The 51,089-nt window shown below is 64.8% G+C and carries 46 protein-coding genes and 1 pseudogene (1 of these 47 only partly in view); 29 read left to right on the top strand and 18 right to left on the bottom strand.

Annotated features, from left to right (window positions below):
- The 4 genes from E0E39_RS15850 to E0E39_RS12710 all read right to left on the bottom strand — a co-directional run.
- On the bottom strand, positions 1–755 hold a 755-nt coding region (locus tag E0E39_RS15850; protein ID WP_165444790.1), incomplete at its 3' end, for a hypothetical protein.
- A gap of 114 nt (positions 756–869) precedes the next feature.
- The gene (locus E0E39_RS12720; RefSeq protein ID WP_130875079.1) at positions 870–1,283 is read right to left on the bottom strand and encodes a Tox-REase-5 domain-containing protein; all 414 of its coding nucleotides are present in this window, start codon (positions 1,281–1,283) and stop codon (positions 870–872) included.
- 18 nt (positions 1,284–1,301) lie between these two features.
- Positions 1,302–2,996 carry a hypothetical protein gene (locus tag E0E39_RS12715; protein WP_165444789.1) on the bottom strand — a complete coding sequence of 565 codons (1,695 nt, stop codon included), beginning with the start codon at positions 2,994–2,996 and terminating at the stop codon, positions 1,302–1,304.
- Between the two features lie 3 nt (positions 2,997–2,999).
- Positions 3,000–3,371 carry a DUF6507 family protein gene (locus tag E0E39_RS12710; protein ID WP_130875077.1) on the bottom strand — a complete coding sequence of 124 codons (372 nt, stop codon included), beginning with the start codon at positions 3,369–3,371 and terminating at the stop codon, positions 3,000–3,002.
- Between the two features lie 375 nt (positions 3,372–3,746).
- On the opposite strand from E0E39_RS12710, the gene pdhA reads away from it, so the two are divergent.
- From pdhA to E0E39_RS12695, 3 genes are read left to right on the top strand one after another with little or no spacing between them, the layout of a single operon-like run.
- A complete protein-coding gene (gene pdhA, locus E0E39_RS12705) occupies positions 3,747–4,826 on the top strand; it encodes a pyruvate dehydrogenase (acetyl-transferring) E1 component subunit alpha (protein ID WP_130875076.1) in 1,080 nt (359 codons plus the stop codon).
- Positions 4,823–5,797: an alpha-ketoacid dehydrogenase subunit beta gene (locus E0E39_RS12700; protein WP_130875075.1), complete on the top strand. Its 975-nt coding sequence runs from the start codon at positions 4,823–4,825 to the stop codon at positions 5,795–5,797. The genes pdhA and E0E39_RS12700 overlap by 4 nt, the downstream gene beginning before the upstream one ends.
- Positions 5,798–5,816: 19 nt before the next feature.
- A complete protein-coding gene (locus E0E39_RS12695; RefSeq protein WP_130875074.1) occupies positions 5,817–7,301 on the top strand; it encodes a dihydrolipoamide acetyltransferase family protein in 1,485 nt (494 codons plus the stop codon).
- A gap of 60 nt (positions 7,302–7,361) precedes the next feature.
- Here E0E39_RS12695 and E0E39_RS12690 read toward each other — a convergent pair whose 3' ends face one another.
- Complete coding sequence (locus E0E39_RS12690; protein WP_165444788.1) at positions 7,362–8,102, bottom strand: DUF4282 domain-containing protein; 741 nt, start codon at positions 8,100–8,102, stop codon at positions 7,362–7,364.
- Positions 8,103–8,172: 70 nt separating this feature from the next.
- Here E0E39_RS12690 and alr point away from each other — a divergent pair, with 70 nt between their 5' ends.
- Positions 8,173–9,288 carry an alanine racemase gene (alr, locus tag E0E39_RS12685; protein WP_165444787.1) on the top strand — a complete coding sequence of 372 codons (1,116 nt, stop codon included), beginning with the start codon at positions 8,173–8,175 and terminating at the stop codon, positions 9,286–9,288.
- Positions 9,289–9,418: 130 nt separating this feature from the next.
- On the opposite strand, the gene E0E39_RS12680 is transcribed toward alr, so the two are convergent.
- Positions 9,419–10,606: a DNA recombination protein RmuC gene (locus E0E39_RS12680; protein WP_130875071.1), complete on the bottom strand. Its 1,188-nt coding sequence runs from the start codon at positions 10,604–10,606 to the stop codon at positions 9,419–9,421.
- Positions 10,607–10,803: 197 nt separating this feature from the next.
- Between E0E39_RS12680 and E0E39_RS12675 the strand changes: the two genes are divergently transcribed.
- From E0E39_RS12675 to E0E39_RS12665, 3 genes are all read left to right on the top strand, one after another.
- The gene (locus E0E39_RS12675; RefSeq protein ID WP_165444869.1) at positions 10,804–12,069 is read left to right on the top strand and encodes a M18 family aminopeptidase; all 1,266 of its coding nucleotides are present in this window, start codon (positions 10,804–10,806) and stop codon (positions 12,067–12,069) included.
- Between the two features lie 307 nt (positions 12,070–12,376).
- Positions 12,377–13,450, top strand: a complete 1,074-nt coding sequence (gene ychF / locus E0E39_RS12670; RefSeq protein WP_130875069.1) for a redox-regulated ATPase YchF — start codon at positions 12,377–12,379, stop codon at positions 13,448–13,450.
- Positions 13,451–13,469: 19 nt separating this feature from the next.
- Positions 13,470–15,119 (top strand): hypothetical protein, encoded by a 1,650-nt coding sequence (locus E0E39_RS12665; RefSeq protein ID WP_130875068.1) that lies wholly within the window; start codon positions 13,470–13,472, stop codon positions 15,117–15,119.
- Positions 15,120–15,712: 593 nt separating this feature from the next.
- Here E0E39_RS12665 and E0E39_RS12660 read toward each other — a convergent pair.
- Together E0E39_RS12660 and E0E39_RS12655 are read right to left on the bottom strand one after the other, a co-directional pair.
- Entirely contained in the window at positions 15,713–16,012 is a 300-nt protein-coding gene (locus tag E0E39_RS12660; RefSeq protein ID WP_130875067.1) for a helix-turn-helix domain-containing protein, read from the bottom strand.
- The gene (locus E0E39_RS12655; RefSeq protein ID WP_130875066.1) at positions 16,012–16,371 is read right to left on the bottom strand and encodes a type II toxin-antitoxin system RelE/ParE family toxin; all 360 of its coding nucleotides are present in this window, start codon (positions 16,369–16,371) and stop codon (positions 16,012–16,014) included. Before E0E39_RS12655 ends, E0E39_RS12660 begins: the two co-directional genes overlap by 1 nt.
- Positions 16,372–16,547: 176 nt before the next feature.
- On the opposite strand from E0E39_RS12655, the gene E0E39_RS12650 reads away from it, so the two are divergent.
- Positions 16,548–16,847, top strand: coding sequence for a HigA family addiction module antitoxin (locus tag E0E39_RS12650; RefSeq protein WP_130875065.1), 300 nt, complete (start codon positions 16,548–16,550; stop codon positions 16,845–16,847).
- Positions 16,848–17,103: 256 nt separating this feature from the next.
- Here E0E39_RS12650 and E0E39_RS12645 read toward each other — a convergent pair whose 3' ends face one another.
- Positions 17,104–17,358 (bottom strand): MmyB family transcriptional regulator, encoded by a 255-nt coding sequence (locus tag E0E39_RS12645; protein ID WP_130875064.1) that lies wholly within the window; start codon positions 17,356–17,358, stop codon positions 17,104–17,106.
- A 322-nt stretch (positions 17,359–17,680) separates the two neighbouring features.
- Here E0E39_RS12645 and E0E39_RS12640 point away from each other — a divergent pair, with 322 nt between their 5' ends.
- From E0E39_RS12640 to E0E39_RS12615, 5 genes are all read left to right on the top strand, one after another.
- Positions 17,681–18,274 (top strand): NAD(P)H-binding protein, encoded by a 594-nt coding sequence (locus E0E39_RS12640; protein WP_281275619.1) that lies wholly within the window; start codon positions 17,681–17,683, stop codon positions 18,272–18,274.
- Positions 18,275–18,495: 221 nt separating this feature from the next.
- Positions 18,496–19,365, top strand: a complete 870-nt coding sequence (locus E0E39_RS12635; RefSeq protein ID WP_130875063.1) for an alpha/beta hydrolase family protein — start codon at positions 18,496–18,498, stop codon at positions 19,363–19,365.
- Between the two features lie 193 nt (positions 19,366–19,558).
- The gene (locus E0E39_RS12630) at positions 19,559–20,053 is read left to right on the top strand and encodes a GNAT family N-acetyltransferase (protein ID WP_245988326.1); all 495 of its coding nucleotides are present in this window, start codon (positions 19,559–19,561) and stop codon (positions 20,051–20,053) included.
- A 1,784-nt stretch (positions 20,054–21,837) separates the two neighbouring features.
- A complete protein-coding gene (locus E0E39_RS12620) occupies positions 21,838–22,119 on the top strand; it encodes a type II toxin-antitoxin system Phd/YefM family antitoxin (protein WP_130875061.1) in 282 nt (93 codons plus the stop codon).
- On the top strand, positions 22,116–22,523 hold the full coding sequence (locus E0E39_RS12615) for a type II toxin-antitoxin system VapC family toxin (RefSeq protein ID WP_130875060.1): 408 nt from the start codon (positions 22,116–22,118) through the stop codon (positions 22,521–22,523). Before E0E39_RS12620 ends, E0E39_RS12615 begins: the two co-directional genes overlap by 4 nt.
- A gap of 151 nt (positions 22,524–22,674) precedes the next feature.
- Here E0E39_RS12615 and E0E39_RS12610 read toward each other — a convergent pair whose 3' ends face one another.
- From E0E39_RS12610 to E0E39_RS12600, 3 genes are all read right to left on the bottom strand, one after another.
- On the bottom strand, positions 22,675–23,574 hold the full coding sequence (locus tag E0E39_RS12610) for a carbohydrate kinase family protein (RefSeq protein ID WP_130875059.1): 900 nt from the start codon (positions 23,572–23,574) through the stop codon (positions 22,675–22,677).
- 372 nt (positions 23,575–23,946) lie between these two features.
- Positions 23,947–24,981 (bottom strand): DUF2330 domain-containing protein, encoded by a 1,035-nt coding sequence (locus E0E39_RS12605; RefSeq protein WP_130875058.1) that lies wholly within the window; start codon positions 24,979–24,981, stop codon positions 23,947–23,949.
- 26 nt (positions 24,982–25,007) lie between these two features.
- Positions 25,008–25,427 (bottom strand): winged helix-turn-helix transcriptional regulator, encoded by a 420-nt coding sequence (locus tag E0E39_RS12600; protein ID WP_130875057.1) that lies wholly within the window; start codon positions 25,425–25,427, stop codon positions 25,008–25,010.
- A 111-nt stretch (positions 25,428–25,538) separates the two neighbouring features.
- Here E0E39_RS12600 and E0E39_RS12595 point away from each other — a divergent pair, with 111 nt between their 5' ends.
- Together E0E39_RS12595 and E0E39_RS12590 are read left to right on the top strand one after the other, a co-directional pair.
- The gene (locus E0E39_RS12595; RefSeq protein ID WP_130875056.1) at positions 25,539–26,492 is read left to right on the top strand and encodes an NmrA/HSCARG family protein; all 954 of its coding nucleotides are present in this window, start codon (positions 25,539–25,541) and stop codon (positions 26,490–26,492) included.
- Between the two features lie 242 nt (positions 26,493–26,734).
- Entirely contained in the window at positions 26,735–26,986 is a 252-nt protein-coding gene (locus E0E39_RS12590; protein WP_130875055.1) for a type II toxin-antitoxin system Phd/YefM family antitoxin, read from the top strand.
- 35 nt (positions 26,987–27,021) lie between these two features.
- On the opposite strand, the gene E0E39_RS12585 is transcribed toward E0E39_RS12590, so the two are convergent.
- Positions 27,022–28,116 (bottom strand): Fic family protein, encoded by a 1,095-nt coding sequence (locus tag E0E39_RS12585; protein WP_130875054.1) that lies wholly within the window; start codon positions 28,114–28,116, stop codon positions 27,022–27,024.
- A 195-nt stretch (positions 28,117–28,311) separates the two neighbouring features.
- On the opposite strand from E0E39_RS12585, the gene E0E39_RS12580 reads away from it, so the two are divergent.
- Positions 28,312–28,542, top strand: a complete 231-nt coding sequence (locus E0E39_RS12580) for a FitA-like ribbon-helix-helix domain-containing protein (protein WP_130875053.1) — start codon at positions 28,312–28,314, stop codon at positions 28,540–28,542.
- A gap of 12 nt (positions 28,543–28,554) precedes the next feature.
- On the opposite strand, the gene E0E39_RS12575 is transcribed toward E0E39_RS12580, so the two are convergent.
- Positions 28,555–29,379, bottom strand: coding sequence for a class I SAM-dependent methyltransferase (locus E0E39_RS12575; protein ID WP_130875052.1), 825 nt, complete (start codon positions 29,377–29,379; stop codon positions 28,555–28,557).
- A gap of 69 nt (positions 29,380–29,448) precedes the next feature.
- On the opposite strand from E0E39_RS12575, the gene E0E39_RS12570 reads away from it, so the two are divergent.
- The 10 genes and pseudogenes from E0E39_RS12570 to E0E39_RS16830 all read left to right on the top strand — a co-directional run.
- Positions 29,449–30,852 carry a DHA2 family efflux MFS transporter permease subunit gene (locus E0E39_RS12570; protein WP_165444786.1) on the top strand — a complete coding sequence of 468 codons (1,404 nt, stop codon included), beginning with the start codon at positions 29,449–29,451 and terminating at the stop codon, positions 30,850–30,852.
- A gap of 104 nt (positions 30,853–30,956) precedes the next feature.
- Positions 30,957–31,430 carry a GNAT family N-acetyltransferase gene (locus tag E0E39_RS12565; RefSeq protein ID WP_130875050.1) on the top strand — a complete coding sequence of 158 codons (474 nt, stop codon included), beginning with the start codon at positions 30,957–30,959 and terminating at the stop codon, positions 31,428–31,430.
- Between the two features lie 1,083 nt (positions 31,431–32,513).
- Positions 32,514–32,798 (top strand): WhiB family transcriptional regulator, encoded by a 285-nt coding sequence (locus E0E39_RS12560; RefSeq protein ID WP_130875049.1) that lies wholly within the window; start codon positions 32,514–32,516, stop codon positions 32,796–32,798.
- Between the two features lie 114 nt (positions 32,799–32,912).
- The gene (sp36, locus tag E0E39_RS12555; protein WP_130875048.1) at positions 32,913–33,077 is read left to right on the top strand and encodes a Sp36 family protein; all 165 of its coding nucleotides are present in this window, start codon (positions 32,913–32,915) and stop codon (positions 33,075–33,077) included.
- Entirely contained in the window at positions 33,074–33,535 is a 462-nt protein-coding gene (locus tag E0E39_RS12550; protein WP_130875047.1) for a RidA family protein, read from the top strand. The genes sp36 and E0E39_RS12550 overlap by 4 nt, the downstream gene beginning before the upstream one ends.
- On the top strand, positions 33,532–34,149 hold the full coding sequence (gene nth, locus E0E39_RS12545; RefSeq protein ID WP_130875046.1) for an endonuclease III: 618 nt from the start codon (positions 33,532–33,534) through the stop codon (positions 34,147–34,149). The genes E0E39_RS12550 and nth overlap by 4 nt, the downstream gene beginning before the upstream one ends.
- Positions 34,128–34,751 (top strand): NUDIX hydrolase, encoded by a 624-nt coding sequence (locus E0E39_RS12540; protein WP_165444785.1) that lies wholly within the window; start codon positions 34,128–34,130, stop codon positions 34,749–34,751. The genes nth and E0E39_RS12540 overlap by 22 nt, the downstream gene beginning before the upstream one ends.
- Positions 34,752–35,275: 524 nt before the next feature.
- Positions 35,276–36,043: an ABC transporter ATP-binding protein gene (locus E0E39_RS12535; RefSeq protein ID WP_130875045.1), complete on the top strand. Its 768-nt coding sequence runs from the start codon at positions 35,276–35,278 to the stop codon at positions 36,041–36,043.
- A gap of 17 nt (positions 36,044–36,060) precedes the next feature.
- On the top strand, positions 36,061–36,873 hold the full coding sequence (locus E0E39_RS12530; RefSeq protein WP_130875044.1) for an ABC transporter permease: 813 nt from the start codon (positions 36,061–36,063) through the stop codon (positions 36,871–36,873).
- A 250-nt stretch (positions 36,874–37,123) separates the two neighbouring features.
- Positions 37,124–37,414: pseudogene (locus tag E0E39_RS16830) on the top strand (response regulator); the annotation flags it as partial.
- A gap of 237 nt (positions 37,415–37,651) precedes the next feature.
- Here the strand turns inward: E0E39_RS16830 and E0E39_RS16430 are convergent.
- Both E0E39_RS16430 and E0E39_RS12515 read right to left on the bottom strand, forming a co-directional pair.
- Positions 37,652–38,836 carry a hypothetical protein gene (locus E0E39_RS16430; protein ID WP_130875043.1) on the bottom strand — a complete coding sequence of 395 codons (1,185 nt, stop codon included), beginning with the start codon at positions 38,834–38,836 and terminating at the stop codon, positions 37,652–37,654.
- The gene (locus E0E39_RS12515; protein ID WP_130875042.1) at positions 38,833–40,794 is read right to left on the bottom strand and encodes a hypothetical protein; all 1,962 of its coding nucleotides are present in this window, start codon (positions 40,792–40,794) and stop codon (positions 38,833–38,835) included. The genes E0E39_RS16430 and E0E39_RS12515 overlap by 4 nt, the downstream gene beginning before the upstream one ends.
- A gap of 80 nt (positions 40,795–40,874) precedes the next feature.
- On the opposite strand from E0E39_RS12515, the gene E0E39_RS12510 reads away from it, so the two are divergent.
- From E0E39_RS12510 to E0E39_RS12500, 3 genes are all read left to right on the top strand, one after another.
- Positions 40,875–42,878 (top strand): tetratricopeptide repeat protein, encoded by a 2,004-nt coding sequence (locus E0E39_RS12510; RefSeq protein ID WP_130875041.1) that lies wholly within the window; start codon positions 40,875–40,877, stop codon positions 42,876–42,878.
- 86 nt (positions 42,879–42,964) lie between these two features.
- The gene (locus tag E0E39_RS12505; protein WP_165444784.1) at positions 42,965–44,362 is read left to right on the top strand and encodes an esterase/lipase family protein; all 1,398 of its coding nucleotides are present in this window, start codon (positions 42,965–42,967) and stop codon (positions 44,360–44,362) included.
- 4 nt (positions 44,363–44,366) lie between these two features.
- Positions 44,367–49,943, top strand: coding sequence for a tetratricopeptide repeat protein (locus E0E39_RS12500; RefSeq protein WP_165444783.1), 5,577 nt, complete (start codon positions 44,367–44,369; stop codon positions 49,941–49,943).
- Between the two features lie 121 nt (positions 49,944–50,064).
- Here the strand turns inward: E0E39_RS12500 and E0E39_RS12495 are convergent, their stop codons facing one another.
- Both E0E39_RS12495 and E0E39_RS12490 read right to left on the bottom strand, forming a co-directional pair.
- Positions 50,065–50,514, bottom strand: a complete 450-nt coding sequence (locus tag E0E39_RS12495) for a phage holin family protein (protein WP_130875038.1) — start codon at positions 50,512–50,514, stop codon at positions 50,065–50,067.
- 55 nt (positions 50,515–50,569) lie between these two features.
- Positions 50,570–51,089 carry the 3' portion of a class I SAM-dependent methyltransferase gene (locus tag E0E39_RS12490; protein ID WP_130875037.1) on the bottom strand. The gene runs 245 nt beyond the window's last position, so the window shows 520 of its 765 coding nt (coding positions 246–765); the start codon falls outside the window, past its right edge; its stop codon occupies positions 50,570–50,572.

The following is a 51,089-nucleotide window of genomic DNA, read 5'->3' as shown; positions in this document are numbered from 1 at the left end:
GGGCGGTTGGGCCATACCGAGCTGCTGCGTTCGGGGGGGAGGCCGAGTGTGTGGCGGGTGCCGATGTGTTCGAGGTGGTCGGCGAGTTGGGCGAGGGTGGTGCCGGCTTGGTCGGAGATGGCCTCGAAGTACAGACCGCCTTCGTATTCTTCGACGTTGGTCACGGGGTAGCCTGCGAGTTCTTGGGGGTGGAGACCGCGTATCCAGGAGACGAGTCCGACGAGGGAAACCGCGCGCTTTGAGGCGGTTCGGGCGTTGATCATGTCCTGGTTGAAAGCAATGTTGCTTCCGGAGATGTAGTCGGGGTGGAGGTGTTTGGCAGCTGAGCGGACCAGGTCGGACAGCATGGGGAAGGTCGATCTGTGAAGAATGAGATCGAACGTCTGCTGCCCAGCCCGATCGACAGCCCTGTGAAGCCGGAACCGTCCCACGGAGTTGTCCGACTCGAGGTTGTCGGGGTCGCCATCGAGGTAGGCCTCACCTGAGACGCCTTCGGAATAGACCGGTGAGCCGTCCAGTTTTCGAGTGCCTGGAACCTTTCTGGTTGAGATGGCGGATGCGATGACCTCGGCGTCGGTGCTGTTCTCCTCGATGATGAACCAGTTCCCTCTCGAGTCCGGAACTATTTCTTCTGCATCCTTGAGGAATCGGGATACCCCGGGGGTGAAGTCTCGTAGTTTCCCGTCTGGGTTGAACCAGATGGCGGTGAAGCCGTGCCATTCAAGAGGGGTTTCACGCGTGTCGTGGTTTGTCATTTTTCATTCATTCCTTTCTTTCGGGATGTTCTGGGGTCATGTGTCCGGTGATGTGAAGTTCAAATACGCTCGTTCTTGTTTCGTGAGGCTCGTCGTCCATGGCTGGGTGCTGCTTCAGCTTGGGTTGAAGTAGATGTCGACTTGGCCTTGCAAGTCTAGAGGTAGTCCTCTTCGAACCTCGTCTGCGACAATTTTTTCCTGGAAGTGCCATTCGAGTTTTGCTCCTTCCGGCATTACTTCCAGTTGGCGCGCCATTTGCTCGTAGAAGTCGTTCATGGTTTGGATGCGTTTTGGCTTCAGACCTTTTGATTTTCCGAAGAGCCAGCCGTATTTGTTCTTGGCCTCGAGGAAGACCTCCTGTGGGTTTCCGTTGCCGTCCCTGCGCCAGACGTGGCTATCGAAGTCGACTGATTGTCCGTCGGATTTGCGGACAATGTACTCCTGTATCGCGAAACTCTTCTCGTTCGCGTTCAGGGTGTGATCGACCCCGGTGACGTGCTTCTGGTACTCGGCGGCCGCCTTGGACATCCCGCGGTTGCGGGTCTGTCATTCCCCGGGGCCGCCATCGGAATCTCCCGTGGCCGGGGTTCGAGGCTTGTCGAATCCGGGTCCTGTATCGCCGGTCCACTCGTTGCCCATGTGGGGATCCGGGTGCGGTAGGCCATCAGGATAGTAGGCGGGGTTCGTTCCCGGGGGCAGGTGCTCAGGTGTGCGACCTGATGCGGAGTTCAGGGCTGCGGGGTCGTTCCCGTCAGAACCATGAGTCTGATGATCGCCGGCATCTTGGCGGGGATCATCGGCGGCCCGACGTGGTTTGGCTTGGCTCTCGGAGCGCTTGCCGGTACCGGGGGTGGGATCCGCGGTGTGATGAACGACATCGGAATTGCGGGTGATTCCCCTGCGCCCATTGCCGGGTGGGCCGGCGTAGGCGGGCTGCCGACCGTGTCTCTTGCGGATCTCGTCGGCCAGGTTGTCGGCCGCCTCGCCGAGTTTGTCGAGTCCTTCGAAGATCTTCTGGTTACCCTTGTGCATCCATTCCTTGACGGATGCGCTGAGGTTCGTGAGGCCGGTTGCGAATTTCGGGATCTGGTTGCGCAGATACGTGGTCGGGTGCGGAATTTTGGGAAGCAGACCGAGCTTGCCCAAGGTTTTCAAGGCGGCGGCCTTCCCGAAGAGCCCGAGGCCCAGCTCGGTTCCGGTGGCGACGGGATCGCTCTTCCACTTGTGCCAGCCGTCCTCGCCGTTCCAGTGGGCATCGAGATCGAAACCCACCAAGCTCGCCCCGGCGCGCACGAAGACCTCCATGCGTTCGCGTTCCCACTCGCTGGGCTTGTACCCTCCCCACGCGGCGAAGGGGGCCACGGCAACGGATACGACCAGCGAGGTACCCAGGTCGGTGATGCCCACCGCACCGCCCCAGATCGTGTTCCACGTGTTCCCGATGCTCCAGCCGTGCTCGTCGAAACCCGCGAGGCGCGTGGCGTTGTCCCAGGCTTCCTGGAAGAACCGGCTGGCCCCCATGTTGAAGGAATCAGCGCAGTTCTTCGCCTGGCGTTCCCCGGGGGCTCCCCACGGCATGGGGCCCATCTGCTCCAGTTCTTCGAGGGTGGGGGCCGGGGGAGCCGGAATGCACACCGTCGAGTCCGTTTTGTTGATCCTGTCCGCGCACTCGCTGACGGCCTGGGTGATCTTCACGTAGATCGCGTTGTACTTCGCCACGAACTCGTTGTTCTTGTCGACGGCGTGCTGATGGCGTCGCCAATCGGTCTTCTCCGTCTTCAATGGCGGCGCGCCGCCACTCCACCCCACACCGGCAGGCCGCGGAATCGTGATTCTCGAATCCGGCACCTGTTCATCGTACCCGGCTTGAGCCTCCTCCCGGAACTTCTTCGCAGCCTCCTCCAGGTCCTGAAGATCCTTTTTGATCGTGACCATCGTGCTGGCATAATCCTGGATGGCCGATCCCGATATCACCAGTGCAGCCCTGATGTCGAAGGAGGGAAGAGTGGTTTTCAGCATCAAACCATACACCTGCTCCTGCTCCGGAGACTCGTAGATGTCCGGTAACCTGGACCACGACTCCCTGATCGCGGTCGTCCGTGAAACGACATCGATGCCCATGGAACTCGAGGAATCGCCGGCAGAATTGATCGTCTCGGGATCCAAGGTTTCCGGCTTGCAGGGAAATGCGTCTGGGTTTATCAGGCCAGTTTCATCCACTGGGGCATTCTCGCCCGGCATGTCCTACTCCTCACCCTTGTAGCCGTATTGCTCGAAATACGAGAAATCTCCGGATGCCGCAGATTTGAACATCTCCCTCTCGAAGTTGCCTGCCATCTCCTGCTGCGCTTGCTCGTAAGAGATCGTTGCATTTCCCACCCCCACAATTCCGGCGTTCACGTGCGACGCCACCGCGTGCAGGTTCTTCTTCTGGGTTTCCATCACCCGCTTCAGCGCAACCGGAATGTGTCCGGCAACCTGCGGGCACCACGACAGAGCAGCCTCGACGGCTCCGAGCTCTTCCTCGGAAAAAGTGGCGGCCAGGCCCTTCTGCTGCTCGGAAACCTCCAGCAGCATCGCCTTCACGGCCTTGGGTACGATCTTCCACTGGGACATCAGCAGTTCCCTTCCTGCAGTTCAACGGCGACACTCGTGCCCGCCGAGCCGAACCCCCGGATACAGAACCCGACCGAAAGAACCCCGGCATCCGCAACCCCGGGCCGTACGAGGGATCGAGATGTCCCGCCCCGGGACTTGGCCAGAACCGACCCGACTTCGAGCAATACCCGCGAGCGAATGACATGCACCGGGCCCGCGTCAACCAAAAAGATGACACTCGCGCGCCTCGTGTCGCGTGCGAGGGCGCGGGACGGCTTCCGGGGGCGGATGGGTGGAACCAACAAATCTCGTCGGAGGAATTGTAGGTTCTCGACCTTCGGAGGAAACCTACGCCCCCGTAGGCTACGGTTGCGTAGGTTTTTAGGAGAGGTCATGAATCACGACATGGTGCAGTTGCTGACCCCCGACGGGCAGCGCGTCGAGAACCCCGGGTTCTCCTTCGGGGGAACCGACGACGACCTGACCCAGTACCTGCGGGACATGGTGCTGGCAAGGCGTTTCGACACCGAGGCCACGGCCCTCCAACGGCACGGGGAACTCGGTTTGTGGCCGCCCGCCCTCGGGCAGGAGGCCGCGCAGGTCGGCTCCGCCCACGCCCTCGGTGCCCGCGATGTCGTCTTCCCCACCTACCGGGAACACGCCGTCTTCCTCGCTCTCGGCCTGCCCTTTCAGCAGATTCTGGCCCTGTTCCGGGGCTGCGACGCCGGGGCCTGGGACCAGCTCGACCGGTTCCGCAACTACCAGATCATCATCGGCTCCCAGACCCTCCACGCCACCGGCTACGCCATGGGGTTGCAGCTCGACGGCCTCGTCGGCAACGACGACGGCGACGATGCGGCCGTGATCGCCTACCACGGCGACGGGGCCAGCTCCCAGGGCGACGTCAACGAGGCCTACGTGTTCGCGGCCAGCTACAACGCCCCCGTCGTCTTCTTCTGCCAGAACAACCAGTGGGCGATCTCCGAACCCATCGCGTTGCAGTCGCGGATCCCGCTGTTCCAGCGCGCCCGGGGATTCGGATTCCCCGGGGTGCAGGTGGATGGCAACGACGTGCTGGCCGTCCACGCCGTCACCCGCTGGGCCCTGGAACGCGCCCGCAAGGGCGAGGGGCCCACCTTCATCGAGGCGTTCACCTATCGAATGGGCGCCCACACCACCTCCGACGACCCCACCAAGTACCGGCCCGACGAGGAAACCGCCGAGTGGGCCGGCCGCGACCCCATCGCCCGCCTGACCACCCACCTGAAACGGCAGGGGGTCATCGACGACGCCTGGCTGGCCGCTCTCGACGCCGACGCCCGCGACTTCGGCGCCGAGATCCGCGCCGCCATCCCGAAACTGACGGACCTGACCATGGATGAACTGTTCGACAACGTCTACGCCGAGAACACCGTCGCCCTCGAGGCGCAGCGCCGCGAGTACGCCGAATGGGCGGCAGGGGAGCAGGCATGAGCAGTATGACGATCGCCAAGGCCATCAACCTGGGTCTGCGCCGCGCCCTCCAGGCCGACCCGAAGGTCCTGATCGCCGGCGAGGACGTCGGGAAACTCGGCGGCGTGTTCCGCGTCACCGAAGGCCTCCAGGCGGAGTTCGGAACCAACCGGGTCATCGACTCGCCGCTGGCGGAATCAGGAATCATCGGCACGGCCGTCGGGCTGACGATGCGCGGCTACCGCGTGGTGGCCGAGATCCAGTTCGACGGTTTCGTCTTCCCCGCCTTCGACCAGCTCGTCACGCAGGTCGCGAAACTGCACGCCCGCACCGCCGGGCGGCAACCGATGCCGATGGTGGTGCGCATCCCCTACGGCGGCGGCATCGGGGCCGTCGAACACCACTCCGAATCCCCGGAGGCCTACTTCTGCCACACCCCCGGGTTGAAGGTGGTCACCCCCTCCAACCCGCACGACGCCCACTGGATGATCCAGCAGGCCGTCGCCTCCCCGGATCCGGTGATCTTCCTCGAACCCAAACGCCGTTACCACGTCAAGGGCGAGGTGAACACCGAGCAGCGGCCCGCCCCCATGCACCAGGCCGGGATCCTCCGGCAGGGAACCGACGCGACCCTCGTCGCCTGGGGGCCGATGGTCCGCACCTGCCTGGACGCCGCCGCCGTCGCCGCCGAGGAGGGTACCTCGGTGGAGGTCGTCGACCTCCGCTCCCTCGCGCCCATCGACTGGGTCACCCTCGCCGCCTCCGTGCGCCGCACCCGCCGCGCCGTCGTCGTCCACGAGGCACCCCGCACCCTCGGGTTGGGCGCGGAGATCGCCGCCCGTCTCCACGAGGACCTGTTCTACGACATGGAATCCCCGGTGCTGCGCGTCACCGGCTACGACATCCCCTACCCGCCCTCGCGCCTGGAGGACGAGTTCCTGCCGTCGACCGACCGCATCCTCGACGCCCTCGACCGTTCCCTCGCCTGGTGAGTACAGGAGACAAGGAGTGATGATGAAACGCCAGTTCCTTCTCCCGGACCCCGGTGAGGGTCTCACGGAGGCCGAGATCGTGGCCTGGCGGGTCGCCGCCGGGCAGGAGGTCGACGTCAACGACGTGCTCGTCGAGATCGAGACCGCCAAGTCGCTGGTGGAGCTGCCCTCGCCCTACGCCGGGACCGTGACGTCGCTGCTGGTGGCGGAGGGGGTCACGGTGGAGGTCGGCACCGCCATCGTCGAGATCGAGGACGGCGTCGAGGGTGGCGGGGAGGAGCCCCCGACCCTCGTCGGCTACGGGCCGCGCGACGAAACCGCCAGGTCGAGGCGCCGCCGCAGAAGCACTACTAGTCGGGATGCGGAGGCCGCCCTCCAGGGGCTGGGGGAGAGCTACGCCTCCCGTGAGCCGTCGCGGCGTCCCGACGACGTGGATCCCGCGGGCCGGGTCGTTGCCGCTCCCGTCGGTGATCCGTTGCCGGAGACGGGTGACGCTCCCACCGAATCGACATTGGTGCTGGCCTCCGACCCGCAGTCCGCGCGGGCCAAACCGCCGGTGCGCAAGTACGCTCGCGACCTCGGGGTCGACCTCGGGAAGGTCGCGGGAACCGGGCCGGAGGGCACCATCACCCGCGCCGACGTCGAGGCCGCGTGGATCTTCGAACGGTCCCGTGCAGCGGGGGAGGGTGTCAGGGAGGAGCCCGCGCAGGGCAGGGTCGTCAACGACGCCGCCAGTTTCCAGGACCCGGGACCGCGGAGCCACGGCTTCGGGTCGCCGCGCGGCCCGGGGGGTCGCGGGGAACGTCGCGTTCCCATCAAGGGGGTGCGCAAGGTCACCGCCGAGGCGATGGTGCGTTCCGTGAACACCCACGTCCACGTCACCGAGTGGTTGACCACCGACGTCACCGGCACGATGGAGTTCGTCGAGACCCTCAGGGCGCGGCGGGAGTTCGCGGGTCTGCGGGTCTCGCCGCTGCTGATCCACGCGAAGGCGGTGTGCCTGGCGCTGGGCCGCAACCCCGACCTCAACACGTCCTGGGACGAGGAGAACCGCGAGATCGTCTACCACCGGGACGTGAACCTCGGCGTCGCGGCCGCCACCCCGCGGGGGTTGATGGTGCCCAACATCAAGGCGGCGCAGGACCTCAGCCTGCTGGAGCTGTGCCGGGCCCTCAACCAGCTCGTCGCCGTCTCCCGGGACGGCAAACTCCAGCCCTCCGACTACGCGGGCGGCACCTTCACCATCACCAACGTCGGGGTTTTCGGGGTCGATGCGGGAACCCCCATCATCAACGGCGACGAGTCGGCGATCCTGTGCATGGGCGCCATTCAGCGCCGCCCCTGGGTGGTGGGCGCCGGCCCGGAGGAGAGGGTCGTGCCGCGCTGGGTCACCACCCTGGCCGTCTCCTTCGACCACCGCATCATCGATGGTGAGCAGGGCTCCCGGTTCCTCCACGACGTCGCCGAGATCCTCGCGGAACCCGCCCTGGCGTTGCTGTTCTGACCTCCGGGGAACGAGAAGGCCGGGCCCGTGGGGGCCCGGCCTGGAGACGTGGGGAGGAGATCACTCCTGGGTGTCGTCGTTCTTCTTGACCACCGATGCCAGAGCTTCCAGGATCGCGCGGATCAGGATCAGCGCGATCAGGCCCGCGGAGATCGGGGCCAGCAGGGCCCAGATGATCTGGGTCGGAGCTACGCTACCGTTACCGAACGCGAGGCCCATGGGGGAGACCATCCCGTTGATGAGGGTGACGAGGACGATGACCCCGACTGCGATGGTGGAGATCATGTAGACGGCGCCAAGACTGCCCTTCAACAGGCTGCCCTTGAAACCGAAGTCGAAGAGCGCCCCGAGGCCGGACGGGGCCTGCGGTTGGCCGCTCCACTGCTGCTGGCCGCCGTAGGGAGCAGCAGCCTGCTGCTGGCCGCCCCACTGCTGCTGCTGGGGCTGCGCCTGCTGGGCCGCCCCCCAGGCCGCCTGCTGGTTCCAGTCCTGCATGTTCTGCTGGGCGGTGTTCTCCTGTCCCGGGGTGCCCCACTCCGGGGCTGACGGGACGGACTGCTGGGGCTGGGCGTTCCAGTCCTGCGCCGCGGTCACGGAGGTCTGATCGTGCGCGGGCGCGTTCCAATCCTGGGCTGCGGGTTGGACGGTGGTCTGATCCTGGGACTGGGCCCCCCACTCCTGGGCGGGCTGCTGCCCGGGTGCGTTCCACTCCTGGGCCGACTGCGCGTTCCAATCCTGGGCGTTCGATTGCTGGGGCTGGGCGTTCCAATCCTGGGCGCCGGTCCACTGGTTGTTTGACATGGGTGCCATTGTGCCACTCGAAACCGACACCGCCACCCCGCGGTCTCGACATGTGCGCCAGAATGAGGGTATGTGTCCTTCCCAGCTCAACGTAGATCTGGCCGCCATCGACGCGAATCTTGCCCTGGCGAGTGAACGCAACCCCGGCCGTGCAGTCCTCCTTCCCGTCAAGGCCAACGCCTACGGGCACGGGATAGTTCCCGTCGCCCGGCACGTCGAGTCCGTGGGTTCCGCCCAGTGGCTCGGCGTCGCCGAGGTGTCCGAGGCCGAACAGCTCCGCGAGGGGGGTGTCGAACTTCCCGCCCTCAAGTTCTCCCCCTGCTTTCCCGAGGAACTGGACCGCGCCCTGGCGGTTCGCCTGACCATCTCCGTCGGCGATGCCGCGGGGGTGAGGGCAGCCCAGGAGGCCGCCGAACGTGCCGGCATCCGGCATCCCGTGCACCTGAAGGTCGACACGGGCATGCGACGCGTCGGCGTCCAACCCGACGAGGCCGTCGCCCTGGCCACGCAGATCAGGAACAGCCCCAATCTGATCCTCGAGGGCGTGTTCACCCACCTGCCGATCAGTGACTGCCCTGAGGGGGAGGAGTTCACCAGGGACCAGCTCGCCCGGTTCCTCGCCGTCGTGGACGAGATCCGCGACGCCGTTGGCGAGATTCCCTACGTCCACGCCGGGAACTCCGGGGCGGTGCTCGGCCACGACCTGACGGGCACCAACCTGATCCGCCCCGGGATCATCGCCTACGGTTACCGAGCCGACTCCTCCACCACTTGGGAGGGGTTGACCCCCGCCGCCACATGGACGTCGCGGGTCTCGTTCCTCAAACGCGTCCCCAAGGGGGAGACCGTCGGCTATGGCCGCACCTGGACCGCCCCCTGTGACACGTGGATCGCCACCGTGCCCGTCGGCTACGGCGACGGCTATTCGCGGCTGTTCAGCAACCGCGGACGCATGCTGGTGGGTGGGCGTTCCTACCCGATTGCGGGCCGGGTGTGCATGGACCAGACGATGATCGACCTCGGTCCCGACGATCCGCAGGTCGCGGTGGGTGACGAGGTGGTGCTGCTCGGCCGTCAGGGCGACGAGCAGATCACCATGGAGGAACTCGCCGACCTGATGGGCACCATCACCTACGAGGTGCCCTGCCTGATCGCTCCCAGGGTGTCGCGTCTCTACCAGCAGTAGATACTCCAGGTTGTGGAGACGACGTGGGTGCTCCTCCCGGGGCTGGTTGAGCCGACCCGGGGAAGCCGGTGAACGGATCGGCTCAATCGGTTCGCGGAAAGAGACGAGGTGCCGCCGCCGACGGGGTCCTTCACCCCGCGTCCGGAGGAGCTGTCAGCTCCGGGGCGACGGGGGTCCGGGCCCCCTCGTCGACGGAGCTCAGGCGCGGCAGTTCATCCATCGAGACGTCCAACGCCCGGAACCGTCGCGCCGAGACCAGCACCCGTGACTCCAGCGTGCCCATTGCGGCGTTGTAGTTCTTGACCGTGCCGTTGATGGACGCGCCCAGTTTCTCGAAGTGTGCCCCCAGGGTCGCCAGCCGGGAGTACAGCTCGCGTCCGAGCGCGCTGATCCTCGTCGCCGACTCCGCCAGCCGGGATTGCCGCCACCCGTGGGAGATGATCTGCAGCAGCGGGATCAGCAGGCCCGGGCCCGCGAGGGTGATCCGGCGGGCGGCGGCGTACTCGTGCAGAGTGGGTTGCTGTTCCAGGGCGAGGCGGTAGAACTCGTCGCTTCCGAGGAACAGCACCACGAACTCGGGACTGCCGGCGTCGAGGGCCCAGTACTCCTTGGCGGAGAGCTGGTCGATGTGGGTGCGGACGTGTCTGACGAAGCGCCGCAGGTGCGCGGCGCGTTCCTCCTCGTCCTCCGCCTGGCAGGCCTCCAACACGGCCGACAGGGGCACCTTCGAATCCACGAACACCGCCCGGCCGCCGTCCAGGTCGATGCGCATGTCGGGGCGCAAACGGTTGCCCTCGGAGGATGTGTAGCTGGTCTGGGTCTCGAAGTGGCAGTGCTCCACCAGCCCCGCGACCTCCGCGATCCGCCGCAGACTGGATTCACCCCAGGCGCCCCGCACGTGTGGGGCGCGCAGCGCCGTCGCCAGTGACGCCGCTTCCTTCCGCACCGCCTCGCCGGAGACCCGGACCCCCTCCACCTGCTGTTTCAGCTCCGCGGCCAGGGCGGTGCGCTGCTTCTCCACCTCCGCCAGGCGCTGCTGGAGCTGCCGCAGCGCCTCGGATATCGGGGTCAGGCGCAGTTCCGCGGCGCGGTCGGCCTGTTTCGTCTGCTTCTCCAGGGCATCCGCCGACAGCGCCCGGAACTGGTGGGCGAGCTGTTCGCGGTCCGCGGTGACGTCCGCGGCCCGTTTGACGGCGGCGTCGCGTTCCGCCTCGGCGCGGGCCGTGCGGGTGGCGGCGCTCTGGCGGGCGAGCAGGAAACCGAGGGCCACGCCGACCAGCAGCGCCGCCAGGGCCAGAAGCAGTGAGGAAGTGTCCATGAGGGAAGGGTGACAGACGGCACCGACATTTTTCGCCGCACCCCATCGCGTATGCGGGGATGCAGCTCCCCGGCCTTGGGCAGAGCGGGTCCACCCACGCACCCCATCGCGTATGCGGGGATGCAGCAGCGAGCGTTCCTCAACGGGGGCGACCGCACCATGCGGGGCGTTTTGTCGGGGGTGGGGTGTTGAATGGGATCGTGTTCGCGAATCCTTCCTCCCACCTGGATGACCTGGCCGCCTTCGTGACGGCCTCCCCGACCAGCTACCACGCTGCCTGGAGCATGGCGTCGCGCCTTGCCGATGCCGGTTTCGTCCCGGTCGACGAGAAGGGCCGGTTCCCGCAGGGCGCCGGCCGGTTCTTCGTCGTGCGGCACGGCGCGGTGATCGCCTGGCGGCAACCGGAACGCATCGACGAGGCCACCGGATTGCGCGTCGTGGGTGCCCACACCGACTCCCCTGCGCTGAAGGTCAAACCCGAGGCCAGTTTCTCCTTCCGCGGATGGGGGCAGATCGCCGTCGAGATCTACGGCGGTGCGCTGCTGAACTCGTGGCTGGACCGGGAACTCGGCATCGCGGGGCGCATCGTCACCCGCGACGGCGCCCAGCACCTGGTGCATCTGGACTCCGTGGCCAGGCTTCCGCAGCTGGCCATCCACCTGGACAGGTCGGTCAATGACGGTCTCAGGCTCGATCGGCAGACCCACACCCAGCCCGTCTTCACCCTCGACGCCGAGCCCGATCTGCTGGCGGCCCTCGCGGAACAGGCCGGGGTGAGGCCCAGCGACGTCCTGGGGCACGACCTGTTCACCTACCTCTCACAGCCTCCGGGGCGTTTCGGGTTGCACGACGAGTTCTTCGCCTCGTCTCGCCTGGACAACCTCTCCAGCACCCATGCCGGGTTGACGGCCATCGAGGACCTGGGCGACGGCGACGACCTGGTGGTGCTGGCCGCCTTCGACCACGAGGAGATCGGCTCCGCCACCAGCTCCGGGGCGGCCGGGCCGTTCCTCGAGGACGTGCTGGAGCGGATCACGTCCGTCGCCGGATGTGATCTCGACGCGACGAAGGCGCTGTACGCCCGCGGTTCCTGTGTCTCGGCGGACGCCGGGCACTTGGTTCACCCCAACTACCCCCAGCACCACGACCCGCGAGTCGATCTCGTCCCCAACGGCGGCCCCATGCTCAAGGTCAACGCCAATCAGCGTTACGCCACTGACGCGGTGGGTGAGGCGCTGTGGCTGCGCGCCTGCGAGGCCGCAGGGGTGCCGTCGCAGGTGTTCGTGTCCAACAATGCGATGCCGTGCGGCTCCACCATCGGCCCCATCACCGCCACGCGGCTGGGAATGGTGACGGTGGACGTCGGCATCGGGCTGTTGTCGATGCACTCGGCCCGGGAGATGTGCGGGGTGGATGACCCGCATCATCTGGCCGCGGCGCTGCGCGCCTACCTGGCGGGATGAAGTTGGTTGAGCCGGCCTGTGAGCGTCAGCGAGCGGGGCGTGTCGAAACCACCCGGCGGAACCCCTGGAAACAGTGTGCAGGCCCGCCTGCGAACCCGGCCGAAGGAGAGAAAAAGGCCGGTGCGGCGGGCCTGCCGAGCGCTTGTGGCATAGCGCGTAGCGGTGGTCCTGAACACCTGTGACCAACTGTGTCGTTCACTGAGGAAACCCTAACCCACGGTATTTGGGAAACGCAAGAGGTTCGTAAATATTTTTTGCCGGCGCGACGGTCCGTCTCCCGGGGTGGCGTGCCGTAGACTCGTCGCTCGTGGCTCTCACCATTGGAATCGTCGGCCTCCCGAACGCCGGCAAGTCGACCCTGTTCAACGCGCTGACCCGCAACGACGTGCTGGCGGCCAACTACCCGTTCGCGACGATCGAACCGAACGTCGGTGTGGTGGGGGTGCCGGATTCCCGGTTGCCGGTGCTGGCGAGGATCTTCGACTCGCAGCGCATCGTGCCCGCCACCGTGAGTTTCGTGGACATCGCGGGCATCGTCCGGGGCGCGTCGAAGGGTGAGGGCATGGGCAACGCGTTCCTCGCCAACATCCGTGAGGCCGACGCCATCTGCCAGGTGACCCGCGTCTTCGAGGACGTCGACGTGACGCACGTCGACGGGAAGGTGGATCCGGCCGGCGACATCGACACGATCACCACGGAACTGATCCTCGCCGACCTCCAGACCTTGGAGAAAGCGCTGCCGCGTGTGGAGAAGGAGGCGCGGATCAAGAAGGAGTCGCGCCCGAAGCTGGAGGCCATGCGGGCGGCCGTCGAGGTCCTCGAATCCGGGAAGCGGATCCACGGTTCGGGGCTGGACATGGAGTTGCTGCGCGACCTGTTCCTGCTCACGGCGAAACCGTTCCTGTACGTGTTCAACTGCGACCAGGACGAACTGGCCGACGAGGACCTCAAGGACCGAATGCGGCAGGTCGTCGCCCCGTCCGAGGCGATCTTCCTCGACGCGAAGTTCGAGGCCGAACTGGTGGAGATGGACGAGGAGGAGGGCCGCGCATTCCTGGAGGAGATGGGAATCGCCGAGCCGGGCCTCGACGTGCTGGCGAGGGTCGGCTACGAAACCCTCGGCCTCCAGTCCTACCTGACGGCGGGCCCCAAGGAGGCCAGGGCCTGGACCATCCCCCAGGGAGCGACGGCCCCCGAGGCGGCCGGGGTGATCCACACCGACTTCCAGAAGGGCTTCATCAAGGCCCAGGTCGTCAGCTTCGACGACCTCGTGGCGGCAGGCTCCGAAGCAGCGGCGAAAGCGGCCGGCAAGATGCGCCTGGAGGGCAAGGACTACGTCATGCAGGACGGCGACGTCGTGGAGTTCAGGTTCAATGTGTGAGGCATCTGAGACACATGACATGGGCGAGTCGGCACCCGGCACGCTGACCGATGCCGAGGATGCGTCGGAGGAATCTCAAGCGCCATTGGGGCAAGATCCCGCAGTGATTGAGATAGACCCTGAATTCGGCCTGGCGTTCGGGGACTGGTCACAGACGGGGATCGATGTGACTCCGCTGACGGGCTTGAATAAGGAACACGACAAAGATCTGCTGGATAAAATCTCGATCGCTGCAGGGATCGGCAACACATCGGTCCAGGTCCTGCAAGGTGTTGCCAATGTTCAAGGACTTGTCCGCTTGGCGCCGGAAACAGTGGCCAAACTGCAAGTTCTCAAGCCAATGACTTCCAGTGGTCTGAATCTCGGCGCACTGACGGACGGTGGCGGGAAGGTGGCTCATCTGATCCGATGGACGCCCGCCTTCGGGGCGCAGGCGGTCAGCCTGCTCGCCGCCATGGGTCCTGCCGCAGCATTTCTGGCAATCCAGCTGCAACTGTCCTCGCTATCCTGCCGCATTGACAAAAATATCAAGCTGACGAAGAAAATCATTCAAAACTTGGAAGAGGAACAGTATTCGCGAGTGCAAGCTCTTGAAAAGACTAGTCAGGACTGTTTGGAGTCGGCTTTGGAAGCCCGTGAAGTCGGCCCACGAATCTGGGATAGAATCAAGATGCGTGAACCGGACCTTCGTGAACTCTTTGACAATTTCAAGAAAGAATTGAGTGGGTGTTTAAGTAATATTGGGGAATGTTGCCGAGGTGGCGGGAAATTCCTCGAGGAGAATGCGGTGGCTATCGAAAGAAAAGCCGCTGCGCTGGTTGCATCTCTGGGGTCTTGGGTTCGATATCAGGTTTTGTATGTGCAAGTTCACAAGCAAGATGCCGCCTTGTCTAAGGATGAGAAGCATCTTGAACGCGCTATCAAAACGGCTTCAAAAGAGATTTATGATTTTCGTTCCGAGGGTTTGGGTCTCCTCGAAAAACTCGAATGTGTTGTGCATTGCTATTGCTTGCTGAGGGACAAATCTGGCTCTTCGAAGAGGGGCGTGAAATGGAGTCAAAGGTTTTCGGGGAGACGGCCCGGGGACTCTGAAAAAGAGAAGCCCGAGGCATCGAGGCCCCGAGGGATCGAGCAGGTGCGCACCTTGGCGGAGAAGCTCTCTGAGCTGCGCGAGTCGATCCAGCCACGTCCTGAGCCCCACAAGCCCGAGGTGACCGTCTATAGAACAGACGGGGATGTCGCCCGAGATATCGCCCTTCTTCGTTGGGTCCTACCAGATTGTTACGATCAACTGCGGGTGCTCGCCGAAGTGAAAACCGGCAATAATAAGAAAGCAGAGTCTTCCTTGCTGGGTGTCACCGCTGACTCTTTCTTCTGTGTTCCACGAGATGAAATTCGCAAGAAGGGTAAACTTGCTCGTACCGTTCCGCTGGCTGATATTCGTTATGTCAGATGCAAGGAGGAAGAGGGATTCGATATCATCACCAAGGATGGAGATTTCTCCATTTCTCTTGAAGAATGGTTGCAGGAAAGCGAAAAGAGTGACGAGGCCCACAAGATCGGGAGGCACTTGGCCAGTTTTGCAAACCTTCCTGACGAAGAGCGCGGAGAGGAGCTCCCGATTTCAAATGTGTCGCAAAAATCCGGTCGAAACGAGCTGGAGCGGTGAACTTTAGCGTATCTTGGCTGAGTGCTGAAAGTGGCAATGGGTAAATCGTGTGTGGCTCAAGGAGGTTTATTTACAGACGGCGTGTTGGCCGGTAAATTCCCTAGCCGGAGCGCGATTCAGGATGGTCGTTAAGTAAGCCTCAAGGATTGTCCAAAAAGCGTGGTTTCGATGAGCTTTACTCCATCGTTGGCTGAAACTATCCTCGTGTCTGTCTTTGCTCGATTGACTGGTCTTCTTGTCTTCCGCCAGCCTTCCCGTAGTTCGCTGGCCTTCCCGACAGAAATGCCTGCCTTGTGGACGAACGCCTGCGCTGTAGCGCAAGCACACGACCACAAGGCAAGCGAATCATGGGTGGCTTCCCTGAACGGGCGGTCCGGCTCGGTGAAGTTTGTTCACGGCCCTTCCCAAGTGTGCGTTGACCAAGGGTTTTCCTGGCTGGCTCGCCGTCTGTGAATAAGCCTTCATGAATAGGTCTCAGTGTATTCCACTGGAAACTTCATTGCATTGGCAGCGTGTCAGTGCTGTGAGCAAGCCGTTGGGGTCGCTGTTTGTGCTGAGGTGCGTCGGCTCAACACGGAGATGCTTCCAAACTCTCAATCGATCACGACTTTGAGGTCTCCTGCGACGTACTCGAGTGAGAGGCTACCGCCGATGGCCTCGAGGTAGCGGCGGATCGTTCCGATCTTCGTGGTGTCGAGGTCGCCGTGCTCGATCTTGGAGATTTGACGTTGCCCGACGCCGATGCGTTCGGCCAACTGCGCCTGCGTCAATCCGGCATTTTCGCGGAGCTCTCGAAGTCGATAGGCGCGAACCTCTGCGAGCATCCGGGATTTGTATGCCTCGACTTGGCCGCGGTCCACGGAGCGTTCGGCGAGAATATCGTCAATCGTCATCACTTTTCTGGCCTCTTCCTCAATGCGCGGATATGTTTGTCGAACAGATCATCGGCCAGTGGGACGTTCCTCTTGTACCACCGAGTCCAGCTGCCAGCTTTGTCGCCCGCGATCAGTAAGATCGCCATGCGCTTGGGGTCAAAGGCGAAAAGGATGCGAACCTCGGATCGCCCTGCCGAGCCGGGGCGAAGCTCCTTCATGTTGCGATGCCGTGAAGCGGTGATGGTGTCAACGAGAGGGCGCCCGAGTGAAGGACCACGATCGCGAAGTACCTCCAGTGCAGCGATGACCTGTTCGTAGGAGGTTTGGTCCAGTGACCTGAGCCAGTCAGCGATCAACGTGACGTCTACCTCCCACATACCCTTCAGTGTAGACCCTGCAAGGCCTGAATGGTAGAGATGATTCTGTCGTTCGCGCTGCCGCTGCCCGTACTCCTGGGACGTTTGGTGACGCGACGGGTCTGCGGTGTGTTCCGTGTGAACCCCGGTGGACCCGAGCGGAATTGAGATCATGGGCCACCATTAGGAGGCCCAGAATGGACAACAAAATGGCTCCGGTTCATCCAGGAGAAATCCTCGTAGAGGAGTTCCTGAATCCGATGGGTATTACTCAGCATCGGCTTGCGATCTCCATCGGGGTGCCGCCTCGCCGAATCAACGAGATCGTGCACGGCAAACGCCGGATCACGGCTGATACGGCGCTGCGCCTGGGACGTTTCTTCGGGGTGAGTCCGCAATTCTGGATCAACTTGCAGTCGCACTATGACCTCGAAATCGAGAAGGAAGTGCTGGGTGAGGAATTGGACAAGATCCAGCCTCTGGGATCCGTCGCATGATCGTTGTTCGACACGGGAGCCTCTCGGGTGCGCAGTGGGGGAAATTCTCTGGCAGATGGGCCGTGGAGGCTTGTTCATGGCCTCTCCGAAGCTGGTTGAGCCGGACCGCGACGAAGGAGCAGTCCGAGTCGAAACCATCCGTGGGTGTCTGAGGACTCCGGGGTCCGAGTGTGCTTCTCGGCTCTGCCGAGTGGTTTCGACACGGCCGTTCGCTGGCGCTCACGAGCTGGCTCAACCAGCATCCTGTGAACAAGCCTCAGAAGGGTCGCAAAGGACCGGTTCGTTTCCTCATCCCCGGGGACCGGGGGTAACAGTAGAGAGTGAGGCCGGGGATTCGTGGGGCCGCGAGCGCTTGGAACTGCATCGTCATCTGCCCCACCCGGGGATGGTTGAAGCGTTTTCTACCAGAGCTGTGCTGGGCGATGTCGTGATTCTGCCAGCGGGCGACAAGCGTGTCGGAGTCGATGATGTCCAGCGAACCGGACAGGACGAGGACGGCCACGTCGGGCATCCCTGCGATGATGCCTCCCGGGCTGGAGGAACCGTCATCTCGTTCGGATCGCCGTGTGGTGGAGGCGACGCGGGTCGCCGGATTCCGTGTGCGAGCGAGAACAGGTAACTGGCCTCGACGGGATCGAGCCGTATGGTGTGCGAATGCCATCCGCGGGATTCCGGCGAGTGCTGTCCAAGGGATGGCAATCCCCCGGGTAGCGTTCCTTTGATACAGGACGGGCAGGCGCGACAGCCTGACGTGGAGGCTCGATCGAGTCGTGGATGAAAAATGTGAAGGAATGCCGATGAGCAGGATCGTGGTTCTGGGGGCGGGCGGATAGATCGCGCGCCACGCCGTTGACATGCTGGCCGAGCGCGGCCACGAACTCACCCTCGTGGTGCGCAACGCCTCGCGAGTGCCGACGCCACCGGCCGCCTCGCGCGTGGTGGAAGCCGACGTTCTCGACGCCCCGGCGCTCACCGAGGCGATGCGGGGAGCCGACGCCGTCTACGCCAACCTGTCCGGACCCGTCGACGAGCAGGCCCGCGTGATCGTCTCGGTCATGGACGAGCTTGGCATCAAGCCCCTGGTGTTCGTCACATCCCTGGGGATCTACCACGAGCTTCCGGAGCCCTTCGAGACCTGGAACGACGCGATGATCGGGCAGGATCTGCTCCGCTACCGGGCGGCTGCCGACGTCATCGAGGCCTCCGACCTCGACTACACCATCCTGCGGCCGGCCTGGCTCACCGACGCCGACGAGATCGACTACGAGACCACCGGACGCGACGAGCAGTTCAAGGGCACGGAGGTCTCCCGGCGCAGCGTCGCCGCGGTCGTCGTCGAGGCCCTGGAGGAGCCCCAGCGCTTCGCCCGCACGAACCTCGGCATCAACAAGCCCGGCACGGACGGTCCCAAACCGTCCTTCATGTGAATCGGTGGTCTGCCGGCGCACCGTCGGCTCACCCACCTGGACCAATGTTGAGAAACGACAGGAGATGACCGCCATGATCGGTTTCGACTCGCAAGGCAACCGGATCGACGTTTGACAAGGACCTGGGGCAGAACGACGTCCCCGATCCCGATCCCGCCAAGGCGCCCACCGGCGCCGAGGGCCGGGAGGCCCTGAACGCGCTCGTCGAGCAGTACGCCCAGATGTTCGCCCACGGTGCCCGCACCCCGGTGCTCAAACGACCCAGCGACGTCGGCATGGACTACGAGGATGTCTTCTTCCCCTCCATGGACGGCACGCCCCTGGAGGCCTGGTTCATTCCCGCCGACTCCGACCGGCTCCTGATCGTCAACCACCCCATGACCTGCAACCGCTACGGCTTCCCCGGGCACCTGGAGCCGTGGAACACCATGTTCGGCGGCTTCGAGGTGGACTTCCTGCCCGAGCTGCGCCACCTGCACGACGCCGGCTACAACATCCTCACCTACGATCTGCGCAACAGCGGCCTGAGCAGCGACGCCAACGGCGTCACCAGCGGGCTGGGCCTGCTGGAGAGCCGGGACGTGGTCGGGTCGCTGCGCTACGTGCGCAGCCGCCCCGAGCTGGCGGCGATGAAGCTCGGCCTGTTCAGTCGCTGCATGGGAGGCAACTCCACCATCATCGCAATGGACTTCTGGCCCGAGGAGTTCGCCGACGTGCAGGCCCTGGCCCTCCTCAACGTCGTCTCGGGCAAGACCTTCATCGAGCGCGGAGCCCAGAACATCGGGCAGGACCCGGCCGAGGCCGCCCGCATGCTCGACGAGCGCCTCCGTCAGCTCACCGGCTTCCGTTTGGACGAGGAGACGCCGCGCCCGCACGCCCACGCGGTCACGGTGCCCACGCTCATGACCCAGCTGCGCCGGGACTTCCTGGTCAATGCCGAGCAGGACGGCCAGGAGATCTTCGACGCACTGGGAACGAAGACCAAGGAACTGCTGTGGATTGACGACTCCAACCAGCGTTTCTACGTCTACAACTACTTCGGACAACATCCCGAGAAGCTCATCGCCTGGTTCGACGAACACATCGCCTGACGTCACACCGGATCGTTTCGTCATCGCTCTTCCGCACCCCGGGCTCCCGTCTCGCGATCAGCAGACGGGAGCCCATCGGGTGAGCTGCACGTTTCCGGCTTGGCGCTGCCTGCGAACGAGGGGCGTTCCCGTGCCGACCGCCGGCGGAATGACGAACCCACCCAGTAGGGTCTGCCGTGTGACTGTTTCCGGCGTGAGAATCGTCCCCTACCGGGCCGCGATGCGTGAGCGGGTTCTCGACCTGTCGATCCGCGCCTGGGATTCGGTTTTCGATGCGATGCGCGGTGACCTCGACAGCGGTTTCGTGCCTCGTTTCGTGTATGACAACTTCTACCCGGATGGGTGGGATGTTCGTCAGAGGGCAGATCTTTCCCGGGTCCTCGACGAAGAAACGGGAAACTGCGACATCGCGCTCGTCGACGATGAGATCGCCGGGTGGGTCTGCACCCGAATTCATCCCGAGGACTCCATGGGTGAGGTCTACATCCTGTGCGTCGATCCCGCGCATCGGCGCGAGGGCATCGGGCGAGCGCTGATGGAGTACGCGCATGAGCGCGCCAGGCGGGCCGGGATGCGGATGGTCATGGTCGAGACCGGCGGGGACGCAGGCCATGCTCCGGCGCGCGCCACCTATGAGGCGATGGGCTACGAGCGCTGGCCCGTCGCCCGGTACTTCAAGCAGCTGTGACCCGCCGATCCGAGTGGGTCCTGGTCATCTCTCTCCCGCCGTCGCCGGGATTGGGATGACGTGTGCCTCGACCATGAGGCTTGCTCGCGGCCGCTCCGAAGCTGGTTGAGCCGGATCGCGACGAAGGAGCAGTCCACCTCGAAACCGCCAGAGCCCGCCGCAGTGCCCCCTCGCCAGTGGATTGTGCTGGCCGGTGCCCCCACCTGTGAACAAGCCTCCATGTTGTCCATGGCGAACAGAATCGGCGTAACCAAGCGATGCGGCTCTTCCGCTTGGCATAGGGATCTGAGAGGTCGTGGCTGGGGCAGGAGAAAACGTCAGTTCTCAGAACTCGGCGGGAGCTCGGTGCTTCCGGTGGTGAACAGCACGACTACACCAACATGGCCGAGATGAGTAGGTCCGAAGGGGTGAAGGTTGTGGACAGTGCCGCGGAAATCGTGCCCGGTCATAGGAGGAACCCGGTTGCGCAGCACTCAACGCTGTTCCGGGCCCTGAAAGAGGCTTTTTTGGACTTGAGTGCTGCGCAACCGGGATTTTCTCCGGTATCCCGGGTGTAGGAACTGGTCCCGGCATGGGCGGGGCGTGGGGCGGGAGGCCACTGCCCTGCCTCTTGTTTGCAATTCTGCCCGCGAGCATACGGGACCTGAGGATACGGACCCGTGCGAGGATGGTGCGAGATCATCGGCACTGGGAAATCCGCCCCTGTTTCCCGGTCTCCGCGCCGAGTCCATATCTCTTGGACTTGCTCATCGCGGCGATGCACGACCTCATCCGGCGGATCGCTTTTGGAGGCCGTGGGGTGTTTCGCCCGGAGCGCTGCCACGTAGGGGTGTTGTTGTGTGCTTAGAGAGCTGTGCGACACCTGGCCCGTAGGATTCGTGATTCACTGCTGCCCCGGCCGTTCGGGAACGGGGCGTGCAGGTGGGGAGATGCTGCGTGCTCGCCGAGCGACGTTCCGCCCAGGTGATCACGTCCAGGACGCTGCGCGCCGTGTAGGCCCGTCGGCCTCCGCCTATCGATTCGGTCGTCAGGATACCGGCGGCCCGCAGGGTCTCCAGGCCTCGGGATGCGGCTGTGCGCGAGATGCCATGGATTCTTGAAGCCGTTGTGATTGTGAGGACGGGTGTACCCGGAAGGTCCTCCAGGATCCGTAGCGCTGCCGAATCCTTCCGCTGAGAGCGACTTGCGTTCCTCAGGGTGGTCCAAGGCGGTGGGGAAGATGACCTGATGGTGAATAGGTTCATCAACTTTTTGACCAGCTGAGAAATGAGTGATAACCTATTTTCATCATGGTCGGCTCACGTGGTTGTGTGTCGGTAAATATGAAAGGACGCAAGGGCCGCAATGGCGAAGAATACTGGGCGGGGTCATCGTCGCGGATTGATTCGTGGACGATTTCAGAAGTTCAATCCGATCTCGAATCTTTGGGACAAATATGACCATGGTGGAAATTATTTGGGATCGAAGAAAAGCGGAGGGCCTTTTAAAGCGATCATTCGCCTTGTGGGACGTAATCCAAAGCGCCCCTAGCGGTCTGCTTGTAGGGAGACCTATTCTCGCTCAACGGGTGCACTTGTGTGTGCGTGAACCAAGAAGTTTGCAAGACTTTCTTGTGTGACGCTTCCTAATCTCGTCGAGAGCAAGGCGAGCATTGATCCTGCGCTGGTGTTGGCCGGCGCGCAACATCAGATGGGATTGCTACGGGCCTTTGCCGACGATTGATGCTGGGCGCGAACCAAGATGCACCACAACGTCTTGTAGCATGAGTGCTACGCTTGTGTGTCGTGAGTGACGCCGAGCCGCGGCTCAGGAGCCTGTCCCAGCGTGAGCTGCGCAATGAGTCCGGGCGGGTCCTTCGCGCGGTGGGCGAGGGCCAGTCCTTCGTCCTGACCAACAGTGGGGTGCCCGTGGGGAAGATCGTGCCGCTCGACGAGCCCACACCCACGTTGCGAATCGTTCGCCCGGCACGGCGTCGGGGAGGGTGGGCGGAGTTGGGAATCGCGCGGAGAACCGAAACGAGGAGTCTTGCGGAGATTCTCGACGAGCTGCGTGAGGACAGCCTGTGACCCCGGGCGTGACCGTGTACGTCGACACGTCTGCTCTCGGTGCTTTGTTGATCGAACAACCCGAGAGCGATGCTCTGGTCGAATGGCTCGACCGGACCGCGGACGTGCTGGTTTCCAGCGATCTGCTCGAAACCGAGCTGCGGCGCATCGCCTTCAGGGAGGGCATCGATCAGGTTGACGTGACCCGGATCCTCGACGGGGTTGGGCTGGCCGCTCTTGACCGGGCGGTTTATCGCGGCGCGGCTCTGCTGCCCATGCCATACCTGCGAACTCTCGACGCGTTGTACCTCGAAGCGGCGATGCGACTCGATGCCACCGCCGTTCTCACCTACGACCACAGGCTCGGCAAGGCGGCCCGGGCCGCGGGGCTTCAGGTGATAGCTCCCGGGACGGCGCACGTGTGAAGATCGATGACCGGGAAAGAAGCGAGCTGAGTGAGCGCGATCACATCCCCGGGTGACGCCGCCCGGCGGGCGTGAGTGGATGTCGTGGTTGCCATCGTCGAGCGACTGCGCTTGTGGGCTGCCAATGCGGGCTCAGGCTACGTTCGGGACCTCATCGCGCGAGGAAATGGGCCAAAGTTTCGGCGTCGATGAAGCTCGTGTGGGTTCCACGGGCTCCGCACGCCCAGGCTCCGCCCACCGCGCCCGCCCGGGCCGCCTCGGCGATGTCGCCATGTTCCAGGAAGTGACACAGAAAAGCCGCCACAAAACTGTCCCCGGCCCCGTTGCTGTCGACCACCGGGCGGTCGGGAATCGTGACGGGATCAATACGCAGCGGTGAATTATCCGAACGCAACCACACGCGAGCCCCCTCGGCACCGGCCATGATGACGATGAACTGGGCACGCCCGTGGTTAAAGATGTCCGAGACCACCCCCGATTCATCTGTCAGGGCCGTGGCCGAGACGAAAACCTGGTCTGCGCCGTAGGCGAAATCCTTGTGATGCTCGGCGAGGCCATCCCAGTCGTGCAGGTCAGTGGAGGTCGGGCAGCCAGCAGCGACGGCATCCCGCAGTGCGTGTCGCGCCCAGCCCACGATCGAGACGTGCACGTGACGGGCGGTCCGGATTCCCGCGCGCCACAGCGACGGATCGGGCACGAAATCGCCCGGATCTCGCGGGTCGTACAGCGACATCCGCAGTCCGTCTGGGGTTACCAGGTTCACCGCGCGGCGTGTGCCGCAGGCGTGGGTAACGAACGTTGTGGGAATCCCCTGAGCGGAGTAGGTGCTGCGGATGAGCTGTCCCTCGGGATCGTCGCCGATCACATCGATCATGGCAGTGGCGCGGCCGAGCGCGTGAACACCGAGCGCCACTCCGTTGCCTGTGTGACCGGGAACGGTGAGGATGGGTGGGACGATGAAAGAATCCACCACCGGAAGGGGAAGGGAATCCACCCTGATGACGTGGTCCACTCCCACGCCGCCAACCACCAGGACATCGGTTTGTGTCATGTGAATCTCCGTCCTTCGTCGGGCGGCCGCTGGCTTGGCGGGCCTCCTGCCATGAAGGCTACCCGCTGGTTGTGATCACCAGTGCCTCCACATCCAGGACATGACCACGAGCCAGTGTCAAGGCAGGCGATGAGATCCGGGAGAAGGGTCCGTGAAGGCAGGAAGGTCATGTCGAGGTCCTTCCGCTCCGATTGGATGGACACAACTGTATGTCGTAGAGGTGACAGAAGTTTTCAGGATCCTTTGAGGCTTATTCACAGGCGACGTGTCGACCAGCGAAACCCCTAGTCAGAGCGCGCTTGAGGATGGCCATGAATAAGCCTCAAGGTATTTGGCACACCCGGTTGTGGTTTTCCATCGGTTGGGAAATGGTCACGAGTGGTTGTGAACGAGTTCCGCCGTCCGCGTCCTGCGGTACCTACGGATGATCAGCCACGCGAAGGCTCCGACCAGCAGCAGCACCGGGTAGGCCTTCCACAAGGGGATGTCGACCTTGTAGGTGGGGATGTACTCCTCGTCGGAATCGGCTTGGGCGAAGCGGATGTCATCGCTGATCTCCATCGGTTCGAAGCTGCCCTCCAGCGCCGTCAGGTAGCGTTCGCCATCGCCGAGCCCCACCTCACCCGCGGGGACCTTCCCGGCGAACTTGACGTTCAGATCGCGTGAGGACGAGGTCGGTCCCTGCGCATCCATGCGGTGGTCCGCCAGCACGAAGAGTTTCACGCCCTGGCGGGTTCGGGCGTGCTGTGACAACTTGATGGGATAGATCGGTGCGTCGGTGGGGAACTCCATGCGCAGCGAGTCCAGGCCGTTCGACAGCGCCGCCGCACCACTCTCAGGCGTCAACCGGGTCGCGGTGATCTGCCAGCCCGCGTCGAGATACTCCTGGAAGGTCGGCTCCACATCCTTTCGGGCCGAGAACCCGTTGGCGCCCAACCAGTCGTTGACCGCGGCGGCGCTGGTGCCCTGCAGGGTGGTCACCTCGAACGGTCCCAACGTTTGGATGTCGACGACCTGCACCCCGGGGGGTGCTCCTTCCCTGGATCCGTCGGATCCGGATTGCGGTCTTCCAACCCGGGAGTCGGGCAGGAACTGGGGTACGTACCGGGGGCGAGGTTTGGTCAGATTCTTCAGCCGATCGAAGACGTCCTTGTCGCCCAGGCTGACCTTTCCCCCGGGAGGCAGCGGCATGATCCAGGCCGCTGCGGACGCCTCGCCGTCGAGGTGCATCACCATGTCGATGCGTTCCCGTCCGCCGTCCATCACCACGAACGCGGTCTCCGCATTGATGCCCGCCGCCGAGTCGGTCACCAAGGCCCCGCACGCGCACGCCTGCGCAGGGGCCGGGAGCCACGACATCGCGACGACGAACAACACACCCAGGGCGATGCGGAGAGAGTTCTTCACACGGGTCAGGGTATGGGGCGTCCGGTTCAGACCGGTCCGCGACCTGCACCAAAAGGCGTGGCGGAGGGAACCGGATGTGCCGGCCCGAAGCGTCCCTGCTCGCTCACCACCTGATTGCCCCAATGGGTCAGAGCGTTCAGTGCGGGCAGGAAGGTGCGCCCGAAGTCGGTGAGCGAATACACCGTTTTCAGGGGTGGTTTGGTTCCGAATACCTGGCGCGATATGAGGCCGTCCTGCTCCAGCTGCTTGAGCTGGTTGCTCAACACGGTTTCCGTCGCTGAGATGAGTGCGCGACGCAGTTCACCGAAACGTTTTGGCTCGTCCTTCAAGTGATAGATGATGACGGCCTTCCATTTGCCGCCGACGAGATCCATTGCGACACTGATCGGGCAGGGATACGTTTTTTCTCCCAAGCTCACGAAATCACTGATGCACTCCAGTTCCATGCCGTGCTCCTGTGTGGTATCGAAAATGATAGTTCTTGATCCGGGGGATCCTTGGTCGCACACTGAAATTCGTACACGATCCTACCGTTCACCAGGCAAAGGAGAAACACCATGACCTCCGCCGCGCCACTCGTCGCCGTCGCGGGCGGCACCAGCAAACAGGGCCGCAGTGTCGTCAGGACGCTGCTGGCCGATGGGCGCTTCCGGGTACGCGCGCTCACCCGCGACCCGTCGTCCCCGCAGGCGCGGGAACTCGCGCGGCTGGGCGCGGATGTCGTCGTCGCCCCGCTGGAGCCGGGACATGACGACGAATGGCTCGCCGCTCTCACGGGTGCGCGGAACGCCTTTCTCGTGACCCCGCCCACGGCCCCGGAGAACTCGCGCGAGTACGAGCTGGGCTGCCGTTTGGCGGACGCGGCGCTGCGGGCGGGCGTCGAGCACGTCGTCTTCAGCACCCTTGAGAACGTGGACGACATCTCGGGTGGCACGCTGTTCGCACCGCACTTCACCGACAAGGCTCGGATCGCTGACCACATCCGCACACTGCCCATCGCACACACCTTCGTGATGCCGGCCTTCTTCTACACCAACCTGCTGGAATACTACGTGCCGCGCGCAGAAGGTGACGTGCTCCTGTTGCCCATCTACCTGCCCGAGGATTTCCGTGCGCCTTTCGTGGATCCGTTGACCGCGACGGGCCCGGCGGTCCTCGAAATCCTCGCGCACCCCGAACTCTACCGAGGAGAAACGCTTCCCCTGGTGGGTGACGTCATCTCACCGCGGGAAATGGTGGAGACGTTCCAGTGGGTCACCGGAATGAGGGCCGAGTATCGCAATGCATTCACGCGCGAGGGACTGCTCCGTTGGTTTCCCGAATTCGCTTCGGATGAACTGCACGTGAAAGAGATTCTGGGCATGGTGAACTATGCTGTGGACTACGGCTATTTCAGGTCGGAACGTGATCTGGAATGGAGTCGTCGCATCACCCCGGACACCCTGACCTGGGAACGGTTTCTGCGCGGGACCGGTTGGCGAGGGGAGCGCACGTCCTTCAATGCATCATAAGGGCGCTGGGGGGAGGTGACACTGCCTGCGCGGGTTGGTGGACGGTCTCGTCATCCGCATGCTCATCAACCCGGTTGCGCAGCACTCAACGCCGTATATCGTCCCTGGAGGGGCAAAATCGGCGTTGAGTGCTGCACAACCGTGATTCTTCCTCCAAGGTCTCGTGGGTGCGCCGGGAGAACGGCGACGATGCGCGATGACTGGTACCGTTGATCCGTACCACTTTCAGGGGAGGGGGTGCCGTGTCCATCAGCGCCAGCGAGGCCCGCAGGACGTTGTTCCCGCTCATCGAGCAGGTCAACGACGATCGCACTGCCGTCGAGATCGTTTCCCGCAAGGGGAACGCCGTTCTCATGTCCGCCGATGAATACGCCGCGTGGCAGGAAACGGCCTACCTGTTCCGCTCTCCCGCCAACGCCCGCAGGCTGCTCGACGCCTACGAGAGGGCCTGGGAGGGCCGGGCCGAGGAACACGACCTCATCCGGGAGGAGTGAGGTGCGCCTGGTGTGGGCCGCTCCGGCGGGGCCGCCTATTCCGGTAGGGGAGTCGTGAACAGTTTGTGCAGCAGCTTCTGATTGATGTAGACGGCGTTTCGGCCGATCTTTTCCTTGGCGATCAGGCCGGTGGTGGCCAGTTCATTCAGCCACTTGGACGCCGTCTGCCGCTGGGCCAGTCCCGCGTCCACCACGTTCTCTATTCGAAGATAGGGCTGCGTGAAGAGCAGACGGGTCAGTTCCCCGGCGGGGAGTTTCGGCCGGATCCGGCGGATGTCGTGCTCCACGGTGTCTCGTAGGCCATCCGTCGCCTCCACGAGAGCCAGGGTCCAGCGGGCCGTCGACTCGACCCCGGTCAGCATGAACAGTATCCACGACTCCCATTCGTCGGAGCGGGTGACGGCGTTGAGAAGGCTGTAGTACTTGTCCTTGTGGCGCACGATGTGACCCGACAGACACAGGATCGGGAGTTCGAGCAAACCGGTTTCGATCAGGGTGAGCAGGTTCAGGATGCGACCGGTGCGCCCGTTGCCGTCGAAAAATGGGTGGATGGCCTCGAACTGATAATGGGCCAACGCCATGACCACGAGCGGGTCCACGCCGTGGTCGCCGTGCAGGAACTTTTCCCACGCGCCCAGGTGATCCAGAATGATTTCGCGCCCCTCGGGAGGCGTGTAGATCCTTTTCCCGTTCGCGGGGGTTCCGATGTAGGTGCCCGGGGTGTTCCGGATGATGGAGGGCCGCCCCAGGAGGCGGGAACAGATATCGATGGCTGTCTGCTTGGTCAGGGGGCGCGAGGTCAGGGAGTCCACTCCGGCTCGGAGCGCTTCACGATAGCGGAGTGCCTCTTTTACCTGTGGGGTCGGCTGGGTCAGCGCTCCATGCGCCGCCTTGAACAACTCGTCGTTGGTGGTGACGATGTTCTCGATCTCGTTCGATGCCTGCGCCTCCATCAGGGGGATGAGGTTGATCAGCATGGTGGGGTCGGGCAACCGCTTGCAGGCCCCGTCGAGCCGGGCCAGTGCCCTGCTCGCCGCAACCGTCGCCTTCAGGACCACCGGCGTCTCCACATCCTTCGCAGGTGGGAGCGGGGGTAGGTTCTGATGCGGGCGGTCAGGATGGTGCCACATACACGAAGCGTAGCCGCGCAAGCGGGACATGTCGAAATTTTGGTGATTTTTCGACACGTTTTACGGACGTGTCGATGACGTGTACACGTTCCTTCCCGGCTCCGGGGTCTTCATGATCCAGCGGCAGGGCTCTCGATGGGCCACCTGCGGGCGATTCGATATCATGTTTGATATCACTTGAGGGAGGTGGTTGCGATGGCATCCATCGTTGTCCGAGGCCTGGATGATTCGGTGAAGCGGCAGCTCGCCGAGCAGGCCGAGCGACATGGACGTTCCATGGAGGCCGAGGCCCGCGACATCCTGACCAAGGGTGTGGCCCGTCCCAACATCGGCTTGGCCCTCATACAGGCCGTGCAGGAGGTCGGGGGAGCGGATGACCTGCCCATTCCTGAACGCGATGACGTGGCACGGGCGGGCAGGCCCTGACCTGATTCCGGTTCAAGCGCGGAGCAGGACTTCGCCGTGGACGACGACGAACCAGCCGTCCTCGCTGGCGCCCCACTGCCGCCAGGCCTCAGCCATCGTCTCCAGGTCGCTCGTCGTGGCCAGTCCGAGTTCCACCGCCCGTGGGCCGAACGACGCCAGGCACCGCTCCGCCCACGTTTCAGACCACCAGGCGCGGTCCTGCGCGGTGGCGAAACACCAGGTCGACGCGGATGGCGTCGCGTCCCGGAAACCCGCGGCCCGCGACCACGCCAGCAGCCTGCTCCCCGCGTCGGGTTCCCCGCCGTTGGCCCGGGCCGTGGCCATGTAGACCTCCCGCCACGAATCCATTCCAGCGGAGTGGGGGAACCACGCCTTCGCCGAGTACACGGCGTCGCGCGCGGCGACGATCCCCCCGGGGCGGACCACCCGTCGCATCTCGGCGAGCGCCGCCACCGGGTCGTCCAGGTGCTGGAGCAGCTGATGGGCGTGGACGACGTCGAAGGTGTCGTCGTCGAAGGGCAGCGCGGACACGTCACCGGTCATCAACTCCACCCGGTCCCGGAGGCCCCGCTCCTCCAGGAGGCCCCGGGCGACGTCGAGCACGGCGGACGAGGCGTCGAGCCCCACGACCCTTCCGGGAGCGACGAACCCGGCCAGGCCGGCGGTCACGGAGGCTGGTCCGCAGCCGACGTCGAGCAGGTCCGTGCCCCGGTGCAGGTGGGGGAGCAGGTATCCCGCCGAGTCCCGGGCGGTGCGGCGGGAGTGGCTGGCCAGTACCGCCGGGCCGTGGCCGTGGGTGTATCGGTGGGTGGTCCCGGGAGCGTGCTCGGAGGTCATGGGGCCAGTATTGGACCGGTGGGATCCGCGCTGCAGCCGTGTCCGGGATGAGAAATGAGGAGCAACAACGTGCCAGGGTTCGAACGGCGTCTCGACGCACGCCTCGTCGTCTCCATCGTCGCGGTGGGCATCATGTCGTTCGCGGGTGTGGTCGTGGAGACCGCGATGAACGTCGCCTTCCCGGCTCTCATGGGCGAGTTCGGGGTGAACACCGCCACCGTGCAGTGGGTCACGACCGGGTATCTGCTGGTGCTCTCCGCGATCATGCCGATCTCCTCGTTCCTGAACCGCAGGTACCGCGCCCGGACGCTCTTCCTCGCGGCCATGCTCACCTTCCTGGCCGGGACGGTCATGAGCGCGGCCGCCCCGCACTTCTCGCTCCTGATCGGCGGACGCATCCTGCAGGGCGTCGGCACGGGCGTTGCGCTGCCGCTGATGTTCAACATCGTGCTGCAACAGGTCCCGCACGAACGGATGGGAACCATGATGGGTCTCGCCACGCTCATCACCGCCATCGCCCCGGCCGTGGGGCCCTCACTCGGCGGTTTCCTCATCGGCGCGCTCGGGTGGCGTTCGATCTTCCTGGTGCTCGTTCCCTTCCTGGTCATCGCCCTGGTGCTCGGGGCCCTGACGATCCGCCAGGCCCAGGAGACCAGGCGGGTCTCCTTCGCCCCCGTCCAGTTCCTGCTCATGGCGGCCGGGTTCGTCGCCCTCGTCTTCGCCACCAACGCGGCCTCCACCAGCGCATGGACCAGCCCGGAGGTGCTCGGGCTGTTCGTCCTGTCCGTGGCGCTCATTGCCGGTTTCGTCCGGCTCTCCCGGCGCTCCGACGATCCCCTGCTGCGCGTGCGGATCTTCACCGACCGCACCTACGCGTTGAGCATCGTCTACGTGGTGCTCATCCAGGCCATCGTGCTGGCGCTGGGATACCTGATCCCGTACTTCGCCCAGGTCGGCAAGTCGATGGACTCCTTCGCCGCGGGCTGTCTACTGCTGCCCGGGTGCATCATCGGCGCGCTCCTCACCCCGTTTGGCGGCGGGATCCTGGACCGCTTCGGTCCCATGCGGCCCATCCTCACCGGCGCCGCCATCGGGGTGGTGACCCTCGTGCTCTTCGCCGTCCTCGGCGTTCACGGCTCAGGCGTTCGGCTGGCGTTGATCTACGCGCTCTTCCCGATCTGCCAGGGGTTGTCCGTCTCGAACTCCATGACCAATGGCCTGCGTTCCCTTCCTGATGACCTCCAGGCCGACGGCAACGCCGCGTTCAACACCATCCAGCAGCTCGGCGGGGCCATCGGAACCGCGGTGGCGACCGCCATCGTCAACGCGGCAGAGGCGGCCGACCCGGTGGCGGGAACGACCACGGGCACCCAGCTCTCGTTCCACGTCCTGCTGGGCGCCGGCGTGGTGGCGTTCGTCGCGGCGCTGGGCGTGTTCATCCGGCCGGGAAGACCCGCTGGTGATCCGGCCTGACGGGGCAGGGGCGATTCGTTTCCGGGAAGGCGATGGTCGGTGGCATGTTGGAAACGCCTGCAGGGTTTCCGTGCCGAGCTGTCGTCGAGTGCGAGGAGGCTGTCATGACCGGTGAGACCGTGATCGCGGTGCCCGCCCCTGACGTCAGGGTGGAGCTGCCGGGAGGTTTCGTGGTGGACACGGACCGCGATCGGCTCGATCTGGAACGCGTACACCGCTGGTTGTCGACGGATGCGTACTGGGCGCTGGGACGGTCCCGCGATTTCGTGGAGCGGGCCGCGGCGGCATCGGTGAACTTCGGCGTGTACGGGCCAGACGGCGCGCAGGTTGGGTACGCACGGGTGGTAACCGATGGTGTTGCCTTCGGGTGGCTCTGCGACGTCTACGTCGCGCGCGAGGTGCGTGGGCGTGGGCTCGGGGTCGCGCTGTCCCGGACCGTGGCGGAAACGTTCCGGCGACTCCGGCTCAAGCGGCTCATGCTCATTACCCCCGATGCACACGATCTCTACGCCGAGGTGGGGTTCGTGTCTTTCCCGGACCCGGAGAAGCTGATGGTGCTGGGGCCCGCTGACCGCTGAAGGGCGGTCGGGCTGAAGAGCCGGGGGTGAATCCTCCGGTCCGGTTGACGGCCCGCCGATACCGACCTTGGTGCGCATTGCGGCGAAAACTACCCGAAGGGATCCTTGATAATTGAATCACTGATCTGAGGTGGCGGGGGAGGTTGTTGCTGAAGAAGTTTGGTAACCGCAGTGATTGTTAGTTTGTTTACAATTTGACGGATGCCTCCCCCGCCGAGACAAGGGTAATGCATGAACTGGCGAATTGCCAACGTTTATCGAAAGTTAATTACCGCATGGTCGGGAGGGTTTGCATTGGTGTATTCGCTGAGGTTGTGGCTCGGAAAACCTGTCGATTCGGGGTCGCGGTGGCGCTGGATCACAAACGCGGGTGGGGCTGTATTGCGGGATCGTGTTCGGATGCGATCCGATTATTCATCGGATGTCTGAGGTCCGTGGCCGTAGAGATGCGGTGGGATGCCCCGGGGTGTTCGGTCCGGTGTGGTCGTGTCGACCTTCGTGGTCTCGGTTGGCTTCGTCTGTGGCAGGGCAACGTCTTTCTGATATATCGATAAAACAATTTAACGATCCTGCTTGGGTGCGGGTTCCGAGAGCTCGCTGGGGTGTCGGTGTCTCCCGGGGAGCTGGTGCTCGACGTGGTTCTCGCGAGATGGCTCCTGCTGATTGGCCTTCTGGGCGCCGAGTCTCGGGGGGCGTTGTGTCGTCAAGGGGTGGGTGTTCTGCGCGGGGCGCACCGTTCGGTGTTTGTCGGTCGACCGGGTGATACAGAGATGTGTGGAGGTCCCAATCGGTGTGACTCCATGGCGACGTTTCGTCGCCGCGAGGGGATTTTCCAAGCTATTCGTAGGTAGTTAGATAACGAAAGTTAGGGCGAGTGAGTTGGGTCCTGTCATCCGATTGGCCGGCGTTTTGCGAAATCTGGCGGTGCTCGGTGACCGCGGGGTGCGGAAACCCCCGGTTTTAGGGGCTCGGAGGCCATCGGTGAGGGGAAACTGGCTGTTATCCGGCGCTTTTGCTTTTGAAGGGGATGCGCTAGCGTCATAGCTGCATTTCGGAAGAACAACTGGGCGAAGGAGGGTGTGGATGTCACTGGGTGAGATCAGCGAATGGACATTGCGGGCCAAATGCCGTGACATGGAGGACGTTTTGTTCCCCGAATCCAAGGATCAACGGCGGGTCCGAAACATCTGCATGAGCTGTCCAGTGCGCATGGAGTGTCTCGCCGAGGCGCTCGACAACCGCGTCCAGTGGGGCGTCTGGGGCGGCATGACCGAGCGCGAACGCCGTCGGCTGCTGCGTTCCCGGCCCGACATCACGTCCTGGCGGGAAGTACTGCTCACCTACGGACGTCTCGACGAGGCCAGCTGACGGTCGCGCGTCTCTTTCCACGCTGGTTGATCCGACCCGCGAGCTCTGCGAGCCGGCCGTGTCGAAACCGCGGTGTGGGTGTGCGGGGACGCGATTTGATGGCAGGCTTGGGGCATGACCACATGGGAGTACCTGACCGCACCTATCCTCAGCCACGTGTCGCAGCAGATCCTGAACAACTTCGGGGCCGACGGCTGGGAACTCGTCACCGTCGCACCCGGCCCGACCCCCGAAACGATGGTCGGATACTTCAAGAGGCCAGTGGAGGAGGGACGATGAGCACACCCACCCAGCGACTCGCCGACCTCGGACTGAGCCTGCCGCCCGTCGCCAAACCACTCGCCGCCTACACCCCCGCCATCACGGTGGGCAACCAGGTGTGGGTCTCCGGGCAGCTGCCCCTGCGCGACGGGAAACTCGTCGCCACGGGTCGCCTCGGCGACGCCGTCGATCCGGCCGAGGGGGCGGAGGCCGCGAGGGTCGCGGCCCTGAACGCCCTGGCCGCCGTCGCCGACCAGGCCGGGGGCCTCGACAACGTGGCCCGCATCCTCAAGGCCGTGGTGTTCGTCGCCTCCACCACCGACTTCACCGCCCAGCCGCAGGTGGCCAACGGCGCCTCCGAGCTGCTCGGTGAGGTCTTCGGCGCCCCGCACGTGCGCAGCGCCGTCGGCGTCGCCGTCCTGCCCATCGACGCCCCCGTCGAGGTGGAGCTGGTGGCCGAACTCGCCGCCAGGTGACGGCGGCCCAGATCGGTGCCCGGCTCGCGGCCGCCTACCCGGACGCGCACTGCGAGCTGGAGCACCGGTCACCCTTCGAACTGCTCGTCGCCACCGTCCTGTCCGCCCAGACCACCGACGTCCGCGTCAACCAGGTCACCCCGGCACTGTTCGCCCGCTACCCCGACGCGGAGCACCTCGCCGAGGCGGAACAGACCGACGTCGAGGACCTCATCAACAGCCTCGGGCTGTACCGGTCCAAGGCCAAATCGCTGATCGGGCTGGCCCGCGCGCTCGTCCTCGACCACGGCGGCCGGGTGCCGGAGAGCCTCGACGAGCTGGTGAAACTGCCCGGGGTTGGCCGCAAAACCGCCAACGTCGTGCTCGGAAACGCCTTCGGCATCCCCGGGATCACCCCCGACACCCACGTCATCCGCGTCTCGAACCGGCTCGGCTGGGTGCACTCCACAACACCCGGCGACGTGGAACGAGCCGTCGGACGGCTGTTCCCGCCCAAGGACTGGGTGGTGCTCTGCCACCGGATCATCTGGCACGGTCGCCGCTGCTGCCGCGCCCGCACGCCCACCTGCACCGTCTGCCCCGTGGAGGACCTGTGTCCCAGCTCTCAGGCCTGATCTCGGCGCTGCGCGACGGCGCGGTCGGGCCGCTCGGCCAGTTCGGGCGCGCCCCCGCCGATGCGCGCCGTGCCGCCGTGCTGATCCTGCTCACCGACCAGGCCGACCCGGCCGTCCTGTTCACCGAACGCGCCGGGGGACTGCGCTCGCACGCCGGGCAGATCTCCTTCCCCGGGGGCGGCGCGGAAACCGGCGAAACCCCCGCGGCGACGGCGCTGCGGGAGGCCCGCGAGGAGGTCGGCCTGGATGCGGGGCTCGTCACCGTCCTCGGCCAGCTCCCGACGGCCTGGGTGCCGGTCAGCGGCTACGAGGTCACCCCCGTCGTCGCGCGGTGGTCGGAACCGCTGCCGCTGGTGCCCGTCGACCCCGGGGAGGTCGCGAACGTGCTCCAGCTGCGGGTCTCGCAGCTCAGCGACCCCGCAACCCGCGTCACGGCCACCGTCCCCGGCGGCTACCGCGGCCCCGGGTTCCAGCTCGGCGACCTGTTCATCTGGGGCATGACCGCCCACCTCCTCGACGTCACCCTGCGGGTCGCTGGCTGGGAGCAGTCGTGGGACCGGGACCGGGAGGTGCCGGTACCGGGTCGCTTCCTGAGGGACTGATCCACCGCCGTCGTTTCGCTGGCCTTGTTGATGTTTGCTGGCCTCACAGCGCAGGCAAACGTGAACAAGGCCAGCAAACCAGGATCAAGGCCAGCAAACCGGGGTTGGGTGCGGAGGACGGCGGTCAGGGGATCGTCCGGAGGGGACGCCGAGGATCCTTCCGTCCCTCCCGCCGGCTGCTGAGGTCCTCCTCGTCCCCACAAGGGGTGTTGAGGTCCTCTCCCTCCCTTCCGGGGATCCTTCCGTCCCCTGGGGCGCTGTGATCCTGCCCCGAACCGCGTCACGATCGGTCGGTTTGTGCGCTGTGGGGCCGGCGGAATCCCGGTTGCGCAGCACTCAACCGAGAAAACCGCCCCCGTGGGGGCGAAAACCGGGTTGAGTGCTGCGCAACCGTGCGACCCCTCGCCGGGCGCGCCTCGCAAGTGCTCTTGGAACAGAAACTAACTTTTTTTGGGCAAGTACTTGCGTAGTTGGAAAGTAGTTGTTACTGTAGAGCCACAGCGACGAACCCGGGAGGAACCGACATGACCACCGCCATCAGCTTCCAGAACGTGACCAAGGACTACGCCACCGCCAAGGGCGTCGTCCGGGCCCTCCGAGGCCTGAACCTCGAAATCCCGCAGGGCGTGATCTACGGACTTCTCGGCCCCAACGGGGCCGGCAAGACCACCGCCCTCGAAATCGCCGTCGGCCTGCGCGAGGCCACCGGGGGAATCGCCCGGACCATGGGGCTGGACCCGGTCAGGGACAACGCCGAGGTCAGGAACCGGATCAGCATCCAGCCGCAGAACGCCACCGGATTCAACCTGCTGACCGGCGAGGAACTCCTCGACATCTGGAGCGCCCTCTACCCCAACCCCCGGCCCGCGGAAGAACTCATCCGCCTGCTCGACATGAGCGGCTACATCGACCGGCAGCTGCGACGCCTCTCCGGTGGGCAGCGGCAGCGGGTCAACCTGGCCCTGGCGCTGATCGGCGGGGTGAACGTGACCGTCCTCGACGAACCCTCCACCGGACTCGACCCGATGGCCCGCGCCGACCTGTGGGACGCGCTGCGTCACCTCAAGCAGGAGGGCATGACCATCATCCTGTCCACCCACGACATGGAGGAGGCCGAGGTCCTCTGCGACCACCTGGCCATCATCGACGCCGGCGCAGTCGTCGCCGAGGGCAGTCCGTCGGAACTGATCGCCGACGCCGAACGACGCCACCGGGGACCGGCTCGTTTCCGCGGCCTCACCGACGTCTTCTTCCAGGCCGCGGGCCGTTCCTTCCACCAGCAGAACAAGTGACCCGCGAGGAGGTCGTCATGTCAACCCTTTCCATCACCCGCCCACTGACCGCAGCACACCAGGAGATCGCAATGCCCACCGCGTCCGTCAACCGCAAGCTGTTCAAACTCCACTGGCTGGAACTCACCCGCAACCGCGTCCAGTTCATCTTCGCCATGGTGTTTCCCCTGTTCATGGGTGGAATGTTCTTCCTGATCTCGACGGTAATGCCCGCCAGCAGCGGACCCGGCTTCGGCGCCATGATCCTGCCCATGAGCGGCTACCTGGCGCTCTCCGGGGTCGCCCTCAACCTGACCGCCGGACCTCTGGTGCAGTACCGGGAACAGGGCACCTTCCGGGTGCTCGGCACCACCCCGCTCAGCCGGACCCGTTTCCTGCTGACCCACCTGTTCCTGCGGGTCGTCGTCGCGATGGTGCTCTGCGTGGCGCTCTACCTCCTCGGGGCGGCGATCGGGCTGGCCGAGTGGACCGCGATCCCGGCCCTCACCGCGGCCTCCCTCCCCGCGCTGCTGCTGTTCCTGGCCATCGGGTACTGGCTGGGCGGCGTGATGACCAGCTCCCAGGCCACCAGCAGCGTCAGCGCCTTCCTGCAGGTCGGGTTCCTGTTCGTCAGCGGCGCCGGAATCCCCCTGTGGTTGCTGCCCGAGACCGTCCAGCAGGTCATCGGCTGGCTGCCTCCGGCCCTGTCCGTCGATCCCCTCTTCTGGGCTGCGAACAGCCCGCTCCAGCAGCACGATCCGTGGCTGGCCAGCGGAATCACCATCGCTCTGGCGGCGCTCGTCATGCTGGCGGCGATCCGCACCTTCCGCTGGGAGGTTCGCAGCAGGTGAGACGGCATCGCGCCCGTGCAGCACTCAATGCGCCAAGGGTCCTGGTGGCCCGGGCGCATTGAGTGCTGCACGGACGAGGAAGAACCTCAGCCCGGTTTCTCGCCCACGCGGACGGTGCGCACGACGTAGCGGCTCTCCCGCTCGTCGGAATCTCCTGCAAGAAACCAGGTCGTGGCGCCATCCTCGGTGATAGTGGGTTCCGGTCGTCCTGGAAAAGGAACATGGGCCTGTGCGGCCCGAAGATCCTCCCATGATCGAAGCCGAGGGTTCACAGCGGGCGGTGCGGGTCGCGATCGTCGACGACGACCCCTTCGTGGTGCAGGCGCTGCGTTCATACCTGAACTCCTCTCCCTGGATCGAGGTGTTGAGCACCTTCACCTCGGTCCGCGACCTCCTCGCCTTCCTGAAACGGATTCCCGTCGACGTCCTCGTCCCGGACGTGCGCATGCCGGGCATGGACGGTCTCGAACTGCTGGCCCGGGTCCGGGAACAGCACCCGCGCACCGCCGTGGTCATGCTGACGTCCTTCGACGACGACTCCGCGATGCTCACCGCCCTGTCCCAGCAGGCCAACGGTTTCCTCCTCAAGGACTCGTCCCCCCGAGGACGTGATCCGGGCCGTCATCGCCGGGCGTCTCGTCGTCGCGGAATCCACGGTGAAAACTCGTGTCTCAAACCTCATGAAGAAATACGGGACGCCGTCACGGCCGTCGCGGCCCGGCTCAACCAGCTTCAGGGGAGGGATGTTTGTGGCCCGGCGCAGCCGGGTGTTGTGCAATCACGTCTCCTCCTCTCCCATGCGGACGGTTTTCCGGGAGATCCTCTCGGGCGTGAGAAGCAGTCTGGTCATGTCGTCGGTGCGGGCCTGTGTGCTGTCCGGGGTCGCGCCCAGCCAGGCCGTGGGGGTGCTGGCGGTCCTCCCCTCCCCGGTCGTGGTGGCCGTCTGCAGGAGCAGTCCCGGACCGTCGGGCAGGTCCACGTGGTCGACGGACATGCCGGTCACGTCGATCGACGCCCCCGTGGTGACGTTGAACAGTTCGCGCGGCAACGCCAGGACGTCGGACTCGGAGGTCTCCTCCCGGGCGAGGGCCTCAGCCGCGGTCCTCGGATCCGTGAAACGGACGACCCAGCCGCCCGGTTTGACACCGTGAACGCCGGGAATGACGTCCAGGACCTCACCGCCCGTGCCTGCCCTGGTGAGGGTCATGCATCCCCCGCCGGTTTTCTGGGGCGACAGGAGGACGGAATCCGACGTGGCACCGACGAGCCACTGATCGGTCGGGAAGGTGGAGGGGAGGAAACCGAGGGCATCGTCGAGGGAGAACACGTTGATGGTTCCGTTCTCGGCCGGTGCATGCCCTTGGGAGGTCTCGACCACCAGTTTCGTGTCGGTCAGCCCGAAGCCCAGGATGTTGACCCCCGGCAGCTCCGCGGAGCGAACCTCCCTTCCCGTGCCGGTGTCCAGGACGCTGATCTTCATGCGCTGGGCCTCGACGCTGTGATCCACGAATCCGGTGCCGTCGCCTCGGGAGAGCTCGTCCGGGTGGAGCACGAAGGCCATGTACCGCATGTCCGGGCTGTAGCGGACCTTGTCGATCCTCGTGTCCGCCCGGCGGGCCCATCGCACCGACCCGTCCTCGGGGTTCAAGGAGACGATCGTCGTCGTCCTGAGGGTGAGTTCCGGCTGCTCGTGGAAGATGTGGGCTCCGGGTCGCACGGAGTTGAGGAGAACGATGGGGTTGGCGGCCGTCCCCTGGCTGTGGGGCCTGTCCACGACCTTGTCGCCGGGGCTGAGGATCAGGTCGGCATCGCCGGATCGCGACACCGTCAGGAGGTCGGAGACGTCCCCGGCGTCGCTGACACCGGCCCGGGGCTCGAACGGTGAACATGCCCCCAGACCGAGGACCAACGCCCACGACAGTGACGCCATCACCAGACGGATTATTCGGGTCCGGGCGTTCATGACACGCCTTCCGGTAGGCCGTGGAGACGGTACGCGCGTCCGGCTTCGGGACCACGCTGGCCGGGGCCGGACGATGACCCATACGCGGAGTTGAGGACGACGACGGTGGCGCCGGGGGTCCGCACCAACGTCAGGGCCTCGCCGAACTGGTTGGCCGGGTTGGGTTGGCCCGGCAGGAGTGGGTGCTCCCCGGTGAGTTTGTCGGAGATCACAGTGGGCGAACTGTACGTTGCCCGCTCATCCAGGGGAACGATTGCGCTGGTGGAGCCGTCGCTGGGCCGGAGCGTGAACGCCCACCCCAGGACGTCGTCCGTGGCGATCCTCGTGAAGTCGACCGTGGCGGCCGCCACCCCGGCACACCGGGAAGCCGGGGTGACATTCCCGGTGCCGGGGTCGAAGACGGCCTCCGCCCACGGCCCATGGGATGCGACGACCTCGTCGCGGGTCCGTGGGGAATAGGAGGGGTAGGTGGTGATGGTGCCCGAGACGGTGGAAGCGATGATGTTGGGACCCGATGTTTCCCCGAGCGGAACGGCGGCCCTTTCCTCCCGGCCCGCCAGGGAGTCGAGGGTGATGGCCTGTGCCGTGGCGCCAGAACTTCCCGTGTACTGGACGCTCCAGCCGTCGACGATCGCGGGACGATCGGTGAACGGATCGACGGCGATGTCCGACACCTTGGTCGTGGCATCGGGTTCGGAGTCGGGGATGAGAACCACGGTGGTGGTGGCGCGCAGGCCGGAGTCGTCGCCGGACGGTGTGGACATCAGGACGAAGGAACTGTGTCCCGCGGCCCCGGAGTGGACGTCGCGGCGTTTGATGTCGCCGCCGGTCAGGCTTCCCGGGTTCGGCAGGGTCCAACGGGTCCCGCCGGTGTTCAGGTCGTATGCGGTGGCGCCGTCCAGGAGGGCGGAATCGGTGAGCTGGAGGGTCCACGCCGAGTTGGAGACGTGCTGCCCGGTGACCTGACCGGTGCGGGTGTCGAGAACGATCGTCAGGGCGTCGTGCTCTCCCTTTCCCGAAGCCGGTATCCGGCATGCCAGGTGGTTGCGGTCAGGGCTGAGGGCCAGCCGGGAGCCGGTGAGGTCCTTCCGTTCGAAGGGGCCGTTCGGCAGCGTGGCGCAGGAGAATCCGGGACGGTGGTAGCTCCACAGGGCGGTGCCGTCCCGTGGATCGAGGGCGGTGATTCCTGCGTCGGTGAGGATCAGCGGCCCGGCGGGTCCGGCGGCCACCTCCTGCAACTTCGGGAGATCCTGCTGCCATGCGACTGCCGTGCCGATGCGTGCCGGATGCCCGGACGGGCCGACTGGGGACGTGGAGGCGTGGGTCTGCGTGTGGGGCTGCGCCACGGCGTGCAGGGAAATGGTTGCGATCACGAACACGACGGCCGGCACCAGGGGGATGGCGCGCTGCCCGATGGGTGCGGGTCGCGCGATCCACACCGCTGCGGCGGATCGCTCCGGGGCCTCACCCGTTTCCCCGGGGCGTGGGGATGAGCGGATCCGGGCCGGGGACGCGGGATCGTCGGAGGCGATGCCGATCGATTCACCCAGGCACCGCAGCATCACATGACTGATGATCATCAACCCCACCGACAGCATGGCCAGCGCCTGGGCCAGCAGAGCCCCGACGTTGAACGAGGAATGCTCAAAGGTCCACCACCACAGGAAACCCTGGAGGAAAACCAGGACCACGGCACACATGCCGAAGAAAGGGACGAGCCCTCGCGGCGTGAACGCAGCGATCATGATCCCGATGAAGAGGAACAGGCCACCACTGATGACGAGCCACTGAGGACCCCAGGGCAGGAGCACACCCAGGGGCAGCGGATCGTTCCACCACACCACGACCAGGACGAGAGCCGCCACGAGGGTGATCAACCCGCTGAGACGCAACATCCTGAGGACCACCACCCGCCGGGCCAGGGGGTGCCGGACGTCGTCGTCGAGTATCTGGGACATGCGCCTCATTATTGAACGGGGATGGCTCAACCGGATTCGGAAAAGGGAGGAACGACCTCCTGCGTCACTAGCATCAAGGGATGTTAGGTGCTGAGAGGATCAGGGGGATCGTCGCCGGACTGGAATTGAAGTATGCGCGCACGCGGCGGAGATCCGACAATCTGAGGGGCGACCACGACCGCTCGGCCCACGAACCACCGCGCAGCCCAGTGCTCGAACCGGGCCGCCGGGAACCCGCCCCGGACACCGAGCGGGGTCCGATGCAGCCGATCGACGCCCGCACGGGAACCATGCCCTTCGCCGATTGCGATGAACCGTACGACAAGATCCTGCGACGTGAGATCTTCGCCTGGCAGGCAGAGGCCATCAGGCGCGGACTGGGGGAACTCCCTGAGGCGACGTGGAGAACTGCGGCGGCGACGCTAAGCCTGCTTCGCCCCGTCACACCGGAGGAAGTCCGCGATGTGCTGTCCTGTCTGCCGGAGGCCAGCGCCGTGCCAGACGCCGAGGGGTATGCCCGGCTGCTGTTCGAGATGCTGTCGCGGCCCACAGGAGAACGCGTTCTGCGCCCGGAGTCGATCGCGGAGCACCTGATCATCGCAACCTTCGTGGACGGTGAAGGCTGCGAGGATCCCGAGAAACTGCTGGACCAGGTACTGCCGGAGCCGCCCGGCGCCCCCGGATCGGGCGCCACCGGGTGCTCCACGCTGGGAACCGGGCAAACCGATGCTCGTGATGCCCAAGACGAGCGGGTGTGCGACGCGATCACGCGGTGCACGTCCCAGGGGGAAGCGGCCGCGGTGCGCCTTGCGCGTTCCGTTCTGCATCACCGGCCGTACCTGTGGGTGGCCGCCCTTGACGTCGCGCAGCGTCAGGGAGGCCCGTTCGTCACGGCACTGGAGGAGGCGTTGAAAGGCGGGGAGGATCTGCCCGCCATCACGATTCTCGCCGCAATCTGGCCGGGGGATCCGGCCTTGCGCGGTGTCGCGGTCGCGGCACTCGCTCGTGTCCTGGAAACAAGCCGGGAGCCGATGAACCTGCTCGGTTTTTCCACGCACCTGGCCGATGCGGGAGATCGCGTGGGCGCCCTGGAAATGGCCCAGAAAGCCGTGCGAATTCACCGCGAACCCGCAGATGAGGATTCAACGGACCAAGGCCTGATTCTTCCCCTGGCCAATCTCGCCTCCCGCCTGTGGGATGTGGGGGATCACGCGGGCGCGCTGAATGTGGAAAGAGAAGTCGTACGGATTCATCGTCAGCTCACCGGAGAATTCCGCGTGTTTTTCGGCTCCCATCTGGTTGTGTCGCTGGCCGGTTGGTCCGCCCGGCTGGTGGAGGCGGGAAATCCTACGCAAGCCGTGGAGGTGCTGCGGGAGGCCGTAGGGATTCACCGTGAAACCATCGAGGTGTATCGGGGGCTTTCCGGCGAACTCCGCAGGGCCTTCGGGCCGTTTCTGGCCATGCCGTTGTCCGCTCTAGCCGCCCAACTGGCGGAGCTGGGGGATTTCCCAGAGGCCCTGGTCGCCGCTCGGGAGGTCGTCGATCTGCAGCGCGAGGTCGTCGAGGAAACCGCCGCGCGAGGGGACGACGTGCCGGCCCGTGCCACCGACACCCCACCCCGCGCGGAAGCCGATCGAGACTCCCGGGACGTCCTCCCCGACAAGGAGTCCGGGCACATCGAGCACGGAGAGTTCATATACATCGAGGTCCTGCTGGCTCTGGCCGCCGTGTCCTCAGCCGAGCAGGCCCACGACGTCGCAGGGAGTCCCGGGAAGGCCCACGAGGCGGTCCGGGGGTTCATCGGCGAGGCCAACGTCTCCGCGATCCTCTGCGCCCTGCGTCTCCGCCCGGAGCTCGCCGATCACGTCCCCTGCGGCAGGTTCGCCGCGGCGCTCCACGCCTGCCTCACCGATGCCCCTGAGGAAGCAGAGCGCCACCTTTCCGGGATCGGCGACCGTGTGGCTCCGGACGACCTGGACATCTTCCGGCGATGCGTCGAGGCCCTCCAGGTAGAGCCCGTGTACGCGGACAGGCTCCGTCCCGTGCGGGAGTGGGTGGGCAAAGCGACTTCCGAGGCCGGCTGAACCACTCGTCGAGCAGCCGACGGAATTCTGCTGATCCCCGTTCCTCCCCTGCCGAGTTCGCTACCCTGTGGGCGGAGGTTATTTCAATGACGAAACTCGATTATCTCTTTGTCATCGTTCCGGGTATCGGTGGCAGTGTTCTCGCCGACGAGAGCGGGAAGAAGGCGTGGAAACCGGACGTGCGGTCGGTGGGGAAGGCGATGTGCCGTCCCGAGGACTTGGCGATGGATCGCCCGCTCGTGCCGACCGGCCTGTTCACGGACTTCCGCATCACCCCCTTCTGGCTCGTGCCCGGCTACAGCAAAATCACCAAAAGGCTTGCCTACATTTTCCAGGAGACCGTCACGACCGCGCATCCCACACGCCACGTCGACCCCGGTGCTTCAATAGTGAATTTTCCTTACGATTTCCGGCAGTCGATATGGAGCAGCGCCGAGGCGCTGGGAAGGGAGATCGCCTGGCGGCTGGAGCACCGGAAACGCAGGGTCGTCATCTACGCCCATTCGATGGGCGGGTTGGTCGCTGCTTGGTGGTGGGGCATGCTCGACGGCTACAAGGTAACCGAACACATCATCACCCTGGGAACACCGTTCCGTGGGGCGACGAAGGCGCTGGACATGCTGATCAACGGCGTTCGGCTCGGGTCGCTATCCCTTGACGCGGCCACCAGCGTGCTGCGCGGCTGGGACTCCACCTACGACCTGGTGCCGAAGTATCAGACGATCCGGGACGCCGGCGCCGATGTCTACCCGCACAACCTTTCCTTGGCCAGCGAGGGCTTCCGTCGTAGGGCGAAAACCTCTTACGAGCGGTTCCAGGAGATGGCCACCCGGATCGGGGAGCTCGTCGAGGATCCGGTGTTGCGGGCCGCGTGGACGCACTTCTACGGCGAGGGTCACGGGACGTTGTCGCGGGCCGAGGTCGTCGCCGACCGGCTCGTGTGCTCCAAGGAGACCCCGGACTGGTCCCACCTGCCGGGCTGGGCGCCGCGGCACTGGCAGGGTGGCGATGGCACGGTGCCGAAGATCAGCGCCTTCCCGGTCTGGCTCGACGCGGACGAGAACACCGGGCAGCGTCCTAAGAAGGACACCAGACGCAGCCCTGCCAGACATGGCCAGCTCGTCGAGGACAGGGCTGCCTGGGCTCAGGTCGAGGGTTTCGGACTTCCCGGCCTGCCCCCCGCCTCGCGCGGTGCGCAGGAGGACGAGGCCTACGTGCTGCTCGACCACGATGATGTGGTCCCGGCGGGGCAGCCGACCGAGGTCGGCATCCGGCTGGATGTGCCCGACCCGGGAGACCCCGAGATCCAGGTGACCCTTACAGGGGATGTGGTGGACGTCAGCAGGAGCGGTGATGGTTGGGTGGCCCACCTGCCCGGCATGAAGGCCGGTCTGAACCTCCTGGACGTCACCTTCAGGAAAGTCCCGGACCTGAATGAAGTGAGCATCCAAACCAAGATCGGAGCCGTCGATGTCTCCGCATGAATCGATGATCCGGCGCGCCGTCTGGTACAGCGGCGCGGATCCCGCCCGGCTGGCCGAGTACGTGCCCACCGGCGCCGTCACCCACATGATCCCGTCGAGGAATCGTCACGAACTCCCCGGCCCGGACGGCCGCCCGGCCGCGGACAAGGCGAAGGCGATCTTCGAGCTCATGGCGAGGCTGGGCATCAGGTACGTGCTGGAACCCGCGGACAGCCAGCCCGGTGTCCAGTTCGTTCGCCCCGTGGAGGAGGTGTTCCGCGCCTCGGGGCAGGGCACCTGCCTCGACCTGTGCGTGGCCTTCAGCAGCGCCGCCCTGGACGCCGGGCTGCACCCCATGATCCTGACGGTAATCAAATCGAGCAAGGACCGTCACAGCATCGTCCTCATCCCCCGTAACAGGACGTGGTCGGCAAGTGGACGACCCGAACCGATCGCGGACAGTGAGGTGGTGCACGAACCCTTCCTGCTCGACGACATGCCCTTGAAGGCGATGGTCTACCGGACAGCAACCGGCTCTGGTGAGCTGCTGGCTATCGACGTGCAGCAGGCCTCCCGCAAGCCGGACGGAACCCCGCTCGGCGACTGGGAATCGGCGGCGAGCAGGGGAGCGGACTTCCTGACCGGCGAAACGGGCTGGGACTGGGACGTGTGCGTCGACATCGGGGCGCTGCGCGGAACCATGGAGGCCCCCCACTCGATCTTCGAACCACCGCGGGCACGGGTGCTCGAACCGGGTTACCTGAAACCCGCTCCGGGTGCCACGCGAAGCCCGCTGCAGCTGATCAAGGCCCGCACGGGAATAGTGCCCTTCACGGGTCGCGACAACCTGACGGAGCTCACCGACTGGGCCAATAAACAGCCGGGGGAGGGTCGGGAGGATCTGGCCGTGGCCGTCGTGACCGGCGTCGGCGGGTCGGGCAAGACCCGGCTTGCCGCCGAGTTGTGCTCGAACCTGGAGAAAAACGGCTGGGTGGCAGGATTCATTCCGAAATCCGCCGAGCTGAGCGAGGCGGAACTGACCTGGCTCACCAGGGTGGAATCACACCTGCTACTGGTGCTGGACTACGCCGAAGAATCCCATAAAGAAGAACTCACCCGACTACTCCGCCGTCTCCGTGAACGGGGCGCACCCACCCGGGTGGTCCTTACCGCGCGTTCCGCAGGCGCATGGCTCGATGACCTGCTCGAAGACGATGCGCTTTCGGGGGCCATGGCGCAAGGGCTGTTCAGGGTTGAGCTTCCCCGCCAGGCAGAGATCAGCAGCAGGATGGCCAAGAAGGCGGCGAAGAGATTCGCCCGATACTTGGAAACACCCGAACCGACCGATGTGGAAATCCCGCAGAACTCGCGGTGGACAACCCTTGACTTCGTGCTCCACGGCTGGCTGATTGCATCCGAGGTCGACACCGCCGACCTGCCGAGTTCGCGGGAGCGACTGTACGAGGACATTCTGAGGCGCGAGATCGAGTACTGGCAGGACGAGGCGGCGCGACAGGGAATGGCCAAGGTGTCCGAGGCCACGCTGAGGACCAGTGCTGCGGTGCTGAGCCTGATAGGGCCACGCACGGTCCCCGAGACGACCGATGTGTTGTCGCGCCTACCCGACTGGAGCGACATCAACCTCCGCAAAACCTACGCGGAGCTTCTGTCGACGGTGCTCGCGGACCCGGGCGAGGCGTATGTCCTACGCCCCGACCCGGTGGCCGAGAAACTCGTCGTTGAAGTCTTCGTAGACGATGGTGAAACCCTCGATGTCCCCGAGGAACTGCTGGACAAGGTGCTACCACCCGACCCGCTGAGTGATTCACGCCTGAACGAGACCACCTGCCCACCAGCGATCACCCGGAGAGCCGAAGCCCACAAGGCCCAGAGCAAACACGCGTGTGAAGCCATAACAAGATGCACCTCCCAGGGGGACGCTCCCGCAGAGCAGCTCGCGCATTCCGCCCTACGCTGCCGGACACACCTGTGGGCGAGCGGTCTGGAAGCCGCGCTCAGGCAGGGAGGTCCCTTCGTCCCAGCCCTGGAGGACGCCTTGAAAGGTGGAATGGATATTCCGGCAGCCGAAATAGCCAACTCGATTCCACTGGGACATGCGTATCTGCGCGGCGTCGCTGTGGCGGCAATGATTCGTGACCAAGAAAAGGACATGAACCCCGCCGAGCGGGCGGCCTATATGAACAATCTTTCTGGTCGGTTGTCTGAGGTGGGCGATCGTGCGGGTGCGGTGAAAGCGGTGCGGGAGGCCGTTGAGATTCGGCGTGGACTTGCTAAGAAAAATCCGACTGCGTTCAACCCCGATCTGGCAAGGGCGTTGAGCAATCTTTCCGGTTGCTTGTCTAAGATGGGTGATCGCGAGGGTGCGGTGAAAGCGGTGCGGGAGGCCGTTGAGATTCGGCGTGGACTTGCCAAGAAGAATCGGGCTGCGTTCAATCCTGATCTGGCGACGTCGTTGAACAATCTTTCTGTTATGTTGTCTAAGATGGGTGATCGCGAGGATGCATTGAAAGCAGCGCGGGAGGCCGTTGAGATTAGACACAGGCTTGCCAAGAAGAATCGGGCTGCGTTCAACCCCGATTTGGCGGCATCATTGAACAATCTGTCTGGCTGCTTGTCTGAGTTGGGTGATTGCGAGGGTGCGGTGAAAGCGGCGCGGGAGGCTGTCGGGATTTATCGTGGGCTCGCTGAGGAGAATGCTGCTGCGTTCAATCCGCTCTTGGCGATGTCGTTGAACAATCTCTCTGGTTGCTTGTTTGAGGTGGGTGATCGTGTGGGTGCGGTGAAAGCGGCGCGGGAGGCTGTCGGGATTTATCGTGGGCCTGCCGAGGAGAGCCCGGCGGCGTTCAACCCGGATCTGGCAATGTCGTTAAGTAACCTGTCTATTCGGTTGTTCGAGGTGGGTGATCGTGAGGATGCGGTGAAAGCGGCGCGGGAGGCTGTCGGGATTTATCGTGGGCTCGCTGAGGAGAATGCTGCTGCGTTCAACCCTGATTTGGCAGGGGTGTTGAGCAATCTTTCTGTCATGTTGCCTGAGGTGGGTGATCGTGCGGGTGCGGTGAATGTGGTGCGGGAAGCCGTTGAGATTCGGCGTGGGCTTGCCGAGAAAAATCCTACCGTGTTCAAGCCGGTCTTGGCAGGGGCGTTGAGCAATCTTTCCGGTTGCTTGTCTGAGGTGGGCGATCGTGCGGGTGCGGTGAAAGCGGTGCGGGAGGCCGTTGAGATTCGGCGTGGACTTGCTAAGAAAAATCCGACTGCGTTCAACCCCGATCTGGCAAGGGCGTTGAGCAATCTTTCCGTTTGCTTGTCTAAGATGGGTGATCGCGAGGGTGCGGTGAAAGCGGTGCGGGAGGCCGTTGAGATTCGGCGTGGACTTGCCAAGAAGAATCGGGCTGCGTTCAATCCTGATCTGGCGACGTCGTTGAACAATCTTTCTGTTATGTTGTCTAAGATGGGTGATCGCGAGGATGCATTGAAAGCAGCGCGGGAGGCCGTTGAGATTAGACACAGGCTTGCCATGAAGAATCGGGCTGCGTTCAACCCCGATTTGGCGGCATCATTGAACAATCTGTCTATTCGGTTGTTTGAGGTAGGCGACCGTGTGGGTGCGTTGAATGCGATTTGGGAAGCCGTTGAGATTCGGCGTGGGCTTGCCGAGAAAAATCCGACCGTATTCAACCCTGATCTGGCGGCATCATTGAACAATCTGTCTATTCGGTTGTTTGAGGTAGGCGACCGTGTGGGTGCGTTGAATGCGATTTGGGAAGCCGTTGAGATTCGGCGTGGGCTTGCCGAGAAAAATCCGACCGTATTCAACCCTGATCTGGCGGCATCATTGAACAATCTGTCTATTCGGTTGTTTGAGGTGGGTGATCGTGTGGGTGCGTTGAATGCGATTTGGGAAGCCGTTGAGATTCGGCGTGGGCTTGCCGAGAAAAATCCGACCGTATTCAACCCTGATCTGGCGGACTCGTTGAGCAATCTTTCTGTCATGTTGTCTGGGGTGGGTTATCGCGAAGGTGCGTTGAAGGCGGTGCGGGAGGCCGTTGGGATTCGGCGTGGGCTTGCCGAGAAAAATCCTACCGTATTCAACCCCGATCTGGCGGACTCGTTGAGCAATCTTTCTGTCATGTTGTCTGGGGTGGGTTATCGCGAGGATGCGTTGAAGGCGGTGCGGGAAGCCGTTGAGATTCAGCGTGGGCTCGCTGCGGGGAATGCTGCTGCGTTCAGCCCGGACTTGGCGACGTCGTTGAATAATCTCTCCAATTGCTTGTCTGAGGTGGGTGATCTCGAGGATGCGTTGAAGGCGGTGCGGGAAGCCGTTGAGATTCAGCGTGGGCTCGCTGCGGGGAATGCTGCTGCGTTCAGCCCGGACTTGGCGACGTCGTTGAATAATCTCTCCAATTGCTTGTCTGAGGTGGGTGATCGTGGGGGTGCGTTGGAGGTTGTTCGGGAGGCCGTTGAGATTTATCGTGGGCTTGCTGCGGGGAATGCGGCTGCGTTTGAAGCCGATCTGGTCAGGGCATTGAACACTCTCGCCCGCATCCTGACCGAAACCGGGGTGGCCGACGAGGCGCTGCGCTGCTTCACCGACGAAACGGAGAGCTTCTCGACCGGCCTCCAAGCCCGGCTCTGGCTTGCCAAGGCACGCTGGCGGGGAGAAGCGGGTGGTGTTGATGACCTGTGTCACGCAGCGGAACTCGCCGATACGCAGGACGATCCACGACTGCTAGGAAAGGTACGAAGGGCCATCGCGGAGACCGCCAGCAAATGGCAGGCCGCGATCCACACCAAGTGGTGGGAGAAACTGCCGGACTGGGCCATCTATGATCTGAGCGAACACCTCGAAACGCTGCATGCCTGGCTCCAGTGTACGAACTGGGACGACCAGGCCCGGCTGCTGCGCTCCGCTTGGCCCGCGCCCACCGAGGACGACGTGGCCCTCGTCCGGGCGGCGGCGAAGAGGTACGTCGATGTCCCCGAGATGTCCACTCTGGCTGGCATCGTGGAGGCGATCGCCGAACAGGGACTCGAACCCGTCCTGTCCGAGAGGCAGGCTATTTACGAGGCCGGGGCCCTGGTCATTGGCTGGCGGACCGCCCATGCCGACCGGAAGGGACGCCAATACCTGAAGAAACACCAAAACATGGCGGGCAACCCACACTGCCGTGAAGTGCTTCAGAGGCTCGGCCTGCCCGACGAGGAACGCGAGTCCCTCCTGGCCCTGCTGGACTTGGCAACCGTGTCCTCGGTGGATCTCGCCTATGACGTCGCCGAAGACCTGGATGACGCCGACGACGCGATCCGGGATTTCATCGACGCGGCCAACGTCCCAGGAATGCACTGCGCCCTGCGGGTCCGCCCGGATCTCGCCGAAGCCACCCCGCACGGCAGATTCGCAGCGACGCTCTGTGCCTACCTCACCGGCCACCCCGAGGAAGGGAAACGATACCTCGACCTGATCGGCACAATCGCGAACCCGGATGACCGGGAGAGCTTCCGGCGATGCGTCCACACCCTTGGCCGCGACCCCGACTACGCGGACGCACTCGCCCCCGTCGCCGAGTGGCTTCGGACCGGGTGATCCCCCATGTCGGCAAGAGCCGAGGAGATCGCGCGTTTCCAGAGGCTCCGCACTGCGATGACACCCCAGGATGTCTCAGCAGATGGTGTCGACTCGGGCCGCTCCCTCGTCGCGGCCCGGCTCAGCTGGCTTCGGGGAGGGACGGTTCCTCCCTCACCACCACATCCGTCGACCGGTTGAGGGCGGCGTCGGTGAGGGCAACGAACGTGGCCTTGGCCTCCTCGATGGTGGCGGTCGGGGCCTTGACCTTCCGGAAGCGGGCGCGGGCCATGAAGATCAGCAGGACCGCGATCCCGATCGACAGCAGCGCCGCCACCAGGAACCCCAGCGTCAGGCAGCCGACGGTGTTGAGGCCCGTGAGGCTCAGCAGCCAGCTCAGGGCCAGCGCCAGCACGATCACCAGCATCCACAACGAATGCAGCAGGAAGGTGACGGCGGCCGCCACGAACGCCGAACCGATACCGGCCTGTTTCGCGGCGGGAACGAGCTCGGCCTTGGCCAGCTCCGTTTCGCGGGCGACGAAATCCATCAGGCCGTCGCGGAGCAACTGGAATGGTGTGGGACGGGCCATCGTATTCCTTTCGCGTCCGGCCGGCTGCGGCGCAGCCGGTACTCCTACCCTACGGCTACCGCAGGGGCGTCGCGACCTGCATGTCGATCTCGATACCACTTTCCGGCATGGACACCGGCTCGGTCAGTTCGTCGTGATTCACCCAGGCCCGCCACGCCAGCAACTGGAACGGCAGACGCAGGTTCTCCCCGGGCCTGACGGCCTGCTCGAAAAGCGTTCTGATCTCGTCGGCCAGGCGTTTGCGCTGCAATTCCGAAAGCCGCCGCGACAACGGCTGATTGGCGACGAGCTGCTGGAGGTCGTCGAGACTGACGGTCTGCCAGATGCGGAAGGCGCGATGCTCCACCTCCGGGAAGTACTTCGAGTCGTCCACGGCGGCCAGCGACTTGTGGCCGTAGTCGCCGCGCATCGCCATCGGGTCGTAGTGGCGCATCAACGCGGTGAGGCGACGCACCCACGGCACCGAGTCGTCGCGGATGATGTACGAGGCCGAGAAACACCCACCCGGACGCAGCACGCGGGCGATCTCCGACAGCGCCTGACCGGGATCGAAGAGGTGGAAGGACTGATGGGAG

This window comes from [Pseudopropionibacterium] massiliense (assembly GCF_900607225.1).
Lineage (GTDB): Bacteria > Actinomycetota > Actinomycetes > Propionibacteriales > Propionibacteriaceae > Arachnia > Arachnia massiliensis.
This window is presented reverse-complemented; position numbering and strand designations above follow the sequence as displayed.

Excerpts from the sequence above, each read along its gene's own strand:
- E0E39_RS12720 (WP_130875079.1), bottom strand. The coding sequence starts at position 1,283 with ATGTCCAAGGCGGCCGCCGAGTACCAGAAGCACGTCACCGGGGTCGAT.
- E0E39_RS12715 (WP_165444789.1), bottom strand. The coding sequence starts at position 2,996 with ATGCCGGGCGAGAATGCCCCAGTGGATGAAACTGGCCTGATAAACCCA.
- E0E39_RS12710 (WP_130875077.1), bottom strand. The coding sequence starts at position 3,371 with ATGTCCCAGTGGAAGATCGTACCCAAGGCCGTGAAGGCGATGCTGCTG.
- pdhA (WP_130875076.1), top strand. The coding sequence starts at position 3,747 with ATGAATCACGACATGGTGCAGTTGCTGACCCCCGACGGGCAGCGCGTC.
- E0E39_RS12700 (WP_130875075.1), top strand. The coding sequence starts at position 4,823 with ATGAGCAGTATGACGATCGCCAAGGCCATCAACCTGGGTCTGCGCCGC.
- E0E39_RS12695 (WP_130875074.1), top strand. The coding sequence starts at position 5,817 with ATGATGAAACGCCAGTTCCTTCTCCCGGACCCCGGTGAGGGTCTCACG.
- E0E39_RS12690 (WP_165444788.1), bottom strand. The coding sequence starts at position 8,102 with ATGTCAAACAACCAGTGGACCGGCGCCCAGGATTGGAACGCCCAGCCC.
- alr (WP_165444787.1), top strand. The coding sequence starts at position 8,173 with ATGTGTCCTTCCCAGCTCAACGTAGATCTGGCCGCCATCGACGCGAAT.
- E0E39_RS12680 (WP_130875071.1), bottom strand. The coding sequence starts at position 10,606 with ATGGACACTTCCTCACTGCTTCTGGCCCTGGCGGCGCTGCTGGTCGGC.
- E0E39_RS12665 (WP_130875068.1), top strand. The coding sequence starts at position 13,470 with ATGGGCGAGTCGGCACCCGGCACGCTGACCGATGCCGAGGATGCGTCG.
- E0E39_RS12660 (WP_130875067.1), bottom strand. The coding sequence starts at position 16,012 with ATGACGATTGACGATATTCTCGCCGAACGCTCCGTGGACCGCGGCCAA.
- E0E39_RS12655 (WP_130875066.1), bottom strand. The coding sequence starts at position 16,371 with ATGTGGGAGGTAGACGTCACGTTGATCGCTGACTGGCTCAGGTCACTG.
- E0E39_RS12650 (WP_130875065.1), top strand. The coding sequence starts at position 16,548 with ATGGACAACAAAATGGCTCCGGTTCATCCAGGAGAAATCCTCGTAGAG.
- E0E39_RS12645 (WP_130875064.1), bottom strand. The coding sequence starts at position 17,358 with ATGCCCGACGTGGCCGTCCTCGTCCTGTCCGGTTCGCTGGACATCATC.
- E0E39_RS12635 (WP_130875063.1), top strand. The coding sequence starts at position 18,496 with ATGTTCGCCCACGGTGCCCGCACCCCGGTGCTCAAACGACCCAGCGAC.
- E0E39_RS12610 (WP_130875059.1), bottom strand. The coding sequence starts at position 23,574 with ATGACACAAACCGATGTCCTGGTGGTTGGCGGCGTGGGAGTGGACCAC.
- E0E39_RS12600 (WP_130875057.1), bottom strand. The coding sequence starts at position 25,427 with ATGGAACTGGAGTGCATCAGTGATTTCGTGAGCTTGGGAGAAAAAACG.
- E0E39_RS12595 (WP_130875056.1), top strand. The coding sequence starts at position 25,539 with ATGACCTCCGCCGCGCCACTCGTCGCCGTCGCGGGCGGCACCAGCAAA.
- E0E39_RS12585 (WP_130875054.1), bottom strand. The coding sequence starts at position 28,116 with ATGTGGCACCATCCTGACCGCCCGCATCAGAACCTACCCCCGCTCCCA.
- E0E39_RS12580 (WP_130875053.1), top strand. The coding sequence starts at position 28,312 with ATGGCATCCATCGTTGTCCGAGGCCTGGATGATTCGGTGAAGCGGCAG.
- E0E39_RS12575 (WP_130875052.1), bottom strand. The coding sequence starts at position 29,379 with ATGACCTCCGAGCACGCTCCCGGGACCACCCACCGATACACCCACGGC.
- E0E39_RS12565 (WP_130875050.1), top strand. The coding sequence starts at position 30,957 with ATGACCGGTGAGACCGTGATCGCGGTGCCCGCCCCTGACGTCAGGGTG.
- E0E39_RS12560 (WP_130875049.1), top strand. The coding sequence starts at position 32,514 with ATGTCACTGGGTGAGATCAGCGAATGGACATTGCGGGCCAAATGCCGT.
- sp36 (WP_130875048.1), top strand. The coding sequence starts at position 32,913 with ATGACCACATGGGAGTACCTGACCGCACCTATCCTCAGCCACGTGTCG.
- E0E39_RS12550 (WP_130875047.1), top strand. The coding sequence starts at position 33,074 with ATGAGCACACCCACCCAGCGACTCGCCGACCTCGGACTGAGCCTGCCG.
- E0E39_RS12535 (WP_130875045.1), top strand. The coding sequence starts at position 35,276 with ATGACCACCGCCATCAGCTTCCAGAACGTGACCAAGGACTACGCCACC.
- E0E39_RS12530 (WP_130875044.1), top strand. The coding sequence starts at position 36,061 with ATGTCAACCCTTTCCATCACCCGCCCACTGACCGCAGCACACCAGGAG.
- E0E39_RS16430 (WP_130875043.1), bottom strand. The coding sequence starts at position 38,836 with ATGAACGCCCGGACCCGAATAATCCGTCTGGTGATGGCGTCACTGTCG.
- E0E39_RS12515 (WP_130875042.1), bottom strand. The coding sequence starts at position 40,794 with ATGTCCCAGATACTCGACGACGACGTCCGGCACCCCCTGGCCCGGCGG.
- E0E39_RS12510 (WP_130875041.1), top strand. The coding sequence starts at position 40,875 with ATGTTAGGTGCTGAGAGGATCAGGGGGATCGTCGCCGGACTGGAATTG.
- E0E39_RS12505 (WP_165444784.1), top strand. The coding sequence starts at position 42,965 with ATGACGAAACTCGATTATCTCTTTGTCATCGTTCCGGGTATCGGTGGC.
- E0E39_RS12500 (WP_165444783.1), top strand. The coding sequence starts at position 44,367 with ATGATCCGGCGCGCCGTCTGGTACAGCGGCGCGGATCCCGCCCGGCTG.
- E0E39_RS12495 (WP_130875038.1), bottom strand. The coding sequence starts at position 50,514 with ATGGCCCGTCCCACACCATTCCAGTTGCTCCGCGACGGCCTGATGGAT.